Here is a 57,033-nt window from a genome sequence, read left to right as displayed (position 1 = left end):
ACCCGGGGCATCACACCGGACGACGTGCTCGCCCGCTACGGCGCACTCCCGGCAGACGCCCGGATCATGCCCAAGCCGGAGGCAGTCGAGCTCGGCGCCGCCGCCTACCGGGCCGGGACCCCGAAGTCGGTGCTGCGGGTGGGGTCGCTGAGCGACTGGTCGTTCTGCTACGAGGAATGGGGAGTCCTGGGCGGTATGCCCGGCCCGTTGGCGAGGCTCTCCAGCGGCACGGAGACCCTCACCGTCGACAGCAACGGAGTCGGCCTGGACACCTTCGGGCACTGGCGTGACGGCCGGTGCACCGAGGTGTACGAACCGGAGGACCCGGGCACGCCGTTGTCCTCGCCGCACCCCTTGTGGGATGCCTTCCAGGAACGACGGCACACGGCGGAGGAGGGCGAGTCGGCGCTGATGTCGGCGGTCCGGGTGATCGGCGACCGCATGGGCGCCGTCCTGGACGACGTCACTCTCGACGCCCCCCTGCCGACCGTGCTGCTCGGCGACGACGTTCCGCCCCGAAGATCCCCGCCCGCCGGCCGGGGCCGGGGAGCCCCGGTCCCACTCGCCGACGAGCCCGACTGAGGGAGAGCAGGGACGGTGTGGGCGGGGGGCCGACCCGTACGGTGCCGGTCGCCGGCTGTGTTCAGGTCGCCGTCGCCGAACTGGCCGTCTGCGTACGCGACTCCAAGGACCTGACGCGCCCTCACTTCTCGGTCGGCCGGGACGGCTGGACCTCGTTCGTACGCTACGCCGCGCACGGCTGAGCCCCTCGGCGACGGGCCCAGCCGTACGGCAGGACTCAGTCCCGCAACCGGTCGATCTGGCGCAGCTTGTTCGTCGCGTCCAGTGCCGCCACCTTGTAGGACTCCGCGAGCGTCGGGTAGTTGAAGACCGCGTTGACCAGGTAGTCGACCGTGCCTTCGCAGCCCATCACGGACTGGCCGATGTGGATCAGTTCCGTCGCCCCCGTGCCGAAGCAGTGGACGCCGAGGAGTTTGCGGGTCTCCGGGCAGACCAGGAGCTTGAGCATGCCGTGGGAGTCGCCGATGATCTGGCCCCGGGCCAGTTCGCGGTAGCGGGAGATGCCCACCTCGAACGGGATGCTGTCCTCGGTGAGTTGGTCCTCGGTGCGGCCGATGAAGCTGATCTCGGGGATGGTGTAGATGCCGATGGGCTGGAGGTTGTGCATCTGGTCCACCGGCTCGCCGCACGCGTGGTACGCCGCCGCCCGGCCCTGTTCCATCGAGGTCGCGGCGAGGGCCGGGAAGCCGATGACGTCGCCGACGGCGTAGATGTGCGGCACCTCGGTGCGGTAGTGCTCGTCGACCGTGATCCGGCCACGCCGGTCGGCGGACAACCCAGCCTTGTCCAGGGCGAGTTCGTCGGTGAGGCCCTGGCGGCCCGCCGAGTACATCACGGCGTCCGCGGGGATCTTCTTGCCGCTCTCCAGGACGGTGAGGGTGCCCCGGGGATGACGTTCCACCGCCGCGACCGTCTCCCCGAACCGGAAGGTGACGGCCAGGTCCCGCAGGTGGTACTTGAGCGACTCGATCACCTCGACGTCGCACATGTCGAGCATCCCGGCCCGCTTCTCGACCACCGTGATCTTGCTGCCGAGCGCGGCGAACATGGAGGCGTACTCCATGCCGATCACCCCCGCGCCCACGATGACCATGGAACGCGGCACCCGTTCCAGGTTGAGCACGTTGTCCGAGTCGAGGATCGTCTGTTCGTCGAACTCCACGCTGTCCGGCCGGGCCGGCCGGGTCCCGGTGGCGATGACGATGTGCTCGGCGCTCAACAGCCTTTCGTTGCCGGTCACTTCCTGGAGCGCCACGGTGTGGTCGTCCACGAAGCGGCCGGTTCCGGCGAACAGGGAGACATGGTTGCGGGACAGCTGGCTGCGGATGACATCGACCTCGCGGCTGACCACGTGCTCGGTGCGCGCGGTCAGGTCGGCGACGGTGATGTCCTCCTTGAGACGGTAGCTCTGGCCGTACAGATCGCGCTGGGTGAGGCCGGTGAGGTAGAGAACCGCCTCGCGCAGGGTCTTGGAGGGGATGGTGCCGGTGTGGATGGAGACCCCACCGACCATGTCGGGGCGGTCGATGACGGCGACCCGGCGGCCGAGCTTGGCCGCCGCGATGGCAGCCTTCTGGCCGCCAGGGCCGGATCCTATGACAAGCATGTCGAAGTCGGGCACCCTCGTGAGTTTGTCAGTCCGAGGCCGACGTTCGAAAGGGTGAACGGGCAACGATTGGCGTGCGCTTCACCCCAGGAGGGCTGCGGAGTGAGGCGTTCGAGGCCCTTGCGGTCGTAGTAGCGGGTCATCGCGAAGCCGAAGAGCAGCGCGAGCGCGGTGCCGATCGCGATCATGATCCAGGCGCGGGTGAGCCCGGCGTCCCCGCGGGCGTCGAAGTAGAGGATGGCCCGTACCCCGTCGCCGAGTTGCCGCATGGGCTCGAACGCGGACAGGAAGCGGTAGAAGTCCGGGACCGCCTGGAGCGGGACCGTGGCCCCGGACGAGGGCAGGCCCAGGACGATGAACACGAACATCGACACGAGCTGCCCGATCCCGCCGAAGGCCGCGTTGATGGCCTGGACGCCGAGACCGACCGCGAGGGTGGCGCAGTACGAGTACAGCCACAGCAGGGGCAGATGACCGGCGTCCATGTCGAGGATGCCGACGGTCGCGAGCATGACCAGGGAGACGCTGAGGAGTGTGATTCCGGCGGTCATGCCCATCTTCAGCAGCAGGGTCTGGGTGCGGTCGACGGGCACGGTCGGGCGGCGTGTGTGCCAGGGGCCGATCTCGTTGTCGGCGTAACCGAGCGAGGTGTCCACCGCGTTGCTGATGACGTTGCCGCCCATGAACCCGGCCAGCACGAGCAACAGCGTGTAGTAGAAGGTGCTGAGCCCGAGGCCGCTGTTGGTGCCGATGGGATGCCCGACCTCGGTGGTGACCGCGACCGGGTCGGCCAGCAGTAGCTTCGCCGTCGCGTCGGCCCCTGTCGCGCTCGCCGTCAACTGCTCGCCGATGTTCTGCGAGGCATTGTGGGCGGCGGCCGTGGTGATCTGGCTGGCGAGGGAGGAACCGAGGCTGCCCTTGCCGGGATTGGTCAGCACGGTCAGCGCCGGACGGGCGGTGGCGCTCGTGCCGGTCAGCGCGGCGACGGAGGCGGTGAAGCCGTCGGGCACGACCAGCGCCCCGTAGAGCTTGCCCGAGTCCAGCTGGTCCTGGGCCCGGGCGAGGGTGAGTTCACGCCACTCGGCCTTGTCGCCGCCGGAGGTGTCGGTGATGACGGCCCGGACGATCTGCGCACCCAGGTTCTCCCGCTGCCCGGACAACGGCTCGCCCCGGTCCGCGTTGACGATGCCGATGGGCAGGTCGTGCAGATCGCGGTTGGGGCTCACGATGCCGCCCATGTAGAGCAGCGACAGCAGCAGCGCGAGCAGCCCGGTCAGAACGGTGGGCAGCAGCCACAGCTTGGGCCGACCCAGCAGCGCGGTGCCACGCGCCTGGACGCGGCCGGCGGGGGAGGGGGTTTCGGAGGACGTCCCGGAGGACGGACTGTCGTCGGCTGGCATGGTTCTCCGGTGGCTCTGGGGCGGCCCGGGACCCGAGGTGGTCGCCGCCCGCCCGGCCAGGATCATGCGTACGCCGGCACGGCCGTGCCAGCGACTCGCCGAGCCGGCGGCGTCGACGAACGTACGACTACCGAGCCATGTGGACGCGGACCCCGTCGAGGGCCACCGCCAGGACGCGGTCGCGCTGGGTGTCGTCGAGGAAGTTCGTCGAGGTGATGCCGGCGAGCATGCGCAGCAGGTCGTCGAAGGTCATGTCCTCGCGCGCCTCCCCGGCCGCCTGCGCCCGCTCGAACAGCGGGCCGCCCGCCTGGTACATCGAGTCCCGGCAGGCCAGGAAGATCTCCGACTCGTGGTTGAGGGCCTCGCGGACGGCCCGTTTGGTCACGGTGTACCCCACGAAGCGGCGCAGCCACGCGGTCAGCGCCTCCCACGGCGGCTGGTCGGCGACCTCCAGCGCGAACCGGCACAGGGCGTCCACCTCGTCGGCGTACACGCTCTCGAAGAGATGGCGGCGGGTGGGGAAGTTCCGGTACAGCGTGGCGATGCCGACCCCCGCGCGCCGGGCGATGTCCTCCAGGGACGCCTCGGAGCCGTGCTCCGCGAACGCCTCGCGCGCGGCGGCCAGCAGGGCGTCGTAGTTGCGTGCCGCGTCCTTGCGGTGCGGGCGCTGCGTCGCGGCGAAACCGCTGACGGGGTACGACTGTGCCGTCACGGATGCCTCCCTGGCCGGGCGCCGGTCGGGCGCGCTCGAAACGGATGCGGACCTCCGGTATTGAAGCGGAGGTGAGCCTCCGCTAGAGTGGAGGCGTACCTCCACTTTAGCAGTCGGGGTGCGTTCCCCCTGTGACGCGTACGGCCGTGCGCATCGCAGGCGTGCGCGAACGCGGCCCTCGCCACGTCTACGTCTACTCCGCCACCTCTGTTCGGAGATGCCTTTCCATGCCCCGCAAGTCCACTGGCTCCATGCTCTCCACGCGCTCCACCCGCCTCACCTTCGCGGTCCTCGCGACCGGTGCGGGCGTGTTCTCCATGCTCCAGTCGCTGATCGCACCGGCCCTGCCGACCGTCCAGCACGCCCTGGACACCTCGCAGTCCACCGCGACCTGGGTGATGACGGCCTTCCTGCTGTCCGCCTCGGTGTTCACCCCGATCCTCGGCCGCGTCGGCGACCTGATCGGCAAGAAGCGCACCCTCGTCGCCGTCCTCGTGGTCGTGACGCTCAGCTGTCTGCTCGCCGCGCTCGCGCCGAACATCGGCGTACTGATCTTCGCCCGGGTCGTCCAGGGCGCGGGCGGAGCGCTGTTCCCGCTGTCGTTCGGCATCATCCGGGACGAGTTCCCGCCGGGTGAGGTGAGCGGCAGCATCAGCAACCTGTCCGCCGTCATCGCGGCGGGCGGCGGCGTCGGCATGGTGGCCGCCGGGCCGATCGTGACCGCGCTCGACTACCGCTGGCTGTTCTGGCTGCCCGTCGGCGTCGTGGCCGTCACCACCCTGATCGCCATCCGCTATGTCCCGGAGTCGCCCAACAGGGCTGTCGGGCGCGTCAGTTGGCTCGGTGCCGTACTGCTGTCGGCCTGGCTGGTCGCCCTGCTGCTGCCGCTCAGCCAGGCGACCCGATGGGGCTGGGGCTCGGGCCGGACCATCGGCCTGTTCGCAGCCGCCGTACTCCTCTTCGCCCTCTGGCTGCTGACGGAGGCGCGCTCCAGCACCCCCCTCATCGACCTGAAGATCATGCGCCTGCCCGCCGTGTGGACGACGAACACCGCCGCGCTGCTCTTCGGCGCGGGCATGTACTCGGTCTGGTCCTTCCTCCCCGGCTTCGTCCAGACACCCGCCTCCGCCGGGTACGGATTCGGCGCGAGCGTCACCTCCGCCGGACTGCTCATGCTGCCGATGCTGATCGCGATGTTCCTCGCAGGTGTCCTGGGCGGCAGGCTGACCCCGGTACTGGGCGCCAGGAAACTGCTCACCGCCGGTGCCGCGCTCGGCGCCGTCGCCTGCGGATTCCTCACCCTCTGGCACGACGAACAGTGGCAAGTCGCCTTCGTGGCAGGCGTGTTCGGCCTCGGCATCGGACTGGCCTTCGCCTCGATGGCCAACCTGATCGTCGGCAGCGTCCCGCCCGAGCAGACCGGCGCGGCGACCGGCATGAACGCCAACGTCCGCACCATCGGCGGCTCGATCGGCGCCGCCCTGACCAGCGTCCTGGTCACGAGCACCCTCCAGCCCTCGGGCCTCCCGTACGAATCCGGCTACACCCACGGCTTCGCCCTGCTGGCCGCCCTCTGCCTGGCCGCAGCCCTGGCAGCCCTCCTCGTACCGACCGCCCGTCCCGACCAGCCCCTGGGCGCAGCTCGAGCCACCGCGGACCCGTCACCCACACGGGCCGAAACCGCCACCCGCACCTGACCAACGTTCAGCCGGGGGGGCTGGCCCGCGCCCCGGCTTTTAGGGGCGCGGGGAACTGCGCGATCAGCCCCCACCGGCCCGCGGTGAACGAACTACACGTCCCGCGGATCCCCCTGAGACGGAGCGCCGGCGTCAGCCGCCGCTCACGTTGGCCGTCAGCAGGCGCAGCAACTGCTTGGCCAGCGCGTCCTGTTCGGCCGTGAGGCCCATCGCGTCGCCGATGGCGAGGGGCACCGTACCCGCCCGGTCACGCATCGCGGCGCCTGCCTCGGTGAGACGGAGGGCGACCGAACGCTCGTCCTCCGCCCGCCGCTCACGCCGCAGCAGACCGTTCCCCTCCAGGCGCTTCAGCAGCGGGGAGAGGGTGCTGGACTCCAGCTGGAGGGCATGCCCGAGATCCCGTACGGAGATCGAGTCCTGCTCCCACAGCACCAGCATCACCAGGTACTGCGGATAGGTCAGCCCCAGCTCGTCCAGCAGCGGCCGGTAGCGGGCGGTGACCGCCCGGGAGGCCGCGTAGAGGGCGAAGCAGAGCTGGTCGTCGAGGAGCAGGGAGCCCTCCTGCGGCGGTGCACTTCGGGGTGTCACGGTAGGGCTCCTGGTCTCCGCGTTGTCCTTGGTCGGTTCCGTGTCCGCATGACGCCGTGCACGGTGATTTCCACCCTAACGTTCACGTCCTCCCGATTCCATAGAGCACCAGCAAATAGAGGTCTAATAAGTAGCGCACGATCTAATTGGGCGCTACTCTTCTGGTGTGCCGCCGCTCCCCGGCGAAACCCGCAGATGGAGCCTGCCCCGGCACCCGATCCGAGGAGATCGTCATGACGACCGACACCCGCCCCGTCCTCGAACCCGCCGCCGCCGGCTTCGCCGAGGCGACCGCGAATCCGCCGTACCTCTTCGACCTCGGTCCGGTCGAGGGCCGCAAGACGGTCGACGAGGTGCAGTCGGGCGAGATCGACAAGCCCGCCGTCGACGAGGAGTGGGTCACCGTCCCCGGCGGCCCCACCGGAGAGGTCCCGGCGCGGATCGTCCGCCCGGCCGGTGTCCAGGGCGTCCTGCCGGTGATCGTCTACATCCACGGCGCGGGCTGGGTCTTCGGCAACGCCCACACCCATGACCGTCTGGTGCGCGAACTGGCCGTCGGCGCACGGGCCGCGGTCGTCTTCCCCGAGTACGACCTCTCGCCCGAGGCCCGCTACCCGGTCGCGATCGAGCAGAACTACGCCGTCGCCCGCTGGATCGTCTCCGACGGCGCCGACCACTACCTGGACGCCACCCGGATCGCGGTCGCCGGTGACTCCGTCGGCGGCAACATGGCCGCCGCGCTGACCCTGATGGCCAAGGAGCGCGGCGATGTGCCCCTCGTCCAGCAGGTCCTCTTCTACCCGGTGACCGACGCCGCCTTCGACACCGGCTCCTACCGCCAGTTCGCCGAGGGCTACTTCCTGCGCCGGGACGCCATGGAATGGTTCTGGGACCAGTACACGACCGACGCGTCCGAGCGCGCGCAGATCACCGCGTCGCCGCTGCGCGCCAGCACCGCCCAACTCACCGGCCTGCCCCCGGCGTTGGTCCTCACCGCCGAGGCCGACGTCCTGCGCGACGAGGGCGAGGCGTACGCGAACAAGCTGCGCGAGGCCGGCGTACCCGTCACCGCCGTCCGCTACCAGGGGATCATCCATGACTTCGTGATGCTCAACGCCCTGCGCGGGACGCATGCCGCCGAGGCCGCCATCGGGCAGGCGATCAGCACCCTGCGTACGGCACTCGGCACGGCCTGAGCCCGTAAGCCTGGAGGACGGCCGGGTCACATGGCGTCGAGGTAGTCCCGCAGGATCTGGGAGCGGGACGGGTGGCGCAGCTTGGACATCGTCTTGGACTCGATCTGACGGATCCGCTCGCGTGTCACGCCGTACACCTGGCCGATCTCCTCCAGGGTTCTCGTCCGGCCGCCGGACAGGCCGTAGCGCAGGGAGATGATCCCGGCCTCCCGTGGCGTCATGTCCGCGAGGATGGACTGGATCGTCTCCTGCAGCAGCAGGAACGTGACCATGTCCATGGGCGTGACGCTGTCGCGGTCCTCGATCAGGTCGCCGAACTCGCCGTCGCCGTCCTCGCTGAGGGCGGTGTGCAGGGAGACGGGTTCCTTGGTGTAGGTGGCCAGTTCGGGCAGCCGTTCCACGTCGACGCCCGCCCTCTCCGCCAGCTCCTCCGGCGTGGGTTCCTTGCCGAGGTCCTGGATCAGCTCGCGGCGGGTGCGGGCCACCCGGTTGATGACCTCGACCAGATGGACGGGGATCCGGATGGTCCGGCCCTGGTCGGCCAGCGCGCGGGAGATCGCCTGCCGGATCCACCAGGTCGCGTACGTCGAGAACTTGAAGCCCTTCGCGTAGTCGAACTTCTCGACGGCCCGGATCAGGCCCGTGTTGCCCTCCTGGATCAGGTCCAGGAACAGCAGCCCCCGGCCCGTGTAGCGCTTGGCGACGGACACGACCAGCCGGAGGTTCGCCTCGATGAGGTGGGACTTGGCGCGCTCCCCGTCCGCGGCGACGATCTCCAGCTCCCGTCGGAGCACGGCGTCCTCGGGGGGCTCCTCCAGCAGTTTGTGCTCGGCGTACAGCCCGGCCTCGATGCGTTTCGCGAGGTCGACCTCCTGGTCGGCGCTGAGCAGCCGGACCCGGGCGATGAGCCGGAGGTAGTCCCGCACCTGGTCGACCGAACCTCCCGCGTTGCTGAGCCGGGGGAGGGGAGCATCGCTCTCGTCCTCGGTGGCCGGGTCGAACACATCGGTCACCTCGGTGTCGGTCGCCATCGTGCTCACTTCCTCTCCAGGAGTGCACGCAGGAACGTCCCTGTAGGAGAACGAGCCTCGGCCGCCACGTGTTCCGGAGTGCCCTGGGCAATCACCCGGCCGCCACCGGTCCCGCCCTCCGGGCCCATGTCGATCACCCAGTCCCTCGTCCAGTACATACAGTGTGCGCCCCCGCGTACGGCGCTGGAGTTCGGCGGCGAGTTTGACCCGCTGCGCCTCGCCGCCGGAGAGGGTGGTGGCGGCCTGGCCGAGCTTCACATAGCCGAGGCCGACGTCGTGCAGTGCACCCAGATGCCGGGAGATGATCCCGTGCCATCTCCACCCTGATCGCGCCGTCGCCGAAGCAGTGCTCGCAGCGCCCGCCCTTGACGTGGTGTCGAACGCGAGACTCGACTTCCCGGAACCCGACACCCCGGTGAATACGATCAGCGCGTCCCGGGGCAGCTCCACGGAGACGTCCTGGAGATTGTGCTGACGGGCGCCCTTGATGACGATGCGGTCTTTCACCCGTTCGACCGTAGAGGGCAGGGGGCCGTAGGGCTGCCGAATCGTTGTCAACTTTTTTGGGGCCGGGAAATCTTGATCGACCCGTCAGCATCGCCCCGTCAGCAGTCGCGGAACTCCGGGGACTGGTTGAGGACCTGCGAGCGCAGCGAGGTGAAGCGGGCGTAGGTCTCGCCGTTCTGCGCGCCGGGGTGGAAGGCCGCGACCCGGTGGCAGTTCTGGAAGGCGAGCGCGATGCCGAAGTGCCGCTCCAGGCTGCCCCGGATCGCGTCACTGGCCAGCGCCCGCAGCAGCTGACCGCGCTCCTGCTCGGAGGGCGGCGGGGTCTGGTTGTCGGCGAACTCGGCGGTGCCGCCCTGGAGTTCGGAGGCGAGGTCCGCGATGAGGTCGTAGGCGTAGGGGAGGGAGGTGCGGACGGTTTCGACGAAGTCGTCCTCGCGGATGTCACCCTGCTCGGCTTCGGCGAGGAGCTGGGGGGAGACGTCGAGCGACATGAAGGGGGTGTCCTGTTCTTTCGATCTCGCGAAGTGGGGCAGTGGGGGTGTGGTCAGGCGAGGGAGGCGGGCCCGTGCACGAACTCCGGGTCGACCTGATCGGCCAGGTCCAGGCCCGTCGCCTTGTCCGCCCAGGCCTGGGCGTTGCGCAGATGGAACTCGACGGCGTGCCGCTGGAAGGTGGCCCAGTCCTTGGGGCGGGCGTCGAGCGCGTCCTTGAGCTGGTTCAGCGCGTGCAGGTTGTGCGGTTCCAACTCGCCCTGGTCCCGGCCCTGTTCGGCGGCGCGCACCCAGGAGGACTGGACGAAGTGGGTGAGCAGGTCGTCGCCGGTCTCCTCCTTGAGGAAGAGCAGGTCGTCCTCGCCGGTGACCTTGTTGCCGATCACCGCGAGCGGAATCCCGAACTCGCGGGCGTGGTCGCGGTACTGGCGGTAGACGGAGACGCCCTTGCGGGTCGGTTCGGCGACCAGGAACGTCATGTCGAACCGGGTGAACAGCCCGGAGGCGAAGGCGTCCGCGCCGGCGGTCATGTCGACGACGACGTACTCGCCGGGTCCGTCGACGAGATGGTTGAGGTACAGCTCCACCGCGCCCAACTTGGAGTGGTAGCAGGCGACGCCGAGATCGCCCTCCTCGAAGGCGCCGGTCGCCATCAGCGGCACGCCGCCCACGCGCTCGACGTGCCGGGCGTGGATCTCGTCGTCGCCGAGCGGACGCAGCAGCCGGGAGCCACGGCCGGCCGGGGTCGTCTTGACCATGGCCTCGCGCGACTCGATACGCGGGTTGGTGCCGCGCAGGAAGTCCTTGATGTCACCGAGATGCGCGCTGAGCGGCGGCGCGGCGAACGCCTCGCCGCCGACCGGGTCGAGCGCCTCGGCGAGGTGCTGGTTGATGTCGCCGTCGATGGCGACCACGAGCGCGCCGGAGCGTGCGAGATGGCGGGAGAACAGTGCGGACAGCGTGGTCTTGCCACTGCCGCCCTTACCGACGAACGCGACGCGCATTACCGGGCCGCCCCTCGGCCGGAGGCGGCCTCTTTGCCAGCCATTTTGAAAATGAATGTCATGTGGCAAGTATTTATGCGGCGCCGGGGGCTCTGTCAAATCACCTCGCGCTCAACTGGGGTGCGACGGCTTCGAGTTGGCGGCCGTTTGTTCGACCTTCCTAAATGCATATGATGTGCAGGTGCATCACTACCGCATCAGGACGGCGACCCCCGACGACCTCGACGGCGCGCGAGCCGTCATGCTCGACACCGTCTACCGCGACTTCGGAACGGGGTACGTGCCCCGCTGGCACGGCGACATAGTCGACCCGGCGTCCGCCTATCTGGCGCCCGCCCGGCACGCCCTCCTGGTCGCGGTCGACGCGCGCGACGCGAGCGTGGTCGCCACCGCCGCCCTCGACTCGCGCGGCCCTCTCCATCCGCCGAACCCGCGCCATGTCGCCGAGCGCTATCCCTCGGGCGCGACCGCGCAGTTGCGTCGGGTGTACGTCCGTCCCGAGCACCGCAGGCGCGGACTGGCCCGGCGGCTCGTGGCCGAACTGCTGGCCTTCGCGGCGGCCGACGGCGGCTATCGCGCCGTGTATCTGCACACGGACCCCGCGGTCGCCGGCGCAGAGGGCTTCTGGCGGTCGCTCGGCAAGGTCGTGCACGATGAGCGCGAGGACGCGGGCGGCGGGCAGGGTGTCGTCCACTTCGAGGTTCCGCTGGAGCGGTGATCGCAGGTGGTCACCCCGGGCTGGCTATTGGAAATGATAATCATATAGGGTCCAGTTTCCGTGCGGCCTTCGTCCGTGCCGCACCGCCCCCTTCACAGAACCCGAGGATCATGCGCACCCCCCGCCGCCGACTGCTCGTCGGAGTCCTGCTCGCCCCGCTGCTCACCGGTTGCTTCGCCTCCAGCGGCAGCGACGACGGCGACTCGTCGTCGGACGCCGGGTCCGGCTCCCGGCTGAAGGTCGCCCTCGCCTTCCCGCCCGCCGAGAACTTCTCGCCGTACGGCGCCGACGCCACCCTGCTCAGCCGTCTCGGCGTCACCGAGGGCCTGACCGCCCTGGACGCCAACGGCTCCGCCGCTCCCGCGCTCGCCGAGTCCTGGACCCGCCAGGACGACCGCACCTGGCAGTTCACCCTGCGCGAGGCCACCTTCCAGGACGGCACCGCAGTCACCGCGGCCACCGTCGCCGCCGCCCTCACCCGTGCCACCCAGGCCGAGCCCGAGCCCGCCGCCCTCACCGGCGTCACCCTCACCGCGAAGGCCGCGGCCGACGGACGAATAACCGTCACCACGGCCGAGCCCGACCCCGTGCTCCCGCTGCGCCTCTCCAGCCCCGGCCTCGCCGTCCTCGCGCCCAAGGCGTTCGCGAAGAAGGGCGCCGTCGACCCGGTCGGCACCGCCACCGGACCCTTCGAGCTGACGAAGACCACCGGCTCCACCGCCGCCACCCTCGACCGCTTCGACGACTACTGGGGCGGACGTGCCCAGGCCGCCGGCATCGATGCCCGGTTCATCGCCGACGGCACCGCCCGCGCCAACGCCCTGCGCACCGGCCAGGTCGACATCGCGGAAGCCGTCCCCGTCGCCCAGGCCCCCTCCCTCGACAAGGCGACCCGCCGCGAGACCGCCACGGCCCGCACCACCTACCTCCACCTCAACACCAAGTCAGGCGCCTTCAAGGACGCCGGGCTGCGCGCCGCCGCCCGCGCCGCCGTGGACACCTCCGCGATCGCCGACGGCGTCTACGAAGGCCACGCCGACGCCGGCCAGGGCGTCTACGGCCCGGCGCTCACCTGGGCCGAGGGCAAGCGCGTCCAGCCCACAGGCCGCGCGAAGGTCGCGGCGCCCGACGGCACGGCCGTCACCCTCGCCACGTACGACAACCGGCCCGAACTCCCGGAAGCCGCCCAGGTGTTGAAGCAGCAGCTGGAGAAGGCCGGGTTCAAGGTGACGTTGGAGGTACGGGAGTACTCGCGCCTGGAGAGCGACGCGCTGGCAGGCAAGTTCGACGCCGTCGTCGCCGCCCGCAACACCATGCTCGACTCCGGCGACCCCGTCTCTGTCCTCGCCAGCGACTACACCTCCGACGGCGGCTACAACCTCTCACTCCTCTCCGACAAGAAGGTCGACCAGGCCGTCGCCGAGGCCGAGGGCATCGAGGACACCGCGAAGCGGCAGGACGCGGCCATGGCGGCGGAGGCCCTGATCCTCGGCGCCGATGCCGTCGTCCCGCTCGTCCACCAGCGGATCATCACCGGCGTCGACGCCGACGTACAGGGCGTGCTCCTCGATCCGTACGAGCGCACGCTGGTCGGTACCGGAACCCGGCGCTGACCCGTGCGGGGTCGTGTGGGCACGCTCCTGTGGCGTGCCCTGCTCGCCGCGCTGCTCGTGTGCGGGATCGGCCTGCTGCCCTGGCTGACCCGCACCGACCCGGCGCTCACCGTCCTCAAGGCCCGTTCGGCGGAGCGTGAGGCCACCCCGGCCGTACTGGCCGACATCCGGGAGCAACTCGGCCTGGACGCAGGGCCGTTGCGGCTGCTGGGGGAGTGGATCGGCGGTCTGCCGCAGGGCGATGCCGGGCGGTCCTGGATCTCCGGGACCGAGGTCATGCCCGGAGTACTGGAGGCACTTGGCGCCTCGCTGCTGCTGATGGCCGTGGCGCTGACCATCGCCGTGCTCGTCGCGGCGCTGGTGTGCGCCCGCACCCTGTGGAGCGGCGGGAGGCACGGCGGCGGCAGCGGTTCGGCGATGGTCGCCGCGCTGCCCGAGTTCCTCACCGCGTCCGTGCTCGCCACCGTCGTCGGCGTCCAGCTCGGCTGGCTGCCCGCCCTCGGCTGGTACGGCTTCCAGTGGACGATCCTGCCCGGACTCGCCCTAGGCCTGCCCGCCGGGGCGCTGCTCGGCCGGCTCCTCGACGATCTGCTGCCCGGCGCCTTTGCTGAACCCTGGGCGCTGGCCGCCGCCGCACGCGGCATCCCGGCTCGACGGATCGCGAGCCAGGCGGTACGCCGCTGTTTGCCCGGACTGCTGCCCAACGCGGGCCTGTTCGTCGTCGGGCTGACCGGCGGCTCGGTCGCCGTCGAGCAGATCTTCGACATCCCCGGCCTCGGCCGCACCGCCCTCCAGGCCGCCATCGCCCAGGACCTGCCGGTCCTCCAGGCGAGCACCCTCGCCCTGGTCCTGCTGGCGGCGCTGGCGGCGGGCGGAACCCGGCTGACAGCCCGACTGCTGATCGGACCCGCCCTGCGAGACGGCGGCCTCTCCTCCCTGCACCGCCCCGGTCCGCCCGCCCGCCGCACCCCACCCCTGCTGTACGCAGGTGTACTGCTCGGCGTCGTCGCCCTGGGCCTGCCACGCGACCCCCTGGCCCTGGACACCCGGGCCCGACTCCAACCCCCGTCCTGGACACACCCGTTCGGCACGGACGCACTCGGCCGCGACGTCCTCGCCCGCGTCGGACACGGCGCCCTCGACACGCTCCTGCTCGCCTCGGCGATCAGCGCCGCCGCCCTGCTGATCGGCCTGCTGCTCGGGCTGGTGCCCCGCGTGTCCGAACCGCTCGTCGACACGGTCAACGCGATACCGCCCGTACTCGCCGCGCTGCTCGTCACGGCGGTCGTGGGCAGCGGCGGGGCCACCCCCGCGCTCGCCGTGACCGCCGTCGCCTGGGCACCACTGGCCGCGCACACCGCCGCCCTGCTGCGCCAGGAACGGGCCACGCTGCATGTCACGGCCACCCGGGGGCTGGGCGCCGACCGCTGGTACGTCCTGCGCCACGAACTCCTGCCCGCCGCGCTGCCCCCGGTCACCCGGCACGCCCTACTGCGCCTGCCCGTAGTCGCGTTGGCCCTCGCGGCCCTCGGCTTCCTCGGCCTCGGCGCCCAACCCCCGTCCCCGGAATGGGGCTTGCTCCTCGCCGAGAACCAGCCGTACGCGGAACGCGCCCCCTGGGCGGTGCTGGCCCCGGCCGCGGTACTCGCCCTGCTGGGCGCGTTGGCGGTGACGGCTGCGGGACTCAGGGTCCGGCGGCCCCGGAGGGCGGTGCGGGCGGCCCAACACCGGCCGGAAACACGAGAGTTGGCTTTCCGGTGATCGCCTCCGGAACCGTTGCCGAGGGCCGGGCTGTCCGCGCGGATGTGCCTGTCGCGGCTGCTCGGGACGGGGTGGCGGCGGAGGGTGGTGGGTGCGGCTCAACCGCTTCGGGAGGCGCGGGAGTTGGCCTTCCGATGATCCCGGTTGTCCCGGCGGGAGACGGTGTGCGCGGCCCGAGCTCGCCGGGAGACAAGAAGGCCGGCCTTCCGGCGGGCGCCTCCGCAGCTGCCCGCAACGGTGAGCCGCCTGCCCGGATGTGCCCGGCGCCGCTCTGGATGCCGCCGCCCCGGATGACTGTGCCCGCGTCCCAACACCTCCCGGATTCACGAGAGTTGGCTCTCCAGTGACCACCCCAGCAACCGCCGGTCTTCAGGGCGGGACGCCCGCCCGGACGCGGCTGTCGCCGCTGCTGCGGCTGCTGATCCTCACCCAACTCGCCTTCAACGTCGGCTTCTTCGCCGTTCTGCCCTTTCTCTCCGAGCATCTCGGGCAGGCGATCGGCATGGCCGGCTGGCTCGTCGGGTTCGTGCTCGGGCTGCGTACCTTCAGTCAGCAGGGGCTGTTCGTGGTCGGGGGTGCGCTCGCCGACCGGTACGGCATCCGGCCCGTGGTGCTCGCGGGGTGCGCCCTGCGCATCGCCGGCTTCGCCTGGCTCGGCTATGCCGACTCGACCGCGACCGTCATCGGCGCCGTCCTCCTCATCGGCTTCGCCGCGGCCCTCTTCTCGCCCGCCGTCGAGTCCGAGGTCGCCCGGCAGGCCGTGGTCTGGGAGGAGCAGGGCGGCGGCTCACGCACCCGCGTCCTCGCCCTGTTCACCGTCGCCGGACAGGCGGGCGCCTTCGTCGGGCCACTGCTCGGCGGACTGCTGCTGTCCGTCGACTTCCGTGTCGTCTGTCTCGCGGGCGCCGGAATCTTCGTCCTCGTTCTCGCCGGGCACGCCTGGCTGCTTCCGCAGCACATACCCGGCAGGGAGCGCATACGCGCGAAAGGGGGCGTGCGCACACTGCTGCGCAACCGTCGGTTTCTCGCACTCTGCTCCGCGTACGGCGCCTATCTCCTCGCGTACAACCAGCTGTACCTCGCGCTCCCCGACGAGGTCGAGCGCGCGACCGGCTCGCAGACCGCCCTGGCCTGGCTGTTCGCCCTCTCCTCGCTACTCGTCGTGACCGCCCAACTGCCGGTCACCCGCTGGGTCGGCGACCGTCTCGCCCTGCGCCGCTCGATGGTCGTCGGGATGCTGCTGATCTCCGCCGGATTCGCCGTCGTGGCGCTGGCCAGGCCCGCGGCCTGGACCGGAACCGTCGGGCTGCTGCCCGCCGCCGGGTTCGTCGTCCTGCTCACCTTCGGCCAGATGCTGGTCGCGCCGGTCGCCCGCGCCTGGGTCCCCGACCTCGCCGAAGACGGCCGGCTCGGCCTCTACACCGGCGCCCTGTCGTCGGTTTCCGGCCTGATCGTGCTGGTCGGCAGCTCGCTGACCGGCACCCTCCTCGACACCGGACTGCCCGCCGCCGTCCCTTGGCTGGTGCTGGCCGCCGTACCCCTCGCGGCCATCGCCGTACTGCCGCGGCGGGCTTGAACCGGTGGCCGGGGAGCACCTGCGGGGTCTGAGAGGTGCGGCGGTGGGGCATGCCGATTGGTAGCGTCACACCACCCGCGCCGACACGCGCGGGTGAGCGGCGCCGAGCACCGCCGAGCAGGACCACGCACCACTAAGTACTACCGACCGATGAAACGTACGCGTTTTCGTACAGGGGGGCCCATGGCCACGATTCGCAGGGCAGTCATTCCCGCAGCCGGACTGGGGTCCCGGCTGCTGCCGCTCACCAAGGCGACACCGAAGGAGATGCTGCCCGTCGGTGACAAGCCCGTCATCGAGCACACCGTCCGGGAGCTCGTGGCCTCCGGCATCACCGACATCACCATCGTCGTGTCCGGCGACAAGGGGCTGATCCAGGACCACTTCCGGCCCAACCCCGGCCTCGTCGACCAGCTGCGCGCCGACGGCAAGTCGGCGTACGCGGACGCCGTGGAGGAGGTCGGCGAGCTGTCCCGGCTCGGCCACATCACCTACCTCTACCAGCAGGGTCCGTACGGCAACGGCACCCCCGTCCTCAACGCCTCGCGCAACATCGGCGACGAGCCGCTGCTGGTGCTGTGGCCCGACGACGTGTTCGTCGCCGAGGTCCCGCGCGCCCAGCAGCTGATCAAGGCGTACGAGGCCACCAACTCCCCGGTCCTCGCGCTGATGCCGATGGACCCGGGCGACTCGCAGCGCTACGGCGTCCCCGTCGTCAAGGAGGACCTCGACGACGGTCTGCTGCGCATCACCGGCCTGGTCGAGAAGCCCCGCCCGCAGGACGCGCCTTCCTCGTACGCGGCCATCGGCGGCTACGTCATCACGCCCGGCATCATCGACGAACTGCGCGAACAGACCAAGCGCTGGTACGACCACCGCACCGGTGAGGTCTACCTCACCGACGCCATCAACGCCTACGCCGCCAACCGCGCCGTCTACGGCCAGGTGATCCACGGCCGCTGGTACGACACCGGCAACCCCCTCGCCTACCTCACCGCCCAGTTCGCGGCAGCGCTCAACGACCCGGAGTACGGCCCGCATCTGCGCCGCCTGGCGAAGGAACTGGAGGACGAGGAGACCGCCGGAGGCGAGTGACCCGCCGTTCCCCGGGCTATTCAGCCCGTTGGGGGTCCCCCCTCTGGGGGAGTTTGAGGACGAGCGCGTTCAGCGCGATACGGGGGTCTGGGGGCGGAGCCCCCAGGTCCGCCGGGGTCCGCCTGTGGGAGGATCCCGGCACGATGAGCGACGCTTCCCCGGCGGTACGGAGTCTGCGCGCCGCGGTGTTCGCCGCGGTGTGTGTGCTGCTTGCCGCTGCCGCGCACGGCCTCGCCACCGGCGCGCCACCGGCTCTGTCGGCCGACGGCGCCGGGTTCGCGGCCGTGTTCGCCGCCGGGTGGCTGCTCGGCGGACGGGAGCGGTCGCTGCCGGGGATCGGCGGCCTGACGCTGGCCACCCAGGCGGGGCTGCACCTCGCGTTCGGGGCGGTGCGTGGCCGGACCATGGCGCCCATGCACCACCCCGGGATGTCGATGGCCCACGCGCACTCCCACGTCATGAGTGCCCACGTCCTCGCCGCGCTGGCCGCCTCCTGGTGTCTGCGGCGGGGCGAGGCCGCGCTGTGGTCGCTGCTGCGCTGGGCCGTCGCCTTCGTACCGGGCCTCGCCGCCTGGTGGCGGGACGCGCCCGCCGTGCCGCCCCGCCCGGCCCCCGGGCGCATGTCGTCGTCGGTCGTCCGGCCGCGCCGGCTGCTCCTCCGCTACGCGGTGAGCGGTCGAGGACCGCCGACAGGGATTCCGTACACGCCCTGAAAGTCCTCGACAGCAGTCACCAGTACGGAAATGCGGAGTTCCGCCCATGTTCCCCACACGCATCACCCTGCGCCGCGCCGGCGTCGTCACCGGGCTCACCGCCGCCGGTGTCCTCGCGGCGGCCGGTTCCGCCTTCGCGCACGTCACCGTGCACCCCGAGAGCTACACCAAGGGCGCCACGGACGGCATCCTGACCTTCCGGGTCCCCAACGAGGAGGACACCGCGAGCACCACGAAGGTCCAGGTCTTCCTGCCCACCGACCACCCCGTCCTCGGCGTGCTGGTCACCCCGGAGGAGGGCTGGACCGCGAAGGTCACGACCACCAAGCTCAAGACGCCGATCAAGACGGACGACGGGACGATCACCGACGCCGTCTCCGAGATCACCTGGTCCGGCGGAAAGATCGAGGAGGGGGAGTACGAGGACTTCGACGTCGCGTTCGGTCAACTCCCTGATGACACGGGCCAGTTGGCCTTCAAGACCCTGCAGACCTACTCCGACGGCAATGTCGTCCGCTGGATCGAGACGCCTCAGACGGGACAGGAGGAGCCGGAGAATCCGGCGCCCTCGCTGCAGCTTGTGGCGGCGCCGGCTTCGGCGAAGAGCAGTGCCGGTCAGGCTGTTTCGGCCTCGGCCAGTGACTCGACGGCTCGTGGGCTGGGGATCGCCGGGTTGGTTGTGGGGGTGCTGGGGCTGGCTGCGGCGGTGTTCGCGCTGGTCAGGGCCCGAGGTTCACGTTCGTAAGGCTGATGTTGGGCGGTTCTTTGGCCGCGGGGCGGTGGGGGCTGGTCGCGCAGTTCCCCGCGCCCCTTTGGGGCGCGGGTGGCCCTCACCGGGACATGGACTCGGCCGGTACCAGTGCGCGCAGTTGCTGTTCCACGTCCGCGTACGACGCGACCGGTGTCGTGCGCGGACGGGACGTGCGGTACAGCCACAGGATGTCGCGGCCGAACGACCAGACCAGCGTGCCAAGGGCCAGGGCGACGACGGCCTGCGTGGCCGTGTGGGGCAGGTAGCCGGAGGCGCCGACCAGGAGCAGGATGCCCTGGAGGGCGGCCACGGTCTTGCGGGCGGTGCTCGGGGGGAGCGGGGCGTTCAGCCAGGGCAGGACGCGGGCGGCGGCGACGAAGGCGTAGCGCATGCCGCCGATCAGCAGGACCCACGGGCCCAGCGACATCGACACGTACACGCTCAGCACCAGGATCAGGAACGCGTCGACCTCCATGTCGAAGCGCGCGCCCAGTGTCGAGCAGGTGCCGGTGCGGCGGGCGACCTTGCCGTCCACACCGTCGAGGATCAGGGCCACGGCCGTCAGACCGACGAACAGTGTGACCGGCGGCGAGCTCTCGAAGGAGTCCGCGACCAGGGCCGTCACCCCGCCGACCAGGGTCGCCCGGCCGAGAGTCACACGGTTGGCCGGGCCGAACGACTTCGACCCGGACCGGTGCAGCGCGCGGGACAGAACGGCCCAGGTGGCGAACGCGAACGTCAGCCCGGTCAGCCAGCCCGCCGGGCCCAGACCGAATGCGGAGCCCAGCAAGACCAGCAACAGGATCTGAATGCCCGCTCCCAGAGCGGTCTCCTGCTGTGCCGGCCTTACGTCGTACGTGTAGTTCAGGGCCACCGCTCGTCCTCCGCCGTATGTACAGAGTGGATCATGCCGCGTACTGTGCGCGGACTGTGCACATCTCGGTACGTGAACAACTTCCCAAGCGTTCAGGAGGACTCCGATGAAGCGCGCCGCACGTGCGTTCTGGATCGGTTCGCCGGACCACGGAGAGATCCGTGACGTCGAACTGCCGGCGCCCGGCGAGGGCGAGGTGCTCGTCCGCACCTTGTTCTCCGGCGTGAGCCGTGGCACGGAGACGCTCGTCTTCCGGGGCGGGGTCCCGGTCAGCCAGTACGCGGCCATGCGGGCGCCGTTCCAGGAGGGCGACTTCCCCGGGCCGGTGAAGTACGGCTACCTCAACGTCGGTGTCGTGGAGGAGGGTCCGGACGCGCTCGTCGGCCGTACGGTCTTCTGTCTCTATCCGCATCAGACGCGGTACGTCGTCCCGGTGGGCGCGGTGACAGTGGTGCCGGACTCGGTGCCCGCCGAACGGGCCGTGCTCGCCGGGACCGTGGAGACCGCCGTGAACGCTCTCTGGGACGCGGCGCCGCTCGCCGGTGACCGGATCGCCGTGGTCGGCGGCGGGATGATCGGCTGCTCCGTGGCCGCCCTGGTCGCCCGCTTCCCGGGTGTGCGCGTGCAGTTGGTGGACGCCGATCCCGGGCGGGCGAAGACCGCCGAGGCGCTCGGCGTCGACTTCGCGCTGCCGCAGGACGCGTTGGGGGAGTGCGACCTGGTCGTCCACGCGAGCGCCACCGAGGCGGGACTCGCGCGCTCGCTCGAACTCCTCAGTGCCGAGGGCACGGTGATCGAGCTGAGCTGGTACGGCGACCGGCGCGTCAGCCTGCCCCTGGGCGAGGCGTTCCACTCCCGGCGGCTCACCGTGCGCAGCAGCCAGGTGGGGACGGTGTCCCCGTCCGCGCGCACCGGCCGTACGTACGCCGACCGACTCGCCCTCGCCCTCGACCTGCTGGCGGACCCGGCGCTCGACGCCCTCATCACCGGGGAGAGCGACTTCGAGGAACTCCCGGACGTGCTGCCGAAGCTGGCCTCCGGAGAGATCCCGGCCCTCTGCCACCGCGTCCGCTATTCCATTTGAACAAGCCGTTGAACAAGCTGCCCTGAGCAGCCGTACTAGTCGGCATGCCCCGGCAGCGATCAGCACGGGGCAAGACGCGCCGCACCTGGAGGGTCGTCCGTTGTTCAGCATCACCGTCCGCGATCACATCATGATCGCCCACAGCTTCAGCGGAGAGGTCTTCGGGCCCGCGCAGCGCCTGCACGGAGCGACGTTCCTCGTCGACGCCACGTTCCGCCGTGAGCAGCTGGACGACGACAACATCGTCGTCGACATCGGCCTGGCCACCCAGGAGCTCGGTGCCGTGGTGAGCGAGTTGAACTACCGCAACCTCGACAACGAGCCCGACTTCGCAGGCGTCAACACCTCCACGGAGTTCCTGGCCAAGGTCATCGCCGACCGGCTCGCCGCCCGTATCGAGAAGGGTGCGCTGGGCGAAGGCGCACGGGGCCTGACAGGCCTGACCGTCACGCTGCACGAATCCCACGTCGCCTGGGCGAGCTATGAGCGTGCCCTGTGACCGACACGACCCTCGACCGCGCGGTTCCCCTTTCCCCGGCGGCCTCTTCGGTCGCCCCGGCTCAGGTACAGGTACAGGCTCACGTGCAGAAGACGCTCAACTACGTGCCGGTGCAGAACGCGGCCCTCAAGAACGCGGCGATCATCCCCATGTCCCTGCGCTCCGTGCACTTCGTGATGCCGGGCGGCGTCGACGACCCGGCCACGCCGAGCGGCGGCAACGCATACGACCGGCGGATCAGCCTCGACCTGCCCGGCTTCGGCTGGCAGGTGCACAAGCACGCCGTCGCCGGTGACTGGCCCCGGCCCGGCGCCGACGCCCGCGCGGAACTGGCGCGGACGCTGCGCGAGCTGCCGGACGGCACGGTCGTCCTGCTCGACGGTCTGGTGGCCTGCGGGGTCCCCGAGATCATCGTCCCGGAGGCCGAACGGCTGCGCCTCGCCGTGCTGGTGCACCTTCCGCTGGGCGACGAGACCGGCCTCGACCCGGCGGTCGCGGCCGAGCTGGACGCCCTGGAGCGGACCGTCCTGCGGGCGGTGCCCTCGGTGATCGCGACCAGCGACTGGGCGGTCCGCCGCCTCGTCTCCCACCACGGACTCGCCCCGGACCGCGTGCACATGGCGGCCCCCGGCGCGGACATCGCCCCCCTCGCCTCCGGCACGGACGGCGTCTCCCGCCTCCTGTGCGTGGCCGCGGTGACCCCGCGCAAGGGCCAGCACCGCCTGGTGGAGGCCCTGGCCGCGGTGACCGACCTGCCGTGGAGCTGCGTCTGCGTAGGCGGCCTCGAACAGGACCCCGAGTACGTCTCCGACCTGCGCGCCCTGATCGCCAAGCACGGCCTGGAGGACCGCCTGCACCTGGCCGGCCCCCAGGCGGGCGCCCAGCTAGACGCTTCCTACGCGGCGGCCGACCTGATGGTCCTGACCTCCTACGCGGAGACGTACGGCATGGCGGTCACGGAAGCCCTCGCTCGCGGTATCCCGGTCCTCGCCACGGACGTCGGTGGCCTCCCCGAGGCGGTCGGCCGCGCCCCCGACGGAGGCGTCCCCGGCATCCTCGTACCCCCGGAGAACCCGGCGGCCCTCGCGGCGGAACTGCGCGGCTGGTTCGGCGAGGCGGACGTCCGCCGCCGCCTGAAGGCAGCGGCGCGAGGCCGCCGAGCAGCCCTGGACGGCTGGGCGGCAACGGCACGAAGCCTGGCCGGCGTACTGGGCCGGATCCCCTGGGAACCTCGGAGGGCGGCATGAAGAGGGCGATGACCATGCCGGCGGCCGGACGGCCGGGTCTGGTGGTGCTCGTGGCCACCGACGCCGAAGCGGCGGCCGTACAGGGACGCCGGGAAGTGTCACTGCTACGACGGGCGCTTCTCCCGGGAATCGAGGAGGCCGACGTGAGACACACGACGACGACGGCCTCGGCCGGATCGGACGCGCTCAGGGACGACGACATCGAGCCGGTCGCCACCCGGGCACACCGGGTCGCTGCCCTGCGCAGTGCCGTCGGGGTACTGGGCCGGATTCCCTCGGGAACCTCGCCGGGTCCGGTGGCCTCCGCGGACGCCGACACCGAGCTGTCCGCTGCTCGGGGACGCCGGGTGGCCGCGTTGCGGAGTCTGGTCGGGATGTCGGAGTGGGCTCCTGGGCGAGTGGGGAGCGCGGCATGAGGAAGGCGATGACGGTGGCGGTTTCGGCCGGGTCGGAGGCGGGGCGGCGGGGTTCGGTGCTGTCCGTTGGCTCCGGCATGGAGCTGGTCGCTGCTCGGGGACGCCGGGTGGCCGCGCTGCGGAGTCTGGTCGGGGCGTCGGAGTGGGCTTCCGGGCGAGTGGGGAGCGCGGCATGAGGAAGGCGATGACGGTGGCGGTTTCCGCCGGGTCGGAGGCGGCGCTGCGGGGTTCTACGACGCCCGTGGACGTCGACGTGGAGCTGGTGGCCGCTCGGGGACGCCGGGTGGCCGTGCTGCGGAGTCTCATGAGGACGCCGGAGCGGACTCCCCCAGAAGCAAGGAGCGCGGCATGAAGAAGGCGACGACGATCACGACTTCGGCGGCGTCCGAGATCCAGCGACGGGGACCGGTGACTCCGGTGGACACGAACTCCAAGCCCGCCGCCGGGATTCCGGCCCAGCCCACACACCGGGACGTCAAGGCAGGCGCCGGGCCGGTCAATCCGGGGGAGCGGGGCACGATCCGGCTGCGCGAGGCCGGGCCCGACGACCCGCCCCGGTACGCGCCCGACTGGCTGGAGCTGCGCGAGGGCGCCGACGCCGCCGCACGCGCCGTCGAACTGCTCGACCCGCTCCGCATCCGGCTGGCCAACCTGCCCGGCAAGGCGGGCGGCCTCGTCGTCCACGACCTGGGCTGCGGCACCGGCTCCATGGGCCGCTGGCTCGCACCCCGGCTCGACGGCGCCCAGCACTGGGTCCTGCACGACCGCGACCCCTACCTCCTGCACTTCGCCGCCGTGGCCTCCCCGCGCGCCGCCGCCGACGGCAGCCGTGTGACGGTCGAGACCCGGCGCGGCGATGTCGCCCGGCTGACCTCCGACGCCCTGGTCGGCGCCTCACTGGTCACCGCGTCCGCCCTCCTTGACGTCCTCACCCGTGAGGAGGTCGACGCCCTCGCCACGGCCTGTGCGGGCGTCGGCTGCCCGGCCCTGCTGACCCTGTCCGTGGCCGGCCGCGTCGAGTTCGCCGCCCCCGACCCGCTGGACGGGGACATCGCCGACGCCTTCAACGCCCACCAGCGACGTGCGGGACTCCTCGGCCCCGACGCGGTCACGGCGGCCTGCGAGGCCTTCGACCAGCGCGGCGCCACCGTCCACGTCCACCCGAGTGCCTGGCGCCTCGGCCCCGTAGAGGCCCCGCTCACCGCGGAGTGGCTGCGCGGTTGGGTGGCGGCAGCGGTGGAGGAACGCCCGTCCCTGAAGCCGAAGGCCGACAAATACCTGGCCGAACGCCTGGAGGCGTGCGCGGCGGGCGAGTTGCGGGTGGAGGTCCACCACAGCGACCTCTTGGCACTGGCGAGGCCGAAGGGCGGGGCCACATCATGAGCATGCAGACGGTCGTCGCGCCCCCTAAGGGGCGCGGGGAACTGCGCGACCAGCCCCCACCGGCCCGCGGCCGACAACTCGCATATCCCGCGGCGCATGCCGATACCCGCCTCCGCAGGACAGCCGTACCGGCAGACGGGCGCGCCTCGGCCGGCCGCGCCGGAGTCATCGGCTTCGTAGGAGACAGGGTCGCCCCCCAGACACCCCGCCCGAGCCGACTCCGCCGAGCCGCCCGAGCCCTGAGGCCCCACCTGGGAACCCTCGCCGGAGCAACGATCCTCGGCGTACTCCTCTGGCGCCTCGGCACCGGCGTCTTCCTCGACGGCCTGCGCCGCATCGACGTACCGACCCTGTTCATCGCCCTCGGCATCGGCCTGCTGACCACCGTGTTCAGCGCCTGGCGCTGGGCCCTGGTCGCCCGCAGCCTGCGGATCAGGCTGCCCCTCGTCCCCGCGATCGCCGACTACTACCGCTCGCTGTTCCTGAACGCGGCCCTCCCCGGCGGCGTCCTCGGCGACGTGCACCGCGCGGTACGGCACGGACAGAGCGCCGGCGACGTCGGACGCGGAGTCCGCGCGGTCGTCCTCGAACGCGCCGCCGGACAGATCGCGCTGCTCGCCGTCGGCGCGGGCGTGCTGCTGACCCAGCCGTCACCCGTGATGGCCGAGGCCCGCCGGGTCGCCCTGATGGCCGCCTTCGCCGCCGTGGGCGCCCTCGCGGTCGTCGCCGCGGTACGGATGAACCGGGCCCCGAGCGTCGCGGCCCGCAAGGCCCGGGCCGTGCAGGCCGTACTCGCCGAGGCCCGTGGCGCCCTGCTCTCCCGCCAGAACGCGCCGGGCGTGGCGCTCTCCTCGGTGATCGTCCTCTCCGGCCACCTCGGCATGTTCGTGGTCGCCGCCCGGGTCGCCGGATCCTCGGCGCCCGTCGCCGAGTTGCTGCCGCTGGCCGTACTGGCGCTGCTGGCGATGGGCCTGCCGCTGAACGTCGGCGGCTGGGGCCCCCGCGAGGGCGTCACCGCCTGGGCGTTCGGCGCGGCGGGACTGGGCGCGAGCATGGGGCTGAGCGTCGCCGTCGTGTACGGAGTACTGAGCTTCGTGGCCGCCCTGCCCGGCGCGGTCGTCCTGGTCGTCCGCTACTTCTGGTCGCCCACGGAGCCAGCCGTGTCCACGGAACCCTCGGTGCTCACCGAATCGTCGTCCCCGGACTCGGTGAGCATCGAGAAATACGCCCCGAAGGAGTCGGCGAAGCTCGCCAGCAACGCCTTCCCCTTTTCGGCGGAACCCAGTGAAGGACGGCCGATGACACCGGAATCGGTGTAACCGGCCATGCCGAGGGTGAGGAGATGCCGGCGGTCGTCGGCGACGAAATCAGAGGTCTCATAACCGGGACGGAGCAATTCGGGATGAGCGTGCAGAAGGATGGAGGTCTCGATTTCCCCCGCGTGCATGTCGGTGAGCAGCGAGGTCACCACTCCGGCCCGCTCGCGCGCCGTCTCCCAGTCCTCCGCGGCCGGGAACAGTGCCATCCGCTCACCGCGCGCGGAGGATTCCTGAACGACGTTGCCCAGTACGTAGTTTCCGCCGTGTCCGTTGACGACCACCAGGGCGTCCACGCCCGAGCGGCGCAGCGAATCGGCGATGTCCCGTACTACCGCGTGAAGGGTCACGGAGGAGATGCTGACGGTTCCCGGCCAGGCAGCGTGCTCGTGCGAGCAGGCGATCGTCACCGGCGGAAGGAGGTGCACCGGGTACGCGGCTGCGATCTCCCGGGCTATGGCACACGCGACCAGGGTGTCCGTCGTCAACGGGAGGAAGGGACCGTGCTGTTCGAAGCTCCCGACCGGAAGAACGGCGACCTGCGTTGAGACGCCGGCGGCTCGCGTCCGTACGTCTTCCGTAGTGTCAACCGGCAACCGTATTCCCGAATCATCCATGTTCTCACGGCCTTTCGTCTCTGCTTAGGAACCAGATCATGACAGAAAAAATTGGCGTACTCGGCAAAGCCTCCCAGCCGTCGGGAGTCGAACGCGTCGTTAATGCGCCGTTGCCCACCGTGTACGGCGATTTCCAGGCGGTCGGTTACATGGACCACGATCGCGGTGACGAGCAAGTGGCGCTGGTCTACGGCGAGATCACCGAGGACGACGTACTCACCCGGCTGCATTCCGAGTGCCTGACCGGCGACGCCTTCGGCTCCCAGCACTGCGAATGCGGCGACCAGCTCGACTCCGCACTGCGCGCGATAGTCGCCGAGGGACGCGGCATTCTCGTCTACCTCAGAGGGCATGAGGGCCGGGGCATCGGCCTGCTCGCCAAGCTCCGCGCGATGCAGCTCCAGTCGGAGGGCCTGGACACCGTCGAGGCGAATCTCGCACAGGGCCTGCCGGTCGACTCCCGCGACTACGGCGTCGCCGCGGAGATCCTCCACGACCTCGGCGTCCGCTCGGTGCGCCTGATGTCCAACAACCCGCGCAAGCGCGAGGCGCTGCTCCGCCACGGCATCAAGATCGCCGAGGACGTGCCGCTGCTGATCCCGCCGTGCGAGAACAACATCACCTACCTGCGGACCAAGCGCGAGCGCCTCGACCACGTCCTGCCGCACCTGGACGCGGTAGCACACTGGTCCTGATCACCTGACCGGGAGACCCGGCCGGGAGTTCCGATCAGGGGGTGTGCGTCACTCCGACGCGCGTGGGGGGTGCAGAAGCCCCGATTCCGGAAAGGAAGAGGGAATGACCGACGATGTCCTCTTCCTCTCCCGGGACCAGGTGACGGCCCTCCTCGACCCCGACACGGCGATCGCCTCGCAGCGCGCGGCGTTCGCGGCACTGGGCGCGGGTGGTGCCGGTGCGCCCGACCTGCCTGATCTACCCGATCTACCCGATCTGCCCGGGAAGATCATGCACCCCAGCCGCTTCGACGACAGTGTGGTCTTCGCGTACGTCTCCCGGCTGTCCAGGGACACCGGCGCCGTGGCGAAGTTCGGCAGCGTCAACCCCGGCAACGCGGCGGCCGGCCTGCCGACCATTCACGCCGTCATCACCGCCCTTGACCCGGTGACGGGCGAACTCGCCGCCGTCATGGACGGCACGGCGGTCACGACCCTGCGTACGGCCGCCGCCAGCGCCGTGGCCTTCGACGCGCTGTCCACCGCCGACAGCGCCGAACTGGCCCTCATCGGCTCGGGCACCCAGGCCCTCGCCCACGCCCGGGCGGTCGCCCGCGTACGGAACCTGAAATCCGTACGGGTGTGGAGCCCCACCCCGGAGCGCCGAGCGCGAGCGGCGGAACACCTCGCGGCCGAACTCGGCATCGCCGCCGAGGCGACCGACACCCCGCAGGAGGCGGTGTCCGGGGCTTCCATGGTCGCGACCTGCACGCTCAGCACCACCCCCGTCGTGCACGGCGCCTGGCTCGCACCCGGCTGCACGGTGGTCAGCGTGGGCTCGTTCGAGCCGACCCGCAACGAGGTCGACGCCGAGGTCCTACGGCGGGCAGCGGCCGTGGTCGTCGACGACCCGGAGACCGCGACGGAGCACGCCGGCCCGGTGATCGACGCCCTACGGGACCGCCTGCTGACCCGCGAGAACCTGATCGGCCTCGGAGACGTCATCACCGGCGCCCGGACCGGCCGTACAGGCCCCGACGACATCGTCTTCTACAACAGCGTCGGGCTCGGTGTGCAGGACGCTGCGGCGGCCTGGGCGCTCGTGCGCGCGGCGCGGGGAGAGGGGCGATGAGCGCCCCGCGGTGGGCGGGCGTCGTCGTGATCGGCGGTGGGGCGACGGGGGCGGGCATCGCCTGCCGGCCGGCCCGCTGGATCCCCCGCCTGCACTAGGCGACGGAACACCGGGCGCCCGCCCTGCTCGACCTGCGTCGCACCGGCGGCCGGGCGGGCCTGTACGAGATCACCCCGGACCACAACGCCCTGATCGGCGAGGCGAGTTCGGTCTCCCGCTTCCTCCACGCGACCGGCTTCTTCGGCCACGGTTTCTTCCAAGGACCGGCGGTCGGCGAGGTGATCCGCGACTCCTACCCCGGCCGCGTACCCTTCGTCGACATCAGCCCCTTGAACGCCGGCCGTCTCGCGGCCGATGCCCTGCGCCCGGAGGTCAACCCCGTATGACCCAGCTCCACTTGTGGCTGCGCCACGAGACCCGCACGACCGAACGCCGTACCGCTGTCGTCCCGTCCGACGCCCGGCGGCTCGTCGAGGAGGGAGTGCGCCTGACCGTGGAGGAGTCGCCGCAGCGGATCTTCCCGATCGAGGAGTACGAGGCGGTCGGCTGCGGTGTAGCCGACGCCGGGTCCTGGGTCTCCGCACCCGAGGACGCGGTGATCGTCGGCCTCAAGGAACTCCCCGACGAGCCGGACGAGTTGCGCCACCGGCACATCTTCTTCGGGCACGCCTACAAGGGCCAGCCGGGCGCGGCCGAGCTGCTGAACCGCTTTGTCGCCGGGGGCGGGGCCCTGCTGGACCTGGAGTACCTGGCGGACGACCAGGGGCGGCGGCTGGCCGCCTTCGGCTACTGGGCCGGATACCTCGGCGCCGCTCTCGCCGTGCTCCAGCACCGGGGGAAGTTGACGACTCCCTTGCTGCCGACCACGAAGGAGGCCCTGGAGGCCGAACTCCGGTCGCCCGGAACCCGGATGAGCGCGCTGGTGATCGGCGCCCTGGGCCGCAGCGGCCGGGGCGCGCGGGTCGCGCTCGACGAGGCCGGCGTCGACCCCACCTGCTGGGACCTGGCCGAGACCCGCGACCTGGACCGGCAGGCCCTGCTGGCCCACGAGCTGATGGTCAACACCGTGCTGACGACGAGCCCGGTCCCGCCCTTCCTCACGGACGAGGACCTCGACACCCCCGGCCGCCGCCTCCGCACCCTCTCGGACGTCACGGTCGACGTCGGCTCACCCATGAACCTCCTCCCGGTCTACGACACGGCAACCACCTGGGACGACCCGGTGCGCCTCCTCCGGGACGAGCCCCCGCTCGACCTGATCGCCATCGACAACCTGCCGTCCCTGCTGCCCCGCGAGGCGAGCACGGACTTCTCGGCCGCCCTGGTGCCCCAGCTGCTCGACTTCGAGGTGGGCGGGGCGTGGGGGCGCTGTCTGGACCGGTTCCATCAGGTGTGCCGCGAACTCGGCATCGTCAAGGAGGAGTTGGGCCATGAGTGAGCCGGTTCCCGCGAGCGGCACCGTCCACTGGATCGGCGCGGGCCTGTCCACCGGCGGCGGCCTGGCCGCGCTGTGCGACAGCGACGCCGTACGAGACGTACGGCTGTGGCACCGCACCGAGGACCGCGCGGCCGACGCCCTCGCCCACCTGGGCCTCACCGGCCGAGCCGAACCCCGCGCCTACACCCTCCCCGCGCTCACGGCCGAACTCGCCCCCGGAGACGTGGTCGTCTCCATGCTCCCGGCGCCCGAACACGCCCCGCTGCTGGCGGCCTGCGTACAGGGCGGCGCGCACTTCGCGTGCTCGAGCTATGTGTCGGAGGCGGTACTTGAGCAAGTACCGGCAGCCGAGGCGGCCGGTCTGGTCGTCCTCACCGAGTGCGGGCTCGACCCGGGCATCGACCACCTCTTCGCCCACAGTCTGGTCACCCGCGCCGAGCACGCGATCGGCGCCGGCACACCGGCCTCGTACCGCCTCACGTCGTACTGCGGAGGCATCCCCGCGGAGCCCAACGACTTCAGGTACCGGTTCAGCTGGGCGCCCGCCGGAGTTCTCAACGCCCTTCGCTCGCCCGCCCGTTACATCGAGGACGGCGCCGAGACGGTCGCCGACCGGCCCTGGGAGGTCACGCGTCCGCATGTGATCGACGGGGAGACCTTCGAGGTGTACCCGAACAGGGACAGCCTGCCGTTCGTCGGCCAGTACGAACTGCCGACGGCGTGGAGAGCGGAGACCTTCGTGCGGGGGACCCTGCGCCTGGACGGCTGGCTGAGCGCCTGGGACTCCGTCTTCGAGGAGCTGAAGGGCGGCGACGACGAGCGGATCGGTGCGCTGGCAAGGGAGTTGGCGGCCCGCTACCCGACGACCGACGCCGACCGCGACCGCGTGGTCCTGGCCGTCTCCCTCGATGTGGACGCCGACGGGGAGGGGCACGGCGGTTCGGGGCGGTCGGCCTGGTCCGGCCGTTATCTCCTCGACCTGGAGGGTGACGCGGCCGAGAGCGCGATGGCCCGCTGTGTCTCCCGCACGCTGGCCCTGGGCGTCCGGCACATCCTCGACGGTTCGCTGCCGCCGGGCCTGAGCCGCGCCGCCGAGACGGCACGGCGTTCGGAGGAATGGCTGAGTGAACTCGGCGGGGAGGGACTGGAGTTCAGGCTCACCGTCGGCTGACGGCGGCGCGCTCCCCGCCAACTGCCCAGCGGCAGCTAATCGGTTACGGCCTCGTGCACCAGCCGTCGGAGATCCTGCCAGTACGACTGGCTCGTCCTGTGTCGTACCTGGGTCATGAACTGCACGGTCAGATCACGGCTCGGGTCGACCCAGAACGTCGTCGTCGCCACCCCGCTCCAGCCGTACGTGCCGAGGCCGGTCGGGGCCAGGGTGCGGTCCGGGTCGATCACCACCGAGACCCCTAGGCCGAAACCGACGCCCGCGTTGCCGGGTTCGTCGTGCGGACGGGCGCCGAAGGTGCGCAGATCGGCGCCGCCCGGAAGGTGGTTGGAGGTCATCAGGGCCACCGTCTCGGGCAACAGGAGGCGCACGCCGTCGAGTTCGCCGCCCCGGCGGAGCATCTCCATGAACCGGTGGTAGTCGTGGGCGGTGACGACCATGCCGCCGCTGCCGGACAGGAACCGGGGCCTGCCCTTCAGTGGCAGACCGAGGGTCGGCTCGATACCGCCGTCCTCGGTCTCCCCGTACAACTCGGCCAGCCGGTCCGCCTGTTCGCCCGTCACACAGAAACCGGCGTCCGTCATACCGAGCGGGCGGAAGACACGGTCGGCGACGAACTCGTCGAGGGGCTGTCCGGACGCCACCTCTATGACCCGGCCGAGGACGTTCGTGGCGACCGAGTAGTTCCACTGGGTGCCCGGCTCGAACTGCAGCGGCAGACCCGCGTACACCGAACAGGTCTCGGCCAGGGTCGAGCCCGGCACCACCGACGACTCCAGATTGGCCTCGCGGTAGAGGGCGTCGACGGGGTGCGAGTGGTAGAACGCGAAGGTCAGGCCCGCCGTGTGGGTCAACAGGTGGCGGATCAGGAGGGGTTGGGCGGGCCGGGTCGTGAGGTCGTCCCTGGAGCCGCCCGCGTACACCTGCGGGTCCGCGAACTCCGGCAGGAAGCGGGACACGGGGTCCGTGAGCCCGAGCCTGCCCTCCTCCACCAGGATCAGCGCGGCCACCGAGGTGACCGGCTTGCTCATGGAGTAGATCCGCCACATCGTGTCGGCCTCGACCGGCAGGTCGGCCGCGATGTCGCGCCGGCCGTGCGTGGTGAGGTGCGCGACGCGACCGGCGCGGGCCACGGACACGAGGAATCCGGGCAGGCGCCCTTCGTCGACATAGTGGGCGAAGTGCTGGTCGAGGCGGTCTAGCGCCTTCACATCCAGTCCGACCTCGCTCGGATCGACCTCTTGTCGCAGCTGTGCCATCGTTCCCCTCCGGTCGCTTGAAGTGCCGTCCTGTCATACCCCGACAGGACCACCTCAGGCCTCAGAACCCCCATGGTGACGCAGAGAGCGGGTGGCCGTCGCCCTGCGATCACCAAGATCCGGCAGTTTCAGGGCGCCCAGAAGCCCTATGGCCGCGATACCCGCGAGCACGGGCAACGCAGTCCGCAGCCCCTCGGTGACGGCGGCGAGCGTGGCCGCCGTGGCCACCCCGAGGACCGGTCCGACGTTCATCGCGGTCTGCTGCAACCCGCCCGCCACCCCCGCCGACTCGGCCGCCGCATGCCGTACGACGACGGCCGTCGCGGTCACCATCACGGTGCCGAAACCCGCTCCGAGCAGCAGGAATCCACCGCCGACCACCCCCGCCCCGGACGCCCGGAACAGCACGAGCACCCCGAGCGCGAGCAGCGCCAGCGCGGCCACGGTCGTACGCCGGGCCCCGAACCGACGCAGCAGCACGGCGGCCACCGGCGCCCCCAGCACCATCGCCACGCCACCCGGCAGCGCGGTCAGACTCGTCAGGAACGGGTCCATGCCCAGCTCGTCCTGGAGCACATAACTGGCCACGAAGAGTGTGCCGAACATCGCAGCCGACGCGGCCACGAGAATCCCCAGCGCGGCCCCCACGACCACCGACCCGAGCACGTCCGGCGGCAACAGCGGGTCGGCGGCACGCCGCTCATGGCGTACGAGGAGAAAGCCCGCGCAGGCCGCCGTGAGCAGCGCGAGGACGGCTGACGCGCTCCAGCCGTGCTCCGGCACACCGACGAGCGTGTGCACGAGGCAGGCGAGGGCCAGCGCGAGCAGGGCGGCACCGGGGAGGTCGAGCCGCGCGCGCCCGGCCTCGGGAGCCGGAGGCGGACCCGGAGCACGTACGACCAACGCCAGGACACCCAGCACCAGCGTCGGTACGACATTGAGGAAGAACACCGACCGCCAGCCCAGGTGGGTCACCAGCACCCCGCCCACCAGCGGACCGGCCGCCGCGGCCACCCCGATCGCACTGGTCCGCCACGCGATCGGCATCCCCAGCCGGTCGGGCGGGAACGCGGCGCGCAGCATCCCGAGCGTGGCGGGTTGCAGCAGCGCGCCGAACACACCCTGGACGACCCGCAGTCCGATCACCCACCCCACCTCGGACGCGAATCCGATGCCCGCAGACACCGCCCCGAAGCCCAACACCCCGATGGCGAACAGCTGTTGATGCCCGTACCGGTCCCCGAGCCGCCCGGCGAACACGAGCAGACTCGCGACCGCGATGAGATACCCGGTGCTCGTCCACTGGACCTCGGCGAAGGAGGCGTGCAGGTCTTGTTGCAGGGTGGGTAGCGCGTTGGTCAGCACGGTCCCGTCGAGGGCGACGACCACCGCCCCGATCACACTGCTCGCGAGAGTGACCCGCCGATGCGCGCTCACCGCTCCTCCGGCCCGAGGTGCGCGGCGAGGGCGGTACGCAGCAGGGGTACGAAGTCGTCGGCCCCGGTGGTGAGTTGGAGGCTGCCCCAGGCCCAGAGCTGGGCGATGCCGTATAGGTTCGCGAGCAACGCGCCCGCGACGAGCCGGGCGTCGGCATCAGGCCTGACCTGCCCGACGAGATCCACGAGCAGCGCGAAGACGGGCAGACTGGCCTCGCGCAGCCCCAACTTGTTGCTCTCCAGCAGATCGTGACGGAACATCAGCTCGTGCATGCCCCGGTTGGCGAGCGCGAAGTCGAGGTACACGCGCCCGAGCAGGGCGATCTGCTCCCGGGGCCCCGCCGTACCGCCGGTCCCGTGCCCACTCTCCTCGATCGCCTGCGCTCCCCTGGCCGCCAGCTCGGTGAAGCCACGGCGGGCGATGGCCGACAGCAGCTCCAGATGGGTCGGGAAGTAGCGGCGAGGGGCGCCGTGGGAGACACCGGCACGGCGGGCGATCTCCCGGAGGGTGAGCGCGTGGATGCCTTCCGTGGTCACCAGGTCGACGCCGGCATCGATCAGGCGGGTACGCAGGGAGTCACTCATAGACACTGTCTACCAGTGCGTGGTAGACAGTGTCTACTCCGCGAGATCGGACCGACCGGTCGGTCGGAATGAAGGATCGGCGGCGCATCGTTGATGTAGTCATGACTCAGGACGACACGCAGGACGCGCTCCTCAAGCTGCTCTCCGAGTACGACGGCGGAGTACTGACGACCCTCAAGGCGGACGGCCGCCCCCAGCTCTCGAACGTCAACCACGCCTACGACCCCGACGAACGCACCGTCCGCGTCTCCCTCACCGACACCCGCGCCAAGACCCGCAACATGCGCCGGGACCCGCGCGTCTCCTACCACGTGACCAGCGACGACCGCTGGGCGTACACCGTGGTCGAGGGTGTGGCCGACCTGACGCCGGTGGCGCGGGACCCGCACGACGAGACGGTCGAGGAGCTGATCCGCCTCTACCGGGCAGCGCGCGGCGAGCATCCCGACTGGGACGACTACCGCGCGGCGATGGTCCGGGACGGGCGGCTCGTGCTGCGGATCAGGGTGGAGAGAGCGTACGGGGTGGCGCGGCGCTGAGTGGGCGAGGGTGGGTGACTCTCCGTCAGGGTGCCCGTTCTGCCGCTAGGGTTGATCCACAAGGCGGCGCAACGGCCGTGCGGGGCGCGGGAGACGGGGAGGGCGAGGGATCATGGATCCGATGTCGATGGGCGCCATCGGTGCGGTACTCGGAGCCGTCGGATCGGGCATGGCCAACGAGGCCGGACGGTGGGCGTGGGAGTCCGCCGGAGGAGTGGTCCGCCGTATCGCGGGGCGCGAGGTCGTCGCACCCACGACCCCCGGACAGCTGACCGAGGTCGCCCACCTCGTCCACGACCGAGTGCGGAACGATCCCCAACTCGCCCACGCCTGGACGCTGTTCGCCCAGGGTGTGCCCGCACAGGGTGGCACCCTCACCGGCACCTTCGCGGGCCGGGCCGGACTGCCGGCCTCCCCGCGTTTCTTCACGGACCGTCAGGAAGCGCTGAAGGCCCTGGACAAGGAGGCCACCCGCGCCTTCGACGGCCGCCCCCGGCTGGCCCTGCTGCACGGCCCCGAAGGAATCGGCACCAGCACCCTCGCCATCCACTGGGGCTGGCGGCAACAGACCCGCTTCCCCGACGGGCAGCTCTACGCCGATCTGCGCACCCTCGGCCCCGACGCCGCCCTCGGCACCCTCCTGCGTCAACTCGGCCTGCCCGACGAGGAGATACCGCCCGCCGCAGCCGACCGAGCCGACCTCTTCCGAAGCTGCCTCAGCGACCGACGGCTCCTCCTGGTCCTCGACCACGCCCAATCGGCGGGCCAGGTAAGGGCGTTGCTCACCTCGGCACCGGGCGTCGTCACCGTGGTCGTCGCCCGGCAGCCGCTCGCCGGTCTCGACGCGCTGCACGTCCCGGTCGGCCCCCTGGCCCGCAAGGACGCCAAGCAGCTGCTCACCGACCTGGTCGGCAAACCCGCGATCGGCGCGGCCCGCGCCACCCTGCCCGGCGTACTGGACCGCTGCGCCGGCTCCCCGTACGCCCTACGCGCAGCGGCGCCCCGCCTGACGGCAGCGGTCCCCGCCCCTGAGAGCCCCGCCGCCGATCCGGCCCTGGACGCGGTGGGCAGGGCAGCCGAGGACTCCTACCGCCTGCTGCCCCCTGCCGCCGCCCGCCTCTACCGCCTGGCAGGCCTGTACGCCTGGCCTGCCCTGGACGCCGCCGCAGCCGCACGGGCCGCCGACCTGGACGAGTCGGACGCGGCCCGCCTCCTCGAAGAGCTGGCCGCCGTGCTGCTCCTCGACCCCACGGACGTCGGCCGCTACCGCTACCGCCCCGCAGTACGCGCCCACGCCGAGCGCACGGCCGCCGCCACCGACGGCATCGCCGCGTGCTCGGCGGCCGTCACCCGCACGGTCGAGCACTATCTCAACCTCGCGGTGGCCGCGGCGCAGGCCGCCCTCCCGGAGAGCTGGCGCGTCCCCGCCGGAACCTCGCCGATCTCGTACGGCGACCGGGGCACAGCCGTCGCCGCCCTCACCGCCGAGGCACAGAACCTGGTCCAAGCGGTGCGCGCGGCGGAGGAGTTCAGCGACTGGGACACCGTCGTACGCCTGTGCCAGGCACTGTGGCCGCTCCAACTCAAGGCGGGCCACCACGACATCCTGCTCCCCGCACTCCAGGCAGGCGCACGAACCGCCGACGCCCACTTCCCGGGCAGCCGAACGGCAGGCTCTCTGCACGCCCAACTGGCTCACACCTACACGGAGTTGCGCCGCTGGGACGAGGCGGAACCGGAGGCCGTTGCGGCGGCCCGTGCCGAGCGGGCCGCCGGACACACGCGCGGCCACGCCTCCGCCGTGGAGTTCCTGGGCCTCCTCCGCTTGCGCCAATGGCGCTTCACCGAGGCACACGACTGCTTCGACGAGGCGTACCGCATCCTCGACGCCATCGGCCCCACCGACGAGGGCGCCGCCGATCTCCCCCGCGCCCGCGCCCTGTTGGAGCGCCACCGGGGCCGCGCACTACGGGGCCTCGGCAGCCGCGAGGAGGCCCGCGAACGCCTGCAACAGGCACTGCGCTTCTTCCGGGCCAGCGGCGAGGCGTACAACACGGCCCGCACCCTCACCGACCTCGCCGAAACCCACCTCGACGACGCGGAGTTCACGGCCGCACTGCCCCTGGTCGACGAGGCGATCGCGTCCCTCGGCCAGGAGAACGCCGGCTACCACCTGACCCACCTGCGGAGGCTGCGGGAGCGGTGCGTGAGCGGCGGGTGAGTGCGGTTCGGCGGGCGCCGGCCTCGCCGTAACGTGCCTGGGTGGCGGGGAGGTTGTGGCTGCGGTGCCGTTGGTCGAGGTGGTGATGGTGGCCCTCGGTCGGGAGGTTGTCGGCCGTCGTCTGGTCGGCCTGCGGAGTTCGCGGAGCGGCGCGTGACTGGGGTTCGGCGATGCGTCGGCTTCGCCGAAACGCTCCTGGTCGGTGCGGAGTTCGCGGATGTGCTGCCGCTGGTCGAGGGGGTGGTCGAGGCTCTCGGTCACGAGGATGACGGCCATCATCTGGCCCCCATGCGGAGGTTGTGGGTGCGGCGGGTGACTGGGGTTCGGCGATGGATCGGCTTCGCCGAAACGTGTCTGGTCGGTGCGGAGTTCGAGGCCTCGCCGCCGCTGGCCGACGAGGCGGTCGCGGCCCTCGGCCAGGAGACTGCCAACCACCACCTGGCAGCCGTGCGTCAGCGTCGGGTGACCGTGGCCCGATGGGCGATCCCGCCCGTCCGTACCGTCAGGCCCTGGGTGATCAGCTCGTCCAGGGACTTGCCTGCGGCCAGCCATGCGTACAGGGCCGTGGCGTATGCGGACGGGTCGGTGTCCGCACCCGACTCGGCGTGCAGGGCCAGGAGTTCGCCGTCGCGTGTGCGGACCGTGCAGTCGGCGGGGCCGCTGACGTAGGCGGTCAGTGCGCACTGCGGGTGCAGGGACAACGCCTCCGTCGTCCACTGTTCCGGCGAGCCGAAGCGCGGGTCGTCCGGTTCGCCGTGCCGGAACACCACATCCGCTAGGGCGAGTTGGTGGGTCTCGCGCGTGTCCTCGTGTGCGGCCGTGTGCAGCTCGCCGGTGCTGTCGGCGGGCGGGTGCGGTCCGGCGTACCGGGTGACCTCGATCTCGCCGGCGCCCAGCAGGCGGGTGAGTACGACCAACGGCACGGTGTGTGAAGGGGGTTCGTACGGTGGCAGGGGGAGCGGTTCGAGCAGGGCGGGTTCGTCCGGTTCGGGGATGCCGAGGGCGTCGTAGAAGAGGCGGCGCAGCCGGGTGGCCGACTCGCCGGGTGCGGAGCTGATGAACTCGGCGGGTTCCGGGCCGGGTCGGTGGTCGCGGACCACCCGCTCCAGCTGGATGCGCAACGGGAGGGTCGGGTCGAGACGCGGGGCGTCGCGCACGAAGTCGTGGACCGGGGCGTCGGGCGCGAGGCCCGAGAGGGGAGCGGCGCCCAGCAGGACGGGGGTGCCCAGCGCCGCCGCGTAGTAGGTGACCGAGCCGTGGTCGCCGATCACCGCGTCCGCTGCGATCAGCGACTGCCGCCAGCCGTGCAGGGGGTCGATCAGCGCGAGCCCGGCACGCCGTGCGCGGTCGAGCCAGGCGCGGATCTGCCCGGGACCGTGTCCGTGCCAGATGTTGGGGTGCAGCACGGCCGCGAACCGGTACTCGTCGGCCGGGAACTCCGAGGCCAGCCGGGGGAGGAGCGACGGAAGGACGTCATCCCCGCCACCGTCGCCGAACAACGACTCGGGGTTCCAGGTGGAGTTGAGGAGTACCAGTCGTTGGCCCGTCCTGACACCGAGGGCGCGGCGGTAGCGCTCGCGGTACGGGCGCGCCGCGAGGATGCGGTCCCAGCAGGGGTCCCCGGCGAGCACGGCAGTGGCCGCGGCCTCGGGGCAGGCGGCGCGCAGTCGCTCGTACTGCTCCGGATGCGAGAGGACGAGCGCGTCCGCGACGGGAACGCCGTGCTCGTCGAGCAGCCACTCGGGCGACATCCCGAAAACCGGCCCGCCGACTTCCGAACCCCCGCCGCCCGCCGTTGGGTGTTGGGTGTTGGGTGTCGCCAGCCTCTTAGTGTATCCGATTCCGTGGGACAATATGGCCAAGTGTCCGATAATGTCCGGGAGTTGACCACCGAAGCTCGCCGAGACAGCCAACGAGACCGGTGTCTCGACAGCCTGCTCCCACGGCAGCACCGGCACCCCCGTCCCCGCCAGCAACTCCTCGACACCCGACCTGAACGCCGACGACTCCGTGCAGGTCACGAGCAGTTGGACCCTGAAGTCGTCGTCGAAGAGCGGCATTATGTCGAGCAGTCGGGTCGCCGAGGTCACGTTGTGGACGACGAGCAGGACCTTGAGGCTCCGGCCCCGCGTGGCCCAGCGTGCCGAGTCGTCCCCGACCGGCACCCGTATCCACCCGGCCCCCGACACTCCCTCGCCCGCCCGCCTCTCGCGCCTGTGATCGGGCAACGATAAGTCAACGGCGGAACCGCGCGCACCGGCCGCCCCTGAAATCGGCCGGTACGCGCGGAGGCTCTGTTCTTTTGTGCTCGTTTTGGCCGATGTTGTTGCGTGAAACGTCAGCTGTCAACCGTGCGACCGGTATCAAGCAGGTATCAAGTGGGGCACTCCGGCCGGAAATGCCAAAGTCTCCGAACAGCCCAGGGCTGTTCGGAGACTTCGGAGGACAGGATCAGGCGGAGACCGTCGCGCGCTCCGCGACGTTCTCGGCGCCACGCTCACCGAGCCGCTCCGTCGGCACCCGGTGTGTCTCGCGTGCCGTGATCGCGGCCAGCACCGGCGGGACGCACAGCGCCGCCGTGAACAGCGCGACGGAGAACCAGTCGTCCCCGTCAGGACCGGCGATCTCCGCGGCGAAGGTAACCGCGAAACCGGCGACGGCGAAGCCGATCTGCGTACCGATCGCCATGCCCGACAGACGGACCCGGGTCGAGAACATCTCGCCGTAGAAGGAGGGCCAGATGCCGTTCGCGGCGCTGTAGACCACACCGAAGGTGACGATGCCGAGGACCAGGATCAGTGGGTACGAGCCTGTGGAGATCGCCCACAGGTAGACGAACATCATGACCCCGCTGCCCGCGGCGCCCGCCAGGAACACCGGGCGGCGGCCGATGCGGTCGGACAGCGTGGCCCACAGCGGGATCGCGGCCAGCGCGACCAGGTTGGCGAGCGCGGCCACCCACAGCATGGACGAGCGGTCCATGCCCACCGCGTCACTGGTCGCGTACGCCAGCGCCCACACCGTGAAGATCGTCGAGACCGAGGCGACCAGCGCACCCGCGATCACCCGCAGGACGTCCGCCCAGTGCTCGCGCAGCAGAATCAGCAGCGGCAGCTTCACGACACCCTCGGAGGCGGCCTGCTGGGCGAAGGCCGGGGTCTCCTCCAGCTTGCGGCGGATGACGTACCCGACGACGGCGACCGCGATGCTCAGCCAGAACGGGATGCGCCAGCCCCAGGCCAGCAGCTGGTCCTCGGGCATGGCCGCGATCGGGATGAAGACGAGGGTGGCCAGAAGCTGGCCGCCCTGGGTGCCGCTCAGGGTGAAGCTGGTGAAGAAGCCGCGCCGGCCCGGTGGTGCGTGTTCGAGGGTCATGGAGTTCGCGCTGGCCTGCTCGCCGGCGGCCGAGATGCCCTGGAGGACACGGCAGAGCACGAGCAGGACCGGAGCGAGGGTGCCGACCTGGTCGCGGGTGGGGAGGCAGCCGATGAGGAACGTCGAGATGCCCATCAGGATCAGCGTGAAGACCATGATCTTCTTGCGGCCGAGCCGGTCGCCGAAGTGGCCGAGGAAGAGCGCGCCGACCGGGCGGGCGGCGTACGCGACACCGAAGGTGGCCAGGGACAGCAGGGTCGCGGTGGCCGGGTCGGACTCGTCGAAGAAGACCTTGGGGAAGATCAGGGCGGCCGCGCTGCCGTAGATGAAGAAGTCGTAGTACTCCAGGGCGCTGCCGATCCAGGCGGCCGTGGCGGCTTTCTTCGGCTGGCCGCCCGGTGGGGCGTCGAGGGGTGCTGCGGGGACGGACACGGCGTGCTCCTTCGAGGGAACTCCAACGTAGGTGGAGTGAGCGGAGGGGAGAAGTGCCGGATCCCGGGGGGTGATGGGACGGCCGTGCCGGGAGCTGCCGCTACCCGGCTAATTAACCCACTGGATAGTTAGTAGCGGTTGGCTACGGATGTTGCGCTCACGTTTCCCGGGTGTCAAGAGGTCATGCCGAAGGATCTTTCTGTCGGCCCTCAGGCCGTACGGTCCGCCGTCAGGTAGGCGATGACCATGTCGCCGAGCATCGTCCGGTAGTGCTCCCGCTGGTCCGGGGCCGTCAGGTCGCGGCCGAACAGTGCGCCGAAGGTGTGCCGGTTGGCCACCCGGAAGAAGCAGAAGGAGCTGATCATGGCGTGCAGGTCCACGGCGTCGACATCGGCCGTGAACAGGCCCGACTTGCGGCCCGACTCCAGGATCCGGTGGATCACCTCCAGCGCGGGCGAGCCGATCCGCCCGAGCTGCTCGGAGCTCGCGATGTGCTGGGCCTCGTGGATGTTCTCGATGCTCACCAGGCGGATGAAGTCGGGGTGCGCCTCATGGTGGTCGAAGGTCAGCTCCGCCAGGCGCCGGATGGCCGCGACCGGGTCCAGATGCTCGACGTCGAGGTCCTGCTCGGCCTGCCGGATCACGGTGTACGCGCGCTCCAGCACGGCCGTGAACAGCTGCTCCTTGCCGCCGAAGTAGTAATAGATCATCCGCTTGGTGGTGCGGGTGAGGGCGGCGATCTCGTCCACCCGGGCGCCCGCCAGGCCGGCCCGGGCGAACTCCTTGGTGGCCACGTCGAGAATCTCGGCCTTGGTGCGGACGGCGTCGCGGATGCGCCCGCCGTTGTGTGCCGGTTCTTCGACGCTGGTCATCGGGTTCCTTCGGGCGAGGGGCCAGTGCCGTGAATTCTAGAAGCACGCCGAGGGGCTTCCCCGTGGCCCGGTGATGCTGATATAGCTAACGTACTAGTTCGTACATTAGTGGAGGTCGGTCGTGACCAAGGACTCGTTTCTCGTCGGGCTCATCGGCTCCGGCATCGGTCCGTCACTGAGCCCCGCGCTGCACGAACGGGAGGCCGACCGGCAGGGGCTGCGGTATCTGTACCGGCTCATCGACATCGACACGCTGGGTGTTCCGGCGCAGGCGGTCGGCGATCTCGTACGGGCCGCCCGTGACCTCGGATTCGACGGGCTGAACATCACGCACCCGTGCAAGCAGCTCGTCATCGAGCACCTCGACGGTCTCGACGCGCAGGCCGAGGCGCTCGGCGCCGTCAACACCGTGGTCTTCGAGGACGGCCGCGCGATCGGCCACAACACGGACGTGACCGGGTTCGCCGCGTCCTTCGCGCGTGGGCTGCCCGACGCTCCGCTGGAACGGGTCGTCCAGCTCGGCGCCGGTGGGGCGGGGGCGGCTGTCGCGCATGCGACGCTCACTCTTGGGGCGGGGGAGGTGACCGTTGTCGACGCGCTGCCTGACCGGGCCGCCGACCTTGCCGGCGCCCTCAACCGGCACTTTGGTGTCGGTCGTGCGACCGCTGCGACGCCCGATCGGTTGCCGGCGCTGATCGGCCGGGCCGATGGCATCGTGCACGCGACCCCCACCGGGATGGCTGCCCATCCCGGGCTGCCGTTCCCGGCGGAGGTGCTGCATCCCGGGCTCTGGGTGGCCGAGGTGGTGTATCGGCCGTTGGAGACGGAGCTGTTGCGTACGGCGCGGGGGGTTGGGTGCGCCACGCTCGATGGGGGTGGGATGGCTGTGTTCCAGGCTGCGGATGCGTTCCGTCTGTTCACTGGGCGTGAGCCTGACTGTGGGCGGATGTTGGTGGATATTGCGGAGTTGGCCGGGACCGCGGAGAGCTCGGCAGGCACGGTTGTGTGACGGCTGCGGGCCGTCTGTGGCTGGTCGCGCCCACGCGGCGGAGCCGCATATCGAATACAGCCCCGCGCCCCTGAAGGGGCGCCTGCAGTACCCCATTTTCAAGGGAGCGGGTCCATGCGTACATCCATCGCCACCGTGTCGCTCAGTGGATCCCTGACCGAGAAGCTCACCGCCGCCTCCCGGGCCGGGTTCGACGGGGTCGAGATCTTCGAGAACGATCTGCTCGCCAGCCCCCTCACCCCCGAGGAGATCCGCGCCCGCTGCGCCGACCTCGGGCTCACCATCGACCTCTATCAGCCGATGCGTGACATCGAGGCCGTGCCCGAGGACGAGTTCGTCCGGAATCTGCGGCGCGCCCGGCACAAGTTCGAGCTGATGCGGCGGCTCGGCACCGACACCGTCCTTGTCTGCTCCAGCGTCTCCCCGCTGGCCCTCGACGACGATGCCCTAGCCGCCGCCCAGCTGAGCCGACTGGCCGACCTGGCGCAGGAGTTCGGCGTCCGCGTGGCCTACGAGGCGCTCGCGTGGGGACGGCACGTCAGTACGTACGACCATGCCTGGAGCATCGTCGAGACGGCGGGGCACCCCGCGCTCGGCACCTGTCTCGACAGCTTCCACATCCTTTCCCGGGGCTCGGACCCGAAGGGCATCGAGGACATCCCCGGCGAGAAGATCTTCTTCCTGCAACTGGCCGACGCCCCTCTCCTCGCCATGGACGTGCTCCAGTGGAGCCGCCACTACCGCTGCTTCCCGGGGCAGGGCGGATTTGACATTGCCGGCCTCCTCCAGCACGTCATCAGGGCCGGATACGACGGTCCGCTCTCCCTCGAAGTCTTCAACGACGTGTTCCGGCAGGCCGAGGCCGGACCGACCGCCGTGGACGCCCGGCGCTCCCTCCTCGTCCTCCAGGAGAGCATCGGCCTCGCCCCGCTGCCCGAGCCCGTCGTCCCCACCGGCATCGCCTTCGCCGAGCTGGTCACCCCGGACGCGGAACCCGTCTCGGCGGTCCTCGGCGCACTCGGCCTCACCCGTACCGCCCGCCATCGCAGCAAGCCAGTCGACCTCTGGGAGCGCGGCGAGGCCCGCATCCTCGTCAACACCGGACCGTCCGCCCGCCGCGACGGCACCGGACTCGCCGCCGTCGGCCTGGAATCCCCTGACCCGGCAGGCGCCGCCCGCCGCGCCGAGGCACTCCTCGCCCCCGTCCTGCCCCGCCGCCGCGCCCCCGAGGACGCCCCACTCGACGCGGTGGCCGCCCCCGACGGCACGGAACTCTTCTTCTGCGCCACGGACCGCCCCGAACTCCCCAACTGGCGCACCGACTTCGAGACCCTGGAGACCGTCGAGCCCGGCGTCGGCCGCATCGACCATCTGGCCCTCACCCAGCCCTGGCACCACTTCGACGAGGCCGCTCTCTTCCACAGCAGCGTCCTCGGCCTGAACGGCCAAGAGAGCGTCGACGTCGCCGACCCGTACGGCCTCTTCCGCAGCCGGGCCGTCACCAACTCCGGTGGCAGCGTACGGATCGCGCTCGCCGTCGGCCCCGCACCCACCGAGGCCGAGACCCGCGCCCAGCACATCGCGCTGGCCACCGACGACGTGGTCGCCGCCGCCCGGCGCTTCCGGGCGGCAGGGGGCCGACTGCTCCCGATGCCCGCGAACTACTACGACGACCTCGCGGCCCGATACGAGTTCACCGAGGGCGAGTTGGCGACCTACCGCGAACTCGGCATCCTCTACGACCGTGACGCACAGGGCGAGTTCAGGCACTGCTACACCCAGACCGTGGGCCGCGTCTTCTTCGAGCTGGTCCAGCGCGACGGGGGCTATCAGGGCTACGGCGCCCAGAACGCGCCCGTACGCCTCGCCGCCCAGCACGCACAACGCCCGGTCCGGTAAAGGGAGTTACTCAGTACTTAGTAGCGCCCTACTGTCGAGTGACACTCCTGCTCACACCGGCGATGACGGTCGTCGCCAGGATCCAGCCGGTCAGGATGAGGACGTACGACAGGTACTGGTACCCGCCCTCGGGTGCGAAGGCTCCTTCCTGTCCGAAGGAGATCACCGGGAGGAGCAGGTCCAGAGTGTAGAAGAGCGGATTGAACTCCGGGGCCTCCGAGGCCTTCAACGGACGCGGGTGGTGTACGGCGTACGCGATCGAGCCGGCCGCCAGCAGGGACAGCAGCCAGACGGCGGCGCGCAGCGGGCGGAAGCCGTAGCCGACGGTGAGGTCCTGGAGGTGGCCCCACAGCCGACCGAGCCAGGGCAGGGTGGTCCGGTGCCGGCGCAGCTTGGCGAGCTGGACGCGGCGGGCCGCTCCCTCGTCGCCGACGTGACGGTAGGCGGCGGCCAACTGCTCGTAGGCGTACGGGACATAGCCGTCGCCGTCGCGTTCCAGCAGGGGCAGGCGACGCTCGGCGGGCTCGTGCGGGGTGAGCGTCGTGTAGGTGAGGTTGTTGAAGAGCACCTCGCCCGGGGCGACCTCCGATTCGAAGCCCAGGACCTCGATCCGGGAGCGGCGCAGATGCAGCCGGCCCTCGATCGGCTCGCACCGGTACAGCCACAGCTCACCGATGGTGCAACTGCTGGCCCGCAGCGCCATACCGCCGGGGTTCGACAGCCGCGCCCGCGTGAAGTCGAGGCACCCCGCGATACGGGAGCCGCGCAGATCGATGGCGCCCTGGGTACGCAGCGTCCGCGCCCGTACGTCGGCCCGCACCTCGATGGACTGGGCGCGCAGGACATGGCCCCCGGGGTTGCTCAGTTCGGCGCCGTCCAGAGCGATCGACCCGCCCACCGTGGCACCGGTCAGGAGCATCTCGCCCCGCACCCTCAGTCCCGGCGCCGCGAACCCGTCGCCGAGCACCGCCTGATGGAGCTGGAGCACCGGCACGGACGGGTCGGACGTGGTGAGTTCGGCGCCGTCCATGAAGAGCGCGCCCGCTATCTCCGCACCGGCCAGCCGTACCGGCCCCCGCACCCGGCAGTCCGTCATCCGCAACGGACCGTCGATGCGCGTACTGGCGAGATTGACGGCCGGGAGCACCGAGCCGCGCAGATTCAGCTGGCGCAGCCGGGTCCCGTAGAAGTCGGGCGACTCGTCGAAGTGGCAGTACCGGAGGTGGAGCGGGTGGTCCACGATCGCGTACATCAGGTTCAGATGCCCGGTGATGCGGGCGCCCGAGAGCCTGAGCCTGGGGATCTCGCCGTCCTGCTGCTGGGTGCTGAGCAGCAGGGTCCGCAGCACCGGGGCGCGTACGCTCCGCTCCGGTCCCCAGTCCGCGCCGTCGGCCGCGTTGTCGCCGCCCGCCTCACGGAAGTCCACGGGCTCACCCGTGCGGAAGGCCTGCCACACCCGGGCTTCGGCCGCAGTCAGCTCGTTGATCTCCATCGGGGCGACTCTGACGCGCGCCCGACGCACATGTCAATCGGGCCCGGGGACAACGCCCCGGACCCGATCGCCACTTCAGCCCGCCGACCCGAACCGTCGGCTCAACTCGCCGCTCCCTGACGGGAGTTCCACTCCGCGACCACCGGACGGTCGTGCTCCGTGGACAGCCTGCTGACCGTGCCCGTGGCGAGCTGGAACAGCCGTCCGTCGGTGGCCGGCAGCCCGAGGTAACGGGCCGTCAGCACACGCAGGAAGTGCCCGTGGGCCACCAGGACCACGTCACCCTCTTCGAGCGCGTCCTTGAGGTGGGTCAGGACGCGGTCCGCGCGTCGGCCCACCTCGTCGGGAGACTCGCCGGGATGCCCGTCCGGGCCCGGCGGCACGCCGTCCGTGAACAGATACCAGTCGGGCCGGGTGCGATGGATCTCGGCGGTCGTCACACCCTCGTACGCGCCGTAGTCCCACTCGTGCATGTCCGGGTCGATCAACGCCCCGGTCAGGCCCGCGAGTTCGGCGGTGCGGACCGCACGGACGAGCGGGCTGGTCAGGACGCGTGCGAAGGTCCGTCCGGCGAGGAGCGGAGCGAGGGACTCGGCCTGTTCCTCGCCGTGCCGGGTGAGGGGCAGGTCGGTCCAGCTGGTGTGCTGTCCCGACGCGCTCCACTCCGTCTCGCCGTGGCGGACCACGAGAAGGTCACCCACGGCTTCCTACTTCTTGGACTCGACGGCGTGGCCGCCGAACTGGTTGCGCAGCGCCGCGATCATCTTCATCTGCGGGGAGTCGTCCTGCCGCGACGCGAACCGGGCGAACAACGACGCCGTGATCGCGGGCAGCGGAACCGAGTTGTCGATGGCCGCCTCGACCGTCCACCGGCCCTCGCCGGAGTCCTGCGCGAAACCGCGCAGCCGCTCCAAGTGCTCGTCCTCGTCAAGGGCGTTGACCGCCAGGTCGAGCAGCCAGGACCGGATGACCGTCCCGTCCTGCCAGGACCGGAAGACCTCGCGCACGTCCGTGACGGAGTCGACCTTCTCCAGCAGCTCCCAGCCCTCGGCGTAGGCCTGCATCATGGCGTACTCGATGCCGTTGTGGACCATCTTCGAGAAGTGCCCGGCGCCCACCTTGCCCGCGTGGACATAGCCGTACGGGCCCTCCGGCTTGAGCGCCTCGAAGATCGGGTGAAGCCGCTCGACGTGCTCCTTGTCGCCGCCGACCATCAGGGCGTAGCCGTTCTGGAGGCCCCACACGCCGCCGGAGACACCGGCGTCGACGAAGCCGATGCCCTTCGTGCCCAACTCCTCGGCGTGCTTCTCGTCGTCCGTCCAGCGGGAGTTGCCGCCGTCGACGACCGTGTCACCGGACTCCAGAAGCCCGCCGAGTTCGTCGACGACGGACTGGGTGGCGGCACCCGCCGGAACCATCACCCAGACCACGCGCGGCGCTTCGAGCTTCTCGACCAGCTCGGCGAGGCTCGCCACGTCGGAGACCTCGGGGTTGCGGTCGTAGCCGATGACGGTGTGGCCGGCACGGCGGATGCGCTCGCGCATGTTGCCGCCCATCTTGCCGAGACCGATCAGACCAATCTGCATGTCAGTTCACTTCCTGGGCGTGACGAAGAGTGCGGTACGTGGCCACGAGGGCGGCGGTGGAGGAGTCGAGGCCGGGGACATCGGCTCCTGTGGTGAGCGCGGGTTCGATCCGCTTGGCGAGGACCTTGCCCAGCTCGACGCCCCACTGGTCGAAGGAGTCGATGTTCCAGACGGCGCCCTGGACGAACACCTTGTGCTCGTAGAGCGCGATCAACTGGCCGAGCACGGACGGGGTCAGCTCGCGCGCCAACACGGTCGTCGTCGGGTGGTTGCCCTGGAACGTCTTGTGGGCGACCAGTTCCTCCGGGACCCCTTCGGCCCGCACCTCATCTGGTGTCTTGCCGAAGGCCAGCGCCTGTGTCTGGGCGAAGAAGTTGGCCATCAACAGGTCGTGCTGCGCCTTGAGTTCGTCGCCCAGCTCGGCGACCGGTTCGGCGAAGCCGATGAAGTCGGCCGGGATCAGCTTCGTCCCCTGGTGGATCAACTGGTAGTACGCGTGCTGCCCGTTGGTGCCAGGCGTGCCCCACACCACCGGCCCGGTCTCCCACTCCACCGGCAGCCCGTCCCGATCGACCGACTTGCCATTGGACTCCATGTCCAGTTGCTGCAGATAAGCAGTGAACTTGGAGAGGTAGTGCGAGTAGGGCAGTACGGCGTGCGACTGGGCGCCGAGGAAGTTGCCGTACCAGATCCCCAACAGGCCCAGCAGCAAAGGCGCGTTGGCCTCCGCCGGGGCAGTGCGGAAGTGCTCGTCGACCAGCGCGAACCCGTCCAGCATCTCGCGGAACCGGTCCGGGCCGATCGCGATCATCAGCGACAGTCCGATCGCCGAGTCGTACGAGTACCGCCCGCCGACCCAGTCCCAGAACTCGAACATGTTCGCCGTGTCGATCCCGAAGTCGCCGACCCTTCCGGCGTTCGTCGACAGCGCCACGAAGTGCTTGGCGACCGCCTTCTCGTCGCCGCCGAGGCCCGCGAGGAGCCAGGAGCGGGCCGAGGTGGCGTTGGTGATCGTCTCGATCGTCGTGAACGTCTTCGAGGCGATGATGAAGAGGGTCTCGGCCGGGTCCAGGTCCCGCACGGCCTCGTGGAGGTCGGCGCCGTCGACGTTCGACACGAACCGGAACGTCAACTCCCGTGCGGTGAAGGCCCGCAGAGCCTCGTACGCCATCGCGGGACCGAGGTCCGAGCCGCCGATGCCGATGTTGACGACGTTCTTGATGCGCTTGCCGGTGTGTCCGGTCCACTCGCCGGAGCGCACCCGGTCCGCGAAGGCCGCCAGCTTGTCCAGGACCGCGTGCACGGCCGGGACGACGTTCTCCCCGTCGACCTCGACGACCGCGTCGCGCGGCGCCCGCAGCGCGGTGTGCAGGACCGCACGGTCCTCGGTGATGTTGATCCGCTCGCCCCGGAACATGGCGTCCCGCAGCCCGAACACATCGGTGGCGGCGGCGAGTTCCTGGAGAAGGGCGAGGGTCTCGTCGGTGACCAGGTGCTTGGAGTAGTCGATGTGCAGGTCGCCCACCCGCACGACGTACCGCTCCGCGCGCCCGGGATCGGCGGCGAACAGCTCACGCAGCTGCGGCTGGGGGAGCGCGTCGGAGCGGTGGTCCTCCAGCGCGGTCCACTCGGGGCGCCGGCTGAGCCTGGGGGAGTCAGACATTTTTGGCGGTCTCCTTGGTGCCGTTGGCCCGCAGCGCGACGGCGTACATCTCGTCGGCGTCGAGGCGGCGCAGCTCCTCGGCGATGAGTTCCGAGGTGGGGCGCACCTTCAGCGCGAGGGTGCGGGAGGGCTGGCCGGGCAGGGTGAGCGTGGCGAGCGGGCCCTCGGGGCGGTCGATGACGATCTCGCCCTTGTCGGTGCCGAGGCGGACGGCCGTGACGACCGGGCCCGCGGTGACGACGCGGTCCACCTTGACCTCCAGGCGGGCGCCGAGCCAGCGGGCCAGCAGTTCGGCGCTCGGGTTCTCGGCCTCGCTCTCGACGGCCGCCGAGATGATCTTCGTACGGGCCTGGTCGAGGGCCGCCGCCAGCATCGAGCGCCACGGGGTGAGTCGCGTCCACGCCAGGTCGGTGTCGCCGGGCGCGTACGACCGCACCCGGGCCTCCAGGGCGACCAGCGGCTTCTCGACCGCGTACATGTCGGTGATCCGGCGCTGGGCCAGGGCGCCCAGCGGGTCCTTGGCGGGCACCTCGGGGGCGTCCACCGGCCACCAGACGACGACCGGCGCGTCCGGCAGCAGCAGCGGCAGGACGACCGAGTCGGCGTGGTCGGACACCTCGCCGTAGGTCCGCAGGATGACCGTCTCGCCGGTGCCGGCGTCCGCGCCCACCCGTACCTCGGCGTCGAGGTGGGAGTTGGTGCGGTCGCGCGGGCTGCGGGCGTGCCGCTTGATGACGACCAGGGTGCGCGAGGGGTGCTCGTGCGAGGCCTCCTCGGACGCCTTGATCGAGTCGTACGCGTTCTCCTCGTCCGTGACGATCACCATCGTCAGGACCATGCCCACGGCAGGGGTGCCGATGGCGCGTCGCCCCTTCACCAGTGCTTTGTTGATCTTGCTTGCCGTGGTGTCGGTGAGGTCGATTTTCATGGCCTGCGCCAGCTCCGTCCGTCTCGTGCGAGCATCTCGTCGGCTTCCTGCGGGCCCCAACTGCCCGAGGAGTACTGCGCGGGCCTGCCGTGCGTGCCCCAGTACTGCTCGATCGGGTCGAGGATCCGCCAGGACAGCTCGACCTCCTCGGTGCGCGGGAAGAGGTTCGAGTCGCCGAGGAGGACGTCCAGGATCAGCCGCTCGTACGCCTCGGGGCTGGACTCCGTGAAGGACTCGCCGTACGCGAAGTCCATCGACACGTCCCGGATCTCCATCGAGGTGCCGGGCACCTTGGAGCCGAAGCGGACCGTGATGCCCTCGTCGGGCTGGACCCGGATGACGATCGCGTTCTGGCCCAGCTCCTCCGTCGCCGTGTGGTCGAAGGGGGAGTGGGGGGCCCGCTGGAACACGACCGCGATCTCGGTCACCCTGCGGCCCAGGCGCTTGCCGGTCCTCAAGTAGAACGGGACGCCTGCCCAGCGGCGGTTGTCCACCTCCACCTTGATCGCCGCGTACGTGTCGGTCTTCGACTTGGGGTCGATGCCGTCTTCCTGGAGGTAGCCGATGGCCTTCTCGCCACCCTGCCAGCCCGCCGCGTACTGCCCGCGCACGGTGTGCTCGCCCAGGTGCTCCGGCAGCTTCACCGACTTCAGGACCTTGAGCTTCTCGGTGAGGAGCGAGTCGACGTCGAAGGCGAGCGGCTCCTCCATGGCGGTGAGGGCCATGAGTTGGAGCAGGTGGTTCTGGATGACGTCACGGGCGGACCCGATGCCGTCGTAGTACCCGGCCCGGCCGCCGATGCCGATGTCCTCGGCCATCGTGATCTGTACGTGGTCCACGTACGACCGGTTCCAGATGGGCTCGTACATCTGGTTGGCGAAGCGGAGCGCCAGGATGTTCTGGACGGTCTCCTTGCCGAGGTAATGGTCGATCCGGAAGACCTGCTCCGGGTCGAACACGTCGTGCAGCACCTTGTTCAGCGCACGGGCGCTCTTCAGGTTGTGCCCGAACGGCTTTTCGATCACCGCGCGCCGCCAGGAACCCTCCGGCGCCTTCGCCAGCCCGTGCTTCTTCAGCTGCTGGACGACCTTCGGGAAGAACTTCGGCGGTACGGAGAGATAGAACGCGTAGTTGCCGCTCGTACCCCGGGACGCGTCCAGCTCCTCGACGGCCGAGCGCAGCTGCTTGAACGCCTGGTCGTCGTCGAAGTCGCCGGGGATGAACCGCATGCCCTCGGCGAGCTGCTGCCAGACCTCCTCGCGGAACTCCGTACGGGAGTGCTCGCGCACCGAGTCGTGCACGATCTGCGCGAAGTCCTCGTCCTCCCAGTCCCGGCGCGCGAACCCGACGAGCGAGAAGCCCGGCGGGAGCAGACCCCGGTTGGCGAGGTCGTACACGGCCGGCATCAGCTTCTTGCGGGACAGGTCACCGGTCACCCCGAAGATGACCAGCCCGGACGGCCCGGCGATCTTGGGGAGCCGGCGGTCGCCGCGGTCGCGCAGCGGGTTCTCCCAGTCGGCGGCGGCTTCCACGGCTGCTTCGATGTCGGCGGCCGGCAGGGTCGGTGCCTCGGTCATTCCCCGTCAACTCCCTTGCTGTTCAGCGACTTCGTCACGGCGTCGAGCAGGTCGTTCCAGGCGATCGCGAACTTCGCGACACCCTCGTCCTCCAGCTGCTTCACGACCTCGTCGTACGAGATCCCGAGCCCCTCGACGGCCGCGAGATCGGCACGGGCCTGGGCGTAACCGCCGCTCACCGCGTCGCCGTGGATGTCGCCGTGGTCGGCGGTGGCGGCGAGGGTGGCCTCCGGCATGGTGTTGACGGTGCCGGGCGCGACCAGCTCGTCGACGTACAGGGTGTCCTTGTACGCGGGGTCCTTGACGCCGGTCGAGGCCCACAGCGGACGCTGCTTGTTGGCGTGGGCGCCGCCGAGGGCGGTCCACCGGTCACCGCCGAAGACCTCCTCGTACGCCTCGTAGGCGAGCCGCGCGTTGGCCAGCGCAGCCTTGCCCTTGAGGGCGAGGGCATCGGCCGTGCCGAGGACCGTCAGGCGCTTGTCGATCTCGGAGTCGACGCGGGAGACGAAGAAGGAGGCGACGGAGTGGATGTTCGCCAGGTCGAGGCCCTTGGCCTGCGCCTTCTCCAGGCCGGCCAGATAGGCGGCCATGACCTCGCGGTAGCGCTCCAGCGAGAAGATCAGCGTGACGTTGACGCTGATCCCGAGGCCGATGACCTCGGTGATCGCCGGGAGACCGGCCTTCGTCGCCGGGATCTTGATCATCACGTTGGGCCGGTCGACCAGCCAGGCCAGCTGCTTGGCCTCGGCGATCGTCGCCGCCGTCTCATGGGCGAGCCGCGGGTCGACCTCGATGGAGACGCGGCCGTCCCGTCCGGCTGTGGCGTCGTACACCGGGCGCAGGATGTCGGCGGCGGCGCGGACATCGGCGGTCGTCATCATCCGTACGGCCTCGTCGACCGTGACCCTGCGCGCGGCGAGGTCGGCGAGCTGCTCCTCGTACCCCTCGCCGGAGCCGATGGCGGCCTGGAAGATCGACGGGTTGGTGGTCACGCCGACCACGTGGTGGGTGTCGATGAGGTCGGCCAGGTTGCCGGACGTGATGCGCTTGCGGGACAGGTCGTCCAGCCAGATCGAGACGCCCTCGTCGGAGAGGCGCTTCAGGGTTCCCGCGGTGGTGGTCGTTTCGGTGGTCACTATGATCATCTTCCTTCTGGCGATCGGATCAACCGCGGGCGGTGGCAAGTGATTCCCGCGCGGCCTGGGCCACGTTCTCGGGGGTGAAGCCGAACTCGGCGAACAGGGTCTTGGCGTCGGCGGAGGCGCCGAAGTGTTCGAGGGAGACGATGCGTCCGTGGTCACCGACGTACCGGTACCAGGTCAGACCGATCCCGGCCTCGACCGCCACGCGTGCCTTCACGGACGGCGGCAGGACGCTCTCGCGGTACTCGCGCGGCTGCTCCTCGAACCACTCCACGGACGGCATCGACACCACACGGGTACCCACACCCTCGGCTTCCAGTGCCTCGCGTGCCGCGACGGCGAGTTGGACCTCGGAGCCGGTGGCGATCAGCACGACGTCCGGGGTACCGGTCGACGCCTCGCGGAGGACGTAGCCGCCCTTCGCGGCGTCCTCGTTCCTGGCGTACGTCGGTACACCCTGACGGGTGAGAGCGAGGCCGTGCGGGGCCGGGTTCGTGGCGTGCCGCCTGAGGATCTCGGCCCAGGCTACGGACGTCTCGTTGGCGTCGGCCGGGCGCACGATGTTCAGCCCCGGGATCGCGCGCAGCGAGGCCAGGTGCTCGACCGGCTGGTGCGTCGGGCCGTCCTCGCCGAGGCCTATGGAGTCGTGCGTCCACACGTACGTCACGGGCAACTGCATCAGCGCCGACAGCCGTACGGCGTTCCGCATGTAATCGGAGAAGACCAGGAAGGTGCCGCCGTAGATACGGGTGTTGCCGTGCAGCGCGATGCCGTTCATCTCGGCGGCCATCGAGTGCTCACGGATACCGAAGTGGACGGTACGGCCGTACGGGTCCGCCTCCGGGAGCGGGTTGCCCGCGGGGAGGAAGGAGGACGTCTTGTCGATCGTCGTGTTGTTCGAGCCGGCCAGGTCGGCCGAGCCGCCCCACAGCTCGGGCAGGACCGGGCCCAGCGCCTGGAGCACCTTGCCGGACGCGGCACGCGTGGCGACTGACGTGCCCTCCTCGAACACCGGCAGCGCGTCCTCCCAGCCCTCGGGCAGCTGACCTGCGACGACCCGGTCAAACAGCTGCGCGCGCTCGGGGTTGGCGGTACGCCACTCGGCGAGCCGCTTGTCCCAGGCCGCGTGCGCCTCGGCGCCCCGGTCGAGGGCCCGGCGGGAGTGGGCGAGGACCTCGTCGGCGACCTCGAAGGAGAGCGACGGGTCGAAGCCCAGCAGACGCTTGGTGGCCGCTATCTCCTCGGCGCCGAGGGCCGAGCCGTGGGAGGCCTCGGTGTTCTGGGCGTTCGGGGCGGGCCAGGCGATGATCGTGCGCATCGCGATGATCGAGGGGCGCGCGGTCTCGGCCTGCGCCTCCTTGAGCGCCGTGTACAGCGCGTGTACGTCGATGTCGCCGCCGAGTTCGGGCTCGATCCGCTGCACCTGCCAGCCGTACGCCTCGTACCGCTTGAGCACGTCCTCGGAGAACGCCGTCGCCGTGTCGCCCTCGATGGAGATGTGGTTGTCGTCGTAGACGAAGACGAGGTTGCCGAGCTTCTGATGACCCGCCAGCGAGGAGGCCTCGGCGGAGATGCCCTCCTCCAGGTCGCCGTCCGAGACGATCGCCCAGACGGTGTGGTCGAAGGGGGAGGTACCCTCCGGCGCCTCGGGGTCGAAGAGGCCGCGCTCGTAACGGGCGGCCATCGCCATGCCGACCGCGTTGGCGACGCCCTGACCGAGGGGGCCGGTGGTCGTCTCCACACCGGCCGTGTGGCCGTACTCGGGATGACCCGGGGTCTTCGAACCGTGCGTCCGGAAGGCCTTGAGGTCGTCCAGTTCCAGCTCGTACCCGGACAGGAACAGCTGGGTGTAGAGGGTCAGCGACGTGTGGCCCGGGGAGAGGACGAAGCGGTCACGGCCGGTCCACTCGGGATCCGCGGGGTCGTGTCGCATCACCTTCTGAAAGATCGTGTACGCGGCGGGGGCCAGGCTCATCGCCGTGCCGGGGTGCCCGTTGCCGACCTTCTGCACGGCGTCGGCCGCGAGTACACGGGCTGTGTCGACGGCACGTCGGTCGAGATCGGTCCACTGGAGGCTGTCGGATGTCTGCGGCGTCATCTTCAAGAAATCCTCGATAGGGCGGTGCGAACCGCTACGAACTGCTCGGGCGTGTTCAAACTTAAAAGTCTGACTTTTACGAGGCCAGGTGCCTGTGTGTCACCCTTTGGTGAAAGTGGGACACGGACAGCGGGGCCGAGTCGGCAAGAGAAGGACATGGCGGACAGAACCACCCAAGGCGCCACCCAAGGCACCACCCAAGACACCGCCCGGGGCACTCTCCGGGACGGCGACGGCATCAGGACGTTTCCCTTCCCGGTCGGTCTGAGCGTCCTGGGCGTGGGCATGCAGGTCGGCTCGATGTCACCCGACCGCACCTGGCACGAGGACGCCCCGCTCGACCGCGTCCACCGCATCGACTTCCACATCGTGATGCTGTTTGACGAGGGCCCGGTGACCCACATGATCGACTTCGCCGAGTACGAGGTGACAGCGGGCGACCTGCTGTGGATCCGCCCGGGTCAGGTCCACCGCTTCTCCCGCACCAGCGAGTACCACGGCACCGTCCTCACCATGCAACCCGGCTTCCTGCCCCGCGCCACCGTCGAGGCGACCGGCCTCTACCGCTACGACCTGCCGCCGCTGCTGCGCCCGGACGCTCCCCAACTCGCGGGCCTGCAGACGGCCTTGGCGCAACTGGGCCGAGAGTACGAGGACACGGCCACCCTCCCGATAGGCGTGCACACCTCGGTACTGCGCCACTCCCTCACGGCGTTCCTGCTGCGCCTGTCCCATCTCGCGACGAGTTCGGCGGAGGCGGCGCGCGGCCGGACGGACACCACCTTCACCCTGTTCAGGGACGCGGTGGAGAAGGGCTTCGCCACCAATCACAGCGTCAGCGCGTATGCCGACGCCCTCGGTTACTCCCGGCGCACCCTCGTCCGCGCGGTGCGCGCCGCGACCGGTGAGACGCCCAAGGGGTTCATCGACAAGCGCGTGGTCCTGGAGGCGAAGCGGCTGCTGGCCCACACCTCCCTGCCGATCGGACGGGTGGGCGTGGCCGTCGGCTTTCCCGACGCGGCGAACTTCTCCAAGTTCTTCCAACTCCACACGGGGACCACGCCGGTGGCGTTCCGCGCGGAGCTGCGCTGAGGGAGACGGAAAGGAAGGAGGGGCGGACCTGATGGCCCGCCCCTCCGGCAACGCTCGTACAACCTCCGTATCAGTGACCGAAGTTGAACCAGTTCACGTTCACGAAGTCCTGCGCCTGGCCGCTGGTGAAGGTCAGGTAGACGTCATGGGTGCCGGTGACGGAGCTGATGTTCGCCGGTACCGTCCGCCAGCTCTGCCAGCCGCCCGTGTTGCCGATCGAGAAGCTGCCGATCGGTGTGTTCGTACGGCTGTCGAGACGCACCTCGACCAGCCCGCTCACGCCCGAGTTCGCGCCGCTCGCGACCCGGGCGACGAACTGGGTGGCCGCCGTGGAACCGAAGTTGACGCCCTGGTAGAGCGCCCAGTCGCCGTTGGCGAGCGAGCCGATGTTCTGGCCGCCGCCGGTGTCGGTGGTGGTCTCCGTGAGGGTGCCCGACTGGCTGTTGTACGACTCGGCCTGGATCGCGCTGTACGCGTCCCGGGAGCCGGTCGGCGGGGGAGTGGTCGTACCGCCGCCGGTGGTCGACTGGAGCACCTGGACGTAGTCGACGACCATCGGGCGCCCGGAGACCGTGTTGGCGTCGGGGCCGCCGCCGAACGCGGCCGGGAAGGCGCCGCCCATCGCCACGTTCAGGATGATGAAGAAGCCGTGGTTCGTGGCGTTCGACCAGGTCGTCGCGTCGACCTGGTTCGCGGTCACCGTGTGGTAGTTGGTGCCGTCGACGTAGAAACGGATCGCCTCCGGGCTCACCGAGCGGTCCCACTCCATGCTGTACGTGTGGAAGCCGGCCTGGCAGGTGGTGCCGGTGCAGGTGGTCGTGGAGCCGAGGCCGGTCGTCTCGTTGCAGGGGCCGCCCGGGCTCGTACCGCAGTGCAGGGTGCCCCAAATGGTGTTGAGGCCCTGGGTGTTCTCCATGATGTCGATCTCGCCGACGC

General features: G+C 70.8%; 51 protein-coding genes and 2 pseudogenes (2 of these 53 cut by a window edge). 29 read left to right on the top strand and 24 right to left on the bottom strand.

Annotation, left to right across the window (positions count from 1 at the left end):
- Together LUX31_RS06315 and LUX31_RS06310 are read left to right on the top strand one after the other, a co-directional pair.
- On the top strand, positions 1–582 hold the 3' portion of the coding sequence (locus LUX31_RS06315) for a DUF6461 domain-containing protein (protein WP_235473761.1). It extends 66 nt beyond the left edge of the window; only the last 582 of its 648 coding nucleotides appear in the window; the start codon falls outside the window, past its left edge; its stop codon occupies positions 580–582.
- Complete coding sequence (locus LUX31_RS06310; RefSeq protein WP_235479810.1) at positions 579–764, top strand: DUF397 domain-containing protein; 186 nt, start codon at positions 579–581, stop codon at positions 762–764. Before LUX31_RS06315 ends, LUX31_RS06310 begins: the two co-directional genes overlap by 4 nt.
- Before the next feature lie 35 nt (positions 765–799).
- Here LUX31_RS06310 and sthA read toward each other — a convergent pair whose 3' ends face one another.
- The 3 genes from sthA to LUX31_RS06295 all read right to left on the bottom strand — a co-directional run bounded on the left by sthA (position 800) and on the right by LUX31_RS06295 (position 4,300).
- Entirely contained in the window at positions 800–2,203 is a 1,404-nt protein-coding gene (gene sthA / locus LUX31_RS06305) for a Si-specific NAD(P)(+) transhydrogenase (RefSeq protein ID WP_235473759.1), read from the bottom strand.
- Entirely contained in the window at positions 2,176–3,588 is a 1,413-nt protein-coding gene (locus LUX31_RS06300; RefSeq protein ID WP_235473757.1) for a DUF3533 domain-containing protein, read from the bottom strand. The genes sthA and LUX31_RS06300 overlap by 28 nt, the downstream gene beginning before the upstream one ends.
- A 127-nt stretch (positions 3,589–3,715) precedes the next feature.
- Complete coding sequence (locus LUX31_RS06295; RefSeq protein WP_235473756.1) at positions 3,716–4,300, bottom strand: TetR/AcrR family transcriptional regulator; 585 nt, start codon at positions 4,298–4,300, stop codon at positions 3,716–3,718.
- Between the two features lie 251 nt (positions 4,301–4,551).
- On the opposite strand from LUX31_RS06295, the gene LUX31_RS06290 reads away from it, so the two are divergent.
- On the top strand, positions 4,552–5,997 hold the full coding sequence (locus LUX31_RS06290) for an MFS transporter (RefSeq protein ID WP_235473754.1): 1,446 nt from the start codon (positions 4,552–4,554) through the stop codon (positions 5,995–5,997).
- Positions 5,998–6,129: 132 nt separating this feature from the next.
- Here the strand turns inward: LUX31_RS06290 and LUX31_RS06285 are convergent, their stop codons facing one another.
- Positions 6,130–6,585, bottom strand: a complete 456-nt coding sequence (locus LUX31_RS06285; protein ID WP_235473753.1) for a MarR family winged helix-turn-helix transcriptional regulator — start codon at positions 6,583–6,585, stop codon at positions 6,130–6,132.
- 233 nt (positions 6,586–6,818) lie between these two features.
- On the opposite strand from LUX31_RS06285, the gene LUX31_RS06280 reads away from it, so the two are divergent.
- Positions 6,819–7,781, top strand: a complete 963-nt coding sequence (locus tag LUX31_RS06280; protein ID WP_235473752.1) for an alpha/beta hydrolase — start codon at positions 6,819–6,821, stop codon at positions 7,779–7,781.
- 26 nt (positions 7,782–7,807) lie between these two features.
- Here the strand turns inward: LUX31_RS06280 and LUX31_RS06275 are convergent, their stop codons facing one another.
- The 3 genes from LUX31_RS06275 to LUX31_RS06265 form a co-directional block, all read right to left on the bottom strand.
- On the bottom strand, positions 7,808–9,319 hold the full coding sequence (locus LUX31_RS06275; protein WP_235473750.1) for a sigma-70 family RNA polymerase sigma factor: 1,512 nt from the start codon (positions 9,317–9,319) through the stop codon (positions 7,808–7,810).
- A 98-nt stretch (positions 9,320–9,417) separates the two neighbouring features.
- The gene (locus LUX31_RS06270; RefSeq protein ID WP_235473749.1) at positions 9,418–9,810 is read right to left on the bottom strand and encodes an SCO5389 family protein; all 393 of its coding nucleotides are present in this window, start codon (positions 9,808–9,810) and stop codon (positions 9,418–9,420) included.
- 53 nt (positions 9,811–9,863) lie between these two features.
- Positions 9,864–10,814: an ATP-binding protein gene (locus LUX31_RS06265; RefSeq protein WP_235473748.1), complete on the bottom strand. Its 951-nt coding sequence runs from the start codon at positions 10,812–10,814 to the stop codon at positions 9,864–9,866.
- Positions 10,815–10,995: 181 nt separating this feature from the next.
- On the opposite strand from LUX31_RS06265, the gene LUX31_RS06260 reads away from it, so the two are divergent.
- The 7 genes from LUX31_RS06260 (at position 10,996) to LUX31_RS06230 (ending at position 19,035) form a co-directional block, all read left to right on the top strand.
- Positions 10,996–11,532, top strand: coding sequence for a GNAT family N-acetyltransferase (locus LUX31_RS06260; protein WP_235473747.1), 537 nt, complete (start codon positions 10,996–10,998; stop codon positions 11,530–11,532).
- 110 nt (positions 11,533–11,642) lie between these two features.
- Entirely contained in the window at positions 11,643–13,145 is a 1,503-nt protein-coding gene (locus tag LUX31_RS06255) for an ABC transporter substrate-binding protein (RefSeq protein WP_235473746.1), read from the top strand.
- A gap of 3 nt (positions 13,146–13,148) precedes the next feature.
- Positions 13,149–14,906, top strand: a complete 1,758-nt coding sequence (locus LUX31_RS06250; protein WP_235473745.1) for an ABC transporter permease subunit — start codon at positions 13,149–13,151, stop codon at positions 14,904–14,906.
- 343 nt (positions 14,907–15,249) lie between these two features.
- Positions 15,250–16,482: an MDR family MFS transporter gene (locus LUX31_RS06245; protein ID WP_235473744.1), complete on the top strand. Its 1,233-nt coding sequence runs from the start codon at positions 15,250–15,252 to the stop codon at positions 16,480–16,482.
- A gap of 183 nt (positions 16,483–16,665) precedes the next feature.
- Positions 16,666–17,577, top strand: coding sequence for a UTP--glucose-1-phosphate uridylyltransferase (locus tag LUX31_RS06240; RefSeq protein ID WP_235473743.1), 912 nt, complete (start codon positions 16,666–16,668; stop codon positions 17,575–17,577).
- Between the two features lie 143 nt (positions 17,578–17,720).
- Positions 17,721–18,290 carry a hypothetical protein gene (locus LUX31_RS06235; protein ID WP_235473742.1) on the top strand — a complete coding sequence of 190 codons (570 nt, stop codon included), beginning with the start codon at positions 17,721–17,723 and terminating at the stop codon, positions 18,288–18,290.
- A gap of 46 nt (positions 18,291–18,336) precedes the next feature.
- Positions 18,337–19,035, top strand: a complete 699-nt coding sequence (locus LUX31_RS06230) for a YcnI family copper-binding membrane protein (RefSeq protein ID WP_235473741.1) — start codon at positions 18,337–18,339, stop codon at positions 19,033–19,035.
- Positions 19,036–19,120: 85 nt separating this feature from the next.
- Here the strand turns inward: LUX31_RS06230 and LUX31_RS06225 are convergent, their stop codons facing one another.
- Positions 19,121–19,915, bottom strand: coding sequence for a CDP-alcohol phosphatidyltransferase family protein (locus tag LUX31_RS06225; protein WP_235473740.1), 795 nt, complete (start codon positions 19,913–19,915; stop codon positions 19,121–19,123).
- A gap of 106 nt (positions 19,916–20,021) precedes the next feature.
- Between LUX31_RS06225 and LUX31_RS06220 the strand changes: the two genes are divergently transcribed.
- The 8 genes and pseudogenes from LUX31_RS06220 to LUX31_RS06185 form a co-directional block, all read left to right on the top strand.
- Positions 20,022–20,999 carry a zinc-dependent alcohol dehydrogenase gene (locus LUX31_RS06220; protein ID WP_235473739.1) on the top strand — a complete coding sequence of 326 codons (978 nt, stop codon included), beginning with the start codon at positions 20,022–20,024 and terminating at the stop codon, positions 20,997–20,999.
- A 100-nt stretch (positions 21,000–21,099) separates the two neighbouring features.
- Positions 21,100–21,498, top strand: a complete 399-nt coding sequence (locus LUX31_RS06215) for a 6-pyruvoyl trahydropterin synthase family protein (RefSeq protein WP_235473738.1) — start codon at positions 21,100–21,102, stop codon at positions 21,496–21,498.
- Positions 21,499–21,581: 83 nt separating this feature from the next.
- On the top strand, positions 21,582–22,745 hold the full coding sequence (locus LUX31_RS06210) for a glycosyltransferase family 4 protein (RefSeq protein ID WP_235473737.1): 1,164 nt from the start codon (positions 21,582–21,584) through the stop codon (positions 22,743–22,745).
- A gap of 8 nt (positions 22,746–22,753) precedes the next feature.
- Complete coding sequence (locus tag LUX31_RS06205) at positions 22,754–23,161, top strand: hypothetical protein (protein WP_235473736.1); 408 nt, start codon at positions 22,754–22,756, stop codon at positions 23,159–23,161.
- Positions 23,158–23,337: a hypothetical protein gene (locus tag LUX31_RS06200; protein WP_235473735.1), complete on the top strand. Its 180-nt coding sequence runs from the start codon at positions 23,158–23,160 to the stop codon at positions 23,335–23,337. Before LUX31_RS06205 ends, LUX31_RS06200 begins: the two co-directional genes overlap by 4 nt.
- The gene (locus LUX31_RS06195) at positions 23,334–23,513 is read left to right on the top strand and encodes a hypothetical protein (RefSeq protein WP_235473734.1); all 180 of its coding nucleotides are present in this window, start codon (positions 23,334–23,336) and stop codon (positions 23,511–23,513) included. Before LUX31_RS06200 ends, LUX31_RS06195 begins: the two co-directional genes overlap by 4 nt.
- On the top strand, positions 23,510–24,544 hold the full coding sequence (locus LUX31_RS06190) for a trans-aconitate methyltransferase (RefSeq protein ID WP_235473732.1): 1,035 nt from the start codon (positions 23,510–23,512) through the stop codon (positions 24,542–24,544). The genes LUX31_RS06195 and LUX31_RS06190 overlap by 4 nt, the downstream gene beginning before the upstream one ends.
- Positions 24,541–25,596, top strand: a pseudogene (locus LUX31_RS06185) (lysylphosphatidylglycerol synthase transmembrane domain-containing protein); the annotation flags it as partial. The gene LUX31_RS06190 and the pseudogene LUX31_RS06185, both read left to right, overlap by 4 nt.
- A gap of 80 nt (positions 25,597–25,676) precedes the next feature.
- On the opposite strand, the gene LUX31_RS06180 reads toward LUX31_RS06185, so the two are convergent.
- Positions 25,677–26,477 (bottom strand): creatininase family protein, encoded by an 801-nt coding sequence (locus LUX31_RS06180; protein ID WP_328285642.1) that lies wholly within the window; start codon positions 26,475–26,477, stop codon positions 25,677–25,679.
- Positions 26,478–26,515: 38 nt separating this feature from the next.
- Between LUX31_RS06180 and ribA the strand changes: the two genes are divergently transcribed.
- The 5 genes and pseudogenes from ribA to LUX31_RS06155 all read left to right on the top strand — a co-directional run bounded on the left by ribA (position 26,516) and on the right by LUX31_RS06155 (position 30,892).
- Positions 26,516–27,172, top strand: coding sequence for a GTP cyclohydrolase II (gene ribA / locus LUX31_RS06175; protein WP_235473729.1), 657 nt, complete (start codon positions 26,516–26,518; stop codon positions 27,170–27,172).
- Between the two features lie 103 nt (positions 27,173–27,275).
- On the top strand, positions 27,276–28,283 hold the full coding sequence (locus LUX31_RS06170; RefSeq protein WP_235473727.1) for an ornithine cyclodeaminase family protein: 1,008 nt from the start codon (positions 27,276–27,278) through the stop codon (positions 28,281–28,283).
- A gap of 74 nt (positions 28,284–28,357) precedes the next feature.
- Positions 28,358–28,669: pseudogene (locus LUX31_RS06165) on the top strand (FAD-dependent oxidoreductase); the annotation flags it as partial.
- Positions 28,666–29,721 carry a saccharopine dehydrogenase gene (locus LUX31_RS06160; protein ID WP_235473725.1) on the top strand — a complete coding sequence of 352 codons (1,056 nt, stop codon included), beginning with the start codon at positions 28,666–28,668 and terminating at the stop codon, positions 29,719–29,721. The pseudogene LUX31_RS06165 and the gene LUX31_RS06160, both read left to right, overlap by 4 nt.
- Positions 29,714–30,892, top strand: a complete 1,179-nt coding sequence (locus LUX31_RS06155) for a saccharopine dehydrogenase family protein (protein ID WP_235473724.1) — start codon at positions 29,714–29,716, stop codon at positions 30,890–30,892. The genes LUX31_RS06160 and LUX31_RS06155 overlap by 8 nt, the downstream gene beginning before the upstream one ends.
- A 35-nt stretch (positions 30,893–30,927) precedes the next feature.
- On the opposite strand, the gene LUX31_RS06150 is transcribed toward LUX31_RS06155, so the two are convergent.
- Genes LUX31_RS06150 through LUX31_RS06140 form a run of 3 tightly spaced genes read right to left on the bottom strand, consistent with a single transcriptional unit; the run spans position 30,928 to position 34,172 of the window.
- Positions 30,928–32,151: a serine hydrolase domain-containing protein gene (locus LUX31_RS06150; protein ID WP_235473722.1), complete on the bottom strand. Its 1,224-nt coding sequence runs from the start codon at positions 32,149–32,151 to the stop codon at positions 30,928–30,930.
- Positions 32,152–32,205: 54 nt separating this feature from the next.
- Positions 32,206–33,588 (bottom strand): MFS transporter, encoded by a 1,383-nt coding sequence (locus tag LUX31_RS06145; RefSeq protein ID WP_235473720.1) that lies wholly within the window; start codon positions 33,586–33,588, stop codon positions 32,206–32,208.
- On the bottom strand, positions 33,585–34,172 hold the full coding sequence (locus LUX31_RS06140; RefSeq protein ID WP_235473718.1) for a TetR/AcrR family transcriptional regulator: 588 nt from the start codon (positions 34,170–34,172) through the stop codon (positions 33,585–33,587). The genes LUX31_RS06145 and LUX31_RS06140 overlap by 4 nt, the downstream gene beginning before the upstream one ends.
- Positions 34,173–34,273: 101 nt before the next feature.
- On the opposite strand from LUX31_RS06140, the gene LUX31_RS06135 reads away from it, so the two are divergent.
- On the top strand, positions 34,274–34,711 hold the full coding sequence (locus tag LUX31_RS06135; RefSeq protein ID WP_235473717.1) for a PPOX class F420-dependent oxidoreductase: 438 nt from the start codon (positions 34,274–34,276) through the stop codon (positions 34,709–34,711).
- Positions 34,712–34,823: 112 nt separating this feature from the next.
- A complete protein-coding gene (locus tag LUX31_RS06130; RefSeq protein ID WP_235473715.1) occupies positions 34,824–36,932 on the top strand; it encodes a tetratricopeptide repeat protein in 2,109 nt (702 codons plus the stop codon).
- A gap of 452 nt (positions 36,933–37,384) precedes the next feature.
- Here the strand turns inward: LUX31_RS06130 and LUX31_RS06125 are convergent, their stop codons facing one another.
- From LUX31_RS06125 to LUX31_RS06115, 3 genes are all read right to left on the bottom strand, one after another.
- Positions 37,385–39,097, bottom strand: a complete 1,713-nt coding sequence (locus tag LUX31_RS06125) for a hypothetical protein (protein ID WP_235473713.1) — start codon at positions 39,095–39,097, stop codon at positions 37,385–37,387.
- A 286-nt stretch (positions 39,098–39,383) separates the two neighbouring features.
- On the bottom strand, positions 39,384–40,739 hold the full coding sequence (locus LUX31_RS06120; protein ID WP_235473711.1) for an MFS transporter: 1,356 nt from the start codon (positions 40,737–40,739) through the stop codon (positions 39,384–39,386).
- A gap of 209 nt (positions 40,740–40,948) precedes the next feature.
- A complete protein-coding gene (locus tag LUX31_RS06115; protein ID WP_235473709.1) occupies positions 40,949–41,611 on the bottom strand; it encodes a TetR/AcrR family transcriptional regulator in 663 nt (220 codons plus the stop codon).
- Between the two features lie 121 nt (positions 41,612–41,732).
- On the opposite strand from LUX31_RS06115, the gene LUX31_RS06110 reads away from it, so the two are divergent.
- Complete coding sequence (locus LUX31_RS06110) at positions 41,733–42,620, top strand: shikimate dehydrogenase (protein ID WP_235473708.1); 888 nt, start codon at positions 41,733–41,735, stop codon at positions 42,618–42,620.
- 114 nt (positions 42,621–42,734) lie between these two features.
- A complete protein-coding gene (locus LUX31_RS06105) occupies positions 42,735–44,519 on the top strand; it encodes a bifunctional sugar phosphate isomerase/epimerase/4-hydroxyphenylpyruvate dioxygenase family protein (RefSeq protein ID WP_235473706.1) in 1,785 nt (594 codons plus the stop codon).
- Positions 44,520–44,547: 28 nt separating this feature from the next.
- Here the strand turns inward: LUX31_RS06105 and LUX31_RS06100 are convergent, their stop codons facing one another.
- The 8 genes from LUX31_RS06100 to tkt all read right to left on the bottom strand — a co-directional run bounded on the left by LUX31_RS06100 (position 44,548) and on the right by tkt (position 55,005).
- On the bottom strand, positions 44,548–46,011 hold the full coding sequence (locus tag LUX31_RS06100; protein ID WP_235473704.1) for a membrane-associated oxidoreductase: 1,464 nt from the start codon (positions 46,009–46,011) through the stop codon (positions 44,548–44,550).
- A 101-nt stretch (positions 46,012–46,112) separates the two neighbouring features.
- A complete protein-coding gene (locus tag LUX31_RS06095) occupies positions 46,113–46,712 on the bottom strand; it encodes a histidine phosphatase family protein (RefSeq protein WP_235473703.1) in 600 nt (199 codons plus the stop codon).
- A 6-nt stretch (positions 46,713–46,718) separates the two neighbouring features.
- Positions 46,719–47,597 carry a phosphogluconate dehydrogenase (NAD(+)-dependent, decarboxylating) gene (gnd, locus tag LUX31_RS06090; protein ID WP_235473701.1) on the bottom strand — a complete coding sequence of 293 codons (879 nt, stop codon included), beginning with the start codon at positions 47,595–47,597 and terminating at the stop codon, positions 46,719–46,721.
- Between the two features lies 1 nt (position 47,598).
- A complete protein-coding gene (gene pgi, locus LUX31_RS06085; protein ID WP_235473700.1) occupies positions 47,599–49,260 on the bottom strand; it encodes a glucose-6-phosphate isomerase in 1,662 nt (553 codons plus the stop codon).
- Positions 49,253–50,188: a glucose-6-phosphate dehydrogenase assembly protein OpcA gene (opcA, locus tag LUX31_RS06080; RefSeq protein WP_235473698.1), complete on the bottom strand. Its 936-nt coding sequence runs from the start codon at positions 50,186–50,188 to the stop codon at positions 49,253–49,255. Before opcA ends, pgi begins: the two co-directional genes overlap by 8 nt.
- On the bottom strand, positions 50,185–51,765 hold the full coding sequence (gene zwf / locus LUX31_RS06075) for a glucose-6-phosphate dehydrogenase (RefSeq protein WP_235473696.1): 1,581 nt from the start codon (positions 51,763–51,765) through the stop codon (positions 50,185–50,187). Before zwf ends, opcA begins: the two co-directional genes overlap by 4 nt.
- Positions 51,762–52,910, bottom strand: coding sequence for a transaldolase (tal, locus tag LUX31_RS06070; RefSeq protein ID WP_235473695.1), 1,149 nt, complete (start codon positions 52,908–52,910; stop codon positions 51,762–51,764). The genes zwf and tal overlap by 4 nt, the downstream gene beginning before the upstream one ends.
- A gap of 19 nt (positions 52,911–52,929) precedes the next feature.
- A complete protein-coding gene (gene tkt / locus LUX31_RS06065; protein WP_235473693.1) occupies positions 52,930–55,005 on the bottom strand; it encodes a transketolase in 2,076 nt (691 codons plus the stop codon).
- Between the two features lie 156 nt (positions 55,006–55,161).
- Between tkt and LUX31_RS06060 the strand changes: the two genes are divergently transcribed.
- The gene (locus tag LUX31_RS06060; RefSeq protein ID WP_235473691.1) at positions 55,162–56,097 is read left to right on the top strand and encodes a helix-turn-helix domain-containing protein; all 936 of its coding nucleotides are present in this window, start codon (positions 55,162–55,164) and stop codon (positions 56,095–56,097) included.
- A gap of 70 nt (positions 56,098–56,167) precedes the next feature.
- Here LUX31_RS06060 and LUX31_RS06055 read toward each other — a convergent pair whose 3' ends face one another.
- Positions 56,168–57,033: the 3' portion of a glycoside hydrolase family 16 protein gene (locus tag LUX31_RS06055; RefSeq protein ID WP_235473689.1), read on the bottom strand. 526 nt of this gene lie beyond the right edge of the window; 866 of the gene's 1,392 nt are visible here — the last part of the coding sequence; its start codon lies off the right edge, out of view; it ends in the stop codon at positions 56,168–56,170.

It is taken from the genome of Streptomyces sp. GQFP, assembly GCF_021545335.1.
In the GTDB taxonomy this organism is placed as follows: Bacteria; Actinomycetota; Actinomycetes; order Streptomycetales; family Streptomycetaceae; genus Streptomyces.
The sequence above is the reverse complement of the archived record's forward strand: the minus strand, read 5'-3'. Positions and strand labels throughout refer to the sequence as shown.

Coding starts and splice junctions, on each gene's coding strand:
- LUX31_RS06160 (WP_235473725.1), top strand. CDS start 28,666: ATGACCCAGCTCCACTTGTGGCTGCGCCACGAGACCCGCACGACCGAA.
- LUX31_RS06115 (WP_235473709.1), bottom strand. CDS start 41,611: ATGACCAGCGTCGAAGAACCGGCACACAACGGCGGGCGCATCCGCGAC.
- LUX31_RS06195 (WP_235473734.1), top strand. CDS start 23,334: ATGAGGAAGGCGATGACGGTGGCGGTTTCCGCCGGGTCGGAGGCGGCG.
- ribA (WP_235473729.1), top strand. CDS start 26,516: ATGACAGAAAAAATTGGCGTACTCGGCAAAGCCTCCCAGCCGTCGGGA.
- LUX31_RS06230 (WP_235473741.1), top strand. CDS start 18,337: ATGTTCCCCACACGCATCACCCTGCGCCGCGCCGGCGTCGTCACCGGG.
- LUX31_RS06130 (WP_235473715.1), top strand. CDS start 34,824: ATGGATCCGATGTCGATGGGCGCCATCGGTGCGGTACTCGGAGCCGTC.
- LUX31_RS06205 (WP_235473736.1), top strand. CDS start 22,754: ATGACCATGCCGGCGGCCGGACGGCCGGGTCTGGTGGTGCTCGTGGCC.
- LUX31_RS06135 (WP_235473717.1), top strand. CDS start 34,274: ATGACTCAGGACGACACGCAGGACGCGCTCCTCAAGCTGCTCTCCGAG.
- LUX31_RS06270 (WP_235473749.1), bottom strand. CDS start 9,810: ATGTCGCTCGACGTCTCCCCCCAGCTCCTCGCCGAAGCCGAGCAGGGT.
- zwf (WP_235473696.1), bottom strand. CDS start 51,765: ATGACCGAGGCACCGACCCTGCCGGCCGCCGACATCGAAGCAGCCGTG.
- LUX31_RS06105 (WP_235473706.1), top strand. CDS start 42,735: ATGCGTACATCCATCGCCACCGTGTCGCTCAGTGGATCCCTGACCGAG.
- LUX31_RS06290 (WP_235473754.1), top strand. CDS start 4,552: ATGCTCTCCACGCGCTCCACCCGCCTCACCTTCGCGGTCCTCGCGACC.
- LUX31_RS06060 (WP_235473691.1), top strand. CDS start 55,162: ATGGCGGACAGAACCACCCAAGGCGCCACCCAAGGCACCACCCAAGAC.
- opcA (WP_235473698.1), bottom strand. CDS start 50,188: ATGAAAATCGACCTCACCGACACCACGGCAAGCAAGATCAACAAAGCA.
- LUX31_RS06180 (WP_328285642.1), bottom strand. CDS start 26,477: ATGGATGATTCGGGAATACGGTTGCCGGTTGACACTACGGAAGACGTA.
- LUX31_RS06255 (WP_235473746.1), top strand. CDS start 11,643: ATGCGCACCCCCCGCCGCCGACTGCTCGTCGGAGTCCTGCTCGCCCCG.
- LUX31_RS06200 (WP_235473735.1), top strand. CDS start 23,158: ATGAGGAAGGCGATGACGGTGGCGGTTTCGGCCGGGTCGGAGGCGGGG.
- LUX31_RS06155 (WP_235473724.1), top strand. CDS start 29,714: ATGAGTGAGCCGGTTCCCGCGAGCGGCACCGTCCACTGGATCGGCGCG.
- LUX31_RS06240 (WP_235473743.1), top strand. CDS start 16,666: ATGGCCACGATTCGCAGGGCAGTCATTCCCGCAGCCGGACTGGGGTCC.
- tkt (WP_235473693.1), bottom strand. CDS start 55,005: ATGACGCCGCAGACATCCGACAGCCTCCAGTGGACCGATCTCGACCGA.
- LUX31_RS06265 (WP_235473748.1), bottom strand. CDS start 10,814: ATGCGCGTCGCGTTCGTCGGTAAGGGCGGCAGTGGCAAGACCACGCTG.
- tal (WP_235473695.1), bottom strand. CDS start 52,910: ATGATCATAGTGACCACCGAAACGACCACCACCGCGGGAACCCTGAAG.
- LUX31_RS06150 (WP_235473722.1), bottom strand. CDS start 32,151: ATGGCACAGCTGCGACAAGAGGTCGATCCGAGCGAGGTCGGACTGGAT.
- LUX31_RS06300 (WP_235473757.1), bottom strand. CDS start 3,588: ATGCCAGCCGACGACAGTCCGTCCTCCGGGACGTCCTCCGAAACCCCC.
- LUX31_RS06190 (WP_235473732.1), top strand. CDS start 23,510: ATGAAGAAGGCGACGACGATCACGACTTCGGCGGCGTCCGAGATCCAG.
- LUX31_RS06100 (WP_235473704.1), bottom strand. CDS start 46,011: ATGGAGATCAACGAGCTGACTGCGGCCGAAGCCCGGGTGTGGCAGGCC.
- gnd (WP_235473701.1), bottom strand. CDS start 47,597: ATGCAGATTGGTCTGATCGGTCTCGGCAAGATGGGCGGCAACATGCGC.
- LUX31_RS06280 (WP_235473752.1), top strand. CDS start 6,819: ATGACGACCGACACCCGCCCCGTCCTCGAACCCGCCGCCGCCGGCTTC.
- LUX31_RS06140 (WP_235473718.1), bottom strand. CDS start 34,172: ATGAGTGACTCCCTGCGTACCCGCCTGATCGATGCCGGCGTCGACCTG.
- LUX31_RS06170 (WP_235473727.1), top strand. CDS start 27,276: ATGACCGACGATGTCCTCTTCCTCTCCCGGGACCAGGTGACGGCCCTC.
- LUX31_RS06220 (WP_235473739.1), top strand. CDS start 20,022: ATGAAGCGCGCCGCACGTGCGTTCTGGATCGGTTCGCCGGACCACGGA.
- pgi (WP_235473700.1), bottom strand. CDS start 49,260: ATGTCTGACTCCCCCAGGCTCAGCCGGCGCCCCGAGTGGACCGCGCTG.
- LUX31_RS06235 (WP_235473742.1), top strand. CDS start 17,721: ATGAGCGACGCTTCCCCGGCGGTACGGAGTCTGCGCGCCGCGGTGTTC.